Origin of the sequence: Amycolatopsis sp. NPDC024027, assembly GCF_040638975.1 — a bacterium.
GTDB lineage: Bacteria > Actinomycetota > Actinomycetes > Mycobacteriales > Pseudonocardiaceae > Amycolatopsis.
This window is the reverse complement of record NZ_JBEZYY010000006.1, coordinates 392,084-447,307: the sequence shown is the minus strand read 5'-3', so window position 1 is coordinate 447,307 and position 55,224 is coordinate 392,084. Positions and strand designations below refer to the sequence as shown.

At 71.9% G+C, this 55,224-nt stretch carries 54 protein-coding genes and 1 pseudogene (2 of these 55 only partly in view); 17 read left to right on the top strand and 38 right to left on the bottom strand.

Annotated elements, in window-relative coordinates:
• On the bottom strand, nt 1-515 hold the 5' portion of the coding sequence (locus AB0F52_RS18630; RefSeq protein WP_360171974.1) for a DUF3152 domain-containing protein. Its footprint begins 247 nt before the window's first position; the window shows 515 of its 762 coding nt (coding positions 1-515); it begins with the start codon at nt 513-515; its stop codon lies off the left edge, out of view.
• A gap of 901 nt (nt 516-1,416) precedes the next feature.
• Nucleotides 1,417-2,424, bottom strand: coding sequence for a polysaccharide deacetylase family protein (locus AB0F52_RS18625; protein WP_360171971.1), 1,008 nt, complete (start codon nt 2,422-2,424; stop codon nt 1,417-1,419).
• A gap of 162 nt (nt 2,425-2,586) precedes the next feature.
• On the opposite strand from AB0F52_RS18625, the gene AB0F52_RS18620 reads away from it, so the two are divergent.
• Entirely contained in the window at nt 2,587-3,579 is a 993-nt protein-coding gene (locus AB0F52_RS18620; protein WP_360171968.1) for a hypothetical protein, read from the top strand.
• Nucleotides 3,580-3,725: 146 nt separating this feature from the next.
• Here AB0F52_RS18620 and AB0F52_RS18615 read toward each other — a convergent pair whose 3' ends face one another.
• Nucleotides 3,726-4,196 (bottom strand): hypothetical protein, encoded by a 471-nt coding sequence (locus AB0F52_RS18615; protein ID WP_360171965.1) that lies wholly within the window; start codon nt 4,194-4,196, stop codon nt 3,726-3,728.
• Between the two features lie 1,268 nt (nt 4,197-5,464).
• Nucleotides 5,465-5,806, bottom strand: a complete 342-nt coding sequence (locus AB0F52_RS18610; protein ID WP_360171962.1) for a WGxxGxxG family protein — start codon at nt 5,804-5,806, stop codon at nt 5,465-5,467.
• 284 nt (nt 5,807-6,090) lie between these two features.
• On the opposite strand from AB0F52_RS18610, the gene AB0F52_RS18605 reads away from it, so the two are divergent.
• The 3 genes from AB0F52_RS18605 to AB0F52_RS18595 all read left to right on the top strand — a co-directional run bounded on the left by AB0F52_RS18605 (nt 6,091) and on the right by AB0F52_RS18595 (nt 7,787).
• Nucleotides 6,091-6,432: a hypothetical protein gene (locus tag AB0F52_RS18605; protein ID WP_360171959.1), complete on the top strand. Its 342-nt coding sequence runs from the start codon at nt 6,091-6,093 to the stop codon at nt 6,430-6,432.
• Nucleotides 6,433-6,733: 301 nt separating this feature from the next.
• Nucleotides 6,734-7,111, top strand: coding sequence for a hypothetical protein (locus tag AB0F52_RS18600; RefSeq protein WP_360171956.1), 378 nt, complete (start codon nt 6,734-6,736; stop codon nt 7,109-7,111).
• A 322-nt stretch (nt 7,112-7,433) separates the two neighbouring features.
• Complete coding sequence (locus AB0F52_RS18595) at nt 7,434-7,787, top strand: hypothetical protein (protein WP_360171953.1); 354 nt, start codon at nt 7,434-7,436, stop codon at nt 7,785-7,787.
• Nucleotides 7,788-7,837: 50 nt separating this feature from the next.
• On the opposite strand, the gene AB0F52_RS18590 is transcribed toward AB0F52_RS18595, so the two are convergent.
• The gene (locus AB0F52_RS18590) at nt 7,838-8,848 is read right to left on the bottom strand and encodes an AI-2E family transporter (RefSeq protein ID WP_360171950.1); all 1,011 of its coding nucleotides are present in this window, start codon (nt 8,846-8,848) and stop codon (nt 7,838-7,840) included.
• Nucleotides 8,849-9,063: 215 nt separating this feature from the next.
• On the opposite strand from AB0F52_RS18590, the gene AB0F52_RS18585 reads away from it, so the two are divergent.
• Both AB0F52_RS18585 and AB0F52_RS18580 read left to right on the top strand, forming a co-directional pair.
• Nucleotides 9,064-10,005, top strand: a complete 942-nt coding sequence (locus AB0F52_RS18585; protein WP_360171947.1) for a glycoside hydrolase family 43 protein — start codon at nt 9,064-9,066, stop codon at nt 10,003-10,005.
• Between the two features lie 779 nt (nt 10,006-10,784).
• A complete protein-coding gene (locus tag AB0F52_RS18580) occupies nt 10,785-11,012 on the top strand; it encodes a hypothetical protein (protein ID WP_360171944.1) in 228 nt (75 codons plus the stop codon).
• Nucleotides 11,013-11,014: 2 nt separating this feature from the next.
• Here AB0F52_RS18580 and ligD read toward each other — a convergent pair whose 3' ends face one another.
• Nucleotides 11,015-13,027 (bottom strand): DNA ligase D, encoded by a 2,013-nt coding sequence (ligD, locus tag AB0F52_RS18575; protein ID WP_360171941.1) that lies wholly within the window; start codon nt 13,025-13,027, stop codon nt 11,015-11,017.
• A 102-nt stretch (nt 13,028-13,129) separates the two neighbouring features.
• A complete protein-coding gene (locus tag AB0F52_RS18570; RefSeq protein ID WP_360171938.1) occupies nt 13,130-13,687 on the bottom strand; it encodes a helix-turn-helix domain-containing protein in 558 nt (185 codons plus the stop codon).
• Between the two features lie 122 nt (nt 13,688-13,809).
• Between AB0F52_RS18570 and AB0F52_RS18565 the strand changes: the two genes are divergently transcribed.
• Nucleotides 13,810-14,514, top strand: coding sequence for an alpha/beta hydrolase (locus tag AB0F52_RS18565; protein ID WP_360171935.1), 705 nt, complete (start codon nt 13,810-13,812; stop codon nt 14,512-14,514).
• 1 nt (nt 14,515) lies between these two features.
• Here the strand turns inward: AB0F52_RS18565 and AB0F52_RS18560 are convergent, their stop codons facing one another.
• Nucleotides 14,516-15,394 (bottom strand): RNA polymerase sigma-70 factor, encoded by an 879-nt coding sequence (locus AB0F52_RS18560; protein ID WP_360171932.1) that lies wholly within the window; start codon nt 15,392-15,394, stop codon nt 14,516-14,518.
• Nucleotides 15,395-15,554: 160 nt separating this feature from the next.
• Between AB0F52_RS18560 and AB0F52_RS18555 the strand changes: the two genes are divergently transcribed.
• The gene (locus AB0F52_RS18555) at nt 15,555-16,028 is read left to right on the top strand and encodes a carboxymuconolactone decarboxylase family protein (RefSeq protein ID WP_360171929.1); all 474 of its coding nucleotides are present in this window, start codon (nt 15,555-15,557) and stop codon (nt 16,026-16,028) included.
• A gap of 28 nt (nt 16,029-16,056) precedes the next feature.
• A complete protein-coding gene (locus AB0F52_RS18550) occupies nt 16,057-16,674 on the top strand; it encodes a class I SAM-dependent methyltransferase (RefSeq protein WP_360171927.1) in 618 nt (205 codons plus the stop codon).
• Here the strand turns inward: AB0F52_RS18550 and AB0F52_RS18545 are convergent.
• Nucleotides 16,667-17,311 carry an HAD family hydrolase gene (locus tag AB0F52_RS18545; RefSeq protein WP_360172070.1) on the bottom strand — a complete coding sequence of 215 codons (645 nt, stop codon included), beginning with the start codon at nt 17,309-17,311 and terminating at the stop codon, nt 16,667-16,669. The two genes, AB0F52_RS18550 and AB0F52_RS18545, sit on opposite strands and share 8 nt — an antisense overlap.
• A 107-nt stretch (nt 17,312-17,418) precedes the next feature.
• Between AB0F52_RS18545 and AB0F52_RS18540 the strand changes: the two genes are divergently transcribed.
• The gene (locus AB0F52_RS18540) at nt 17,419-18,063 is read left to right on the top strand and encodes a hypothetical protein (protein WP_360171924.1); all 645 of its coding nucleotides are present in this window, start codon (nt 17,419-17,421) and stop codon (nt 18,061-18,063) included.
• 24 nt (nt 18,064-18,087) lie between these two features.
• On the opposite strand, the gene AB0F52_RS18535 is transcribed toward AB0F52_RS18540, so the two are convergent.
• Entirely contained in the window at nt 18,088-18,534 is a 447-nt protein-coding gene (locus AB0F52_RS18535) for a DUF4383 domain-containing protein (RefSeq protein WP_360171921.1), read from the bottom strand.
• Nucleotides 18,535-18,681: 147 nt separating this feature from the next.
• Here AB0F52_RS18535 and AB0F52_RS18530 point away from each other — a divergent pair, with 147 nt between their 5' ends.
• Entirely contained in the window at nt 18,682-18,840 is a 159-nt protein-coding gene (locus AB0F52_RS18530; RefSeq protein ID WP_014466937.1) for a hypothetical protein, read from the top strand.
• 2 nt (nt 18,841-18,842) lie between these two features.
• On the opposite strand, the gene AB0F52_RS18525 is transcribed toward AB0F52_RS18530, so the two are convergent.
• Nucleotides 18,843-19,040, bottom strand: coding sequence for a DUF2188 domain-containing protein (locus AB0F52_RS18525; protein ID WP_360172067.1), 198 nt, complete (start codon nt 19,038-19,040; stop codon nt 18,843-18,845).
• A gap of 42 nt (nt 19,041-19,082) precedes the next feature.
• Nucleotides 19,083-19,880: pseudogene (locus tag AB0F52_RS18520) on the bottom strand (manganese catalase family protein); the annotation flags it as partial.
• A gap of 124 nt (nt 19,881-20,004) precedes the next feature.
• Between AB0F52_RS18520 and AB0F52_RS18515 the strand changes: the two are divergent.
• The gene (locus AB0F52_RS18515; RefSeq protein ID WP_360171918.1) at nt 20,005-20,730 is read left to right on the top strand and encodes an ATP-binding protein; all 726 of its coding nucleotides are present in this window, start codon (nt 20,005-20,007) and stop codon (nt 20,728-20,730) included.
• A 142-nt stretch (nt 20,731-20,872) separates the two neighbouring features.
• Here the strand turns inward: AB0F52_RS18515 and AB0F52_RS18510 are convergent, their stop codons facing one another.
• The 9 genes from AB0F52_RS18510 to AB0F52_RS18470 form a co-directional block, all read right to left on the bottom strand.
• A complete protein-coding gene (locus AB0F52_RS18510; RefSeq protein ID WP_360171915.1) occupies nt 20,873-21,604 on the bottom strand; it encodes a hypothetical protein in 732 nt (243 codons plus the stop codon).
• Between the two features lie 69 nt (nt 21,605-21,673).
• Nucleotides 21,674-21,925, bottom strand: coding sequence for a DUF2188 domain-containing protein (locus AB0F52_RS18505; RefSeq protein WP_360171912.1), 252 nt, complete (start codon nt 21,923-21,925; stop codon nt 21,674-21,676).
• Nucleotides 21,926-21,999: 74 nt separating this feature from the next.
• Complete coding sequence (gene couO / locus AB0F52_RS18500; RefSeq protein WP_360171909.1) at nt 22,000-22,866, bottom strand: 4-hydroxyphenyl-beta-ketoacyl-CoA hydrolase; 867 nt, start codon at nt 22,864-22,866, stop codon at nt 22,000-22,002.
• A gap of 14 nt (nt 22,867-22,880) precedes the next feature.
• Entirely contained in the window at nt 22,881-23,867 is a 987-nt protein-coding gene (locus AB0F52_RS18495) for a 3-hydroxyacyl-CoA dehydrogenase NAD-binding domain-containing protein (RefSeq protein WP_360171906.1), read from the bottom strand.
• Nucleotides 23,864-25,795, bottom strand: a complete 1,932-nt coding sequence (locus tag AB0F52_RS18490) for an acetoacetate--CoA ligase (protein WP_360171903.1) — start codon at nt 25,793-25,795, stop codon at nt 23,864-23,866. The genes AB0F52_RS18495 and AB0F52_RS18490 overlap by 4 nt, the downstream gene beginning before the upstream one ends.
• Nucleotides 25,792-26,568: a crotonase/enoyl-CoA hydratase family protein gene (locus AB0F52_RS18485; protein ID WP_360171901.1), complete on the bottom strand. Its 777-nt coding sequence runs from the start codon at nt 26,566-26,568 to the stop codon at nt 25,792-25,794. The genes AB0F52_RS18490 and AB0F52_RS18485 overlap by 4 nt, the downstream gene beginning before the upstream one ends.
• Nucleotides 26,565-28,103: a long-chain fatty acid--CoA ligase gene (locus AB0F52_RS18480; protein WP_360171898.1), complete on the bottom strand. Its 1,539-nt coding sequence runs from the start codon at nt 28,101-28,103 to the stop codon at nt 26,565-26,567. The genes AB0F52_RS18485 and AB0F52_RS18480 overlap by 4 nt, the downstream gene beginning before the upstream one ends.
• A gap of 11 nt (nt 28,104-28,114) precedes the next feature.
• Nucleotides 28,115-29,218: an NAD(P)-dependent alcohol dehydrogenase gene (locus tag AB0F52_RS18475; protein WP_360171895.1), complete on the bottom strand. Its 1,104-nt coding sequence runs from the start codon at nt 29,216-29,218 to the stop codon at nt 28,115-28,117.
• Between the two features lie 16 nt (nt 29,219-29,234).
• The gene (locus AB0F52_RS18470; protein ID WP_360171892.1) at nt 29,235-30,707 is read right to left on the bottom strand and encodes an aldehyde dehydrogenase family protein; all 1,473 of its coding nucleotides are present in this window, start codon (nt 30,705-30,707) and stop codon (nt 29,235-29,237) included.
• Between the two features lie 310 nt (nt 30,708-31,017).
• Between AB0F52_RS18470 and AB0F52_RS18465 the strand changes: the two genes are divergently transcribed.
• Together AB0F52_RS18465 and AB0F52_RS18460 are read left to right on the top strand one after the other, a co-directional pair.
• The gene (locus AB0F52_RS18465; RefSeq protein WP_360171889.1) at nt 31,018-32,619 is read left to right on the top strand and encodes a sialidase family protein; all 1,602 of its coding nucleotides are present in this window, start codon (nt 31,018-31,020) and stop codon (nt 32,617-32,619) included.
• Nucleotides 32,620-32,879: 260 nt separating this feature from the next.
• Nucleotides 32,880-33,305 carry an STAS domain-containing protein gene (locus tag AB0F52_RS18460; protein ID WP_360171886.1) on the top strand — a complete coding sequence of 142 codons (426 nt, stop codon included), beginning with the start codon at nt 32,880-32,882 and terminating at the stop codon, nt 33,303-33,305.
• Nucleotides 33,306-33,324: 19 nt separating this feature from the next.
• On the opposite strand, the gene AB0F52_RS18455 is transcribed toward AB0F52_RS18460, so the two are convergent.
• On the bottom strand, nt 33,325-34,260 hold the full coding sequence (locus AB0F52_RS18455) for an NAD-dependent epimerase/dehydratase family protein (RefSeq protein ID WP_360171883.1): 936 nt from the start codon (nt 34,258-34,260) through the stop codon (nt 33,325-33,327).
• A gap of 133 nt (nt 34,261-34,393) precedes the next feature.
• On the opposite strand from AB0F52_RS18455, the gene AB0F52_RS18450 reads away from it, so the two are divergent.
• Nucleotides 34,394-35,071, top strand: coding sequence for a TetR/AcrR family transcriptional regulator (locus AB0F52_RS18450; RefSeq protein WP_360171880.1), 678 nt, complete (start codon nt 34,394-34,396; stop codon nt 35,069-35,071).
• 130 nt (nt 35,072-35,201) lie between these two features.
• On the opposite strand, the gene AB0F52_RS18445 is transcribed toward AB0F52_RS18450, so the two are convergent.
• The 4 genes from AB0F52_RS18445 to AB0F52_RS18430 are packed head-to-tail and all read right to left on the bottom strand — an operon-like array spanning nt 35,202 to nt 37,552.
• Entirely contained in the window at nt 35,202-35,528 is a 327-nt protein-coding gene (locus AB0F52_RS18445) for a hypothetical protein (protein WP_360171877.1), read from the bottom strand.
• A complete protein-coding gene (locus AB0F52_RS18440) occupies nt 35,515-35,904 on the bottom strand; it encodes a hypothetical protein (protein WP_360171874.1) in 390 nt (129 codons plus the stop codon). The genes AB0F52_RS18445 and AB0F52_RS18440 overlap by 14 nt, the downstream gene beginning before the upstream one ends.
• Complete coding sequence (locus tag AB0F52_RS18435; protein WP_360171871.1) at nt 35,901-37,133, bottom strand: divalent metal cation transporter; 1,233 nt, start codon at nt 37,131-37,133, stop codon at nt 35,901-35,903. The genes AB0F52_RS18440 and AB0F52_RS18435 overlap by 4 nt, the downstream gene beginning before the upstream one ends.
• Entirely contained in the window at nt 37,130-37,552 is a 423-nt protein-coding gene (locus AB0F52_RS18430; protein ID WP_360171868.1) for a hypothetical protein, read from the bottom strand. Before AB0F52_RS18430 ends, AB0F52_RS18435 begins: the two co-directional genes overlap by 4 nt.
• A 99-nt stretch (nt 37,553-37,651) precedes the next feature.
• On the opposite strand from AB0F52_RS18430, the gene AB0F52_RS18425 reads away from it, so the two are divergent.
• The gene (locus tag AB0F52_RS18425) at nt 37,652-38,188 is read left to right on the top strand and encodes a phosphatase PAP2 family protein (RefSeq protein WP_360171865.1); all 537 of its coding nucleotides are present in this window, start codon (nt 37,652-37,654) and stop codon (nt 38,186-38,188) included.
• On the opposite strand, the gene AB0F52_RS18420 is transcribed toward AB0F52_RS18425, so the two are convergent.
• Nucleotides 38,160-39,092 carry a sensor histidine kinase gene (locus tag AB0F52_RS18420; RefSeq protein ID WP_360171862.1) on the bottom strand — a complete coding sequence of 311 codons (933 nt, stop codon included), beginning with the start codon at nt 39,090-39,092 and terminating at the stop codon, nt 38,160-38,162. The two genes, AB0F52_RS18425 and AB0F52_RS18420, sit on opposite strands and share 29 nt — an antisense overlap.
• Nucleotides 39,093-39,214: 122 nt before the next feature.
• Here AB0F52_RS18420 and AB0F52_RS18415 point away from each other — a divergent pair, with 122 nt between their 5' ends.
• Nucleotides 39,215-39,835, top strand: coding sequence for a hypothetical protein (locus AB0F52_RS18415; RefSeq protein ID WP_360171859.1), 621 nt, complete (start codon nt 39,215-39,217; stop codon nt 39,833-39,835).
• A 6-nt stretch (nt 39,836-39,841) separates the two neighbouring features.
• On the opposite strand, the gene AB0F52_RS18410 is transcribed toward AB0F52_RS18415, so the two are convergent.
• The 11 genes from AB0F52_RS18410 to AB0F52_RS18360 all read right to left on the bottom strand — a co-directional run.
• Nucleotides 39,842-40,288, bottom strand: coding sequence for a hypothetical protein (locus AB0F52_RS18410; protein ID WP_360171856.1), 447 nt, complete (start codon nt 40,286-40,288; stop codon nt 39,842-39,844).
• A 209-nt stretch (nt 40,289-40,497) separates the two neighbouring features.
• Nucleotides 40,498-41,370, bottom strand: a complete 873-nt coding sequence (locus AB0F52_RS18405) for a S1 family peptidase (protein ID WP_360171853.1) — start codon at nt 41,368-41,370, stop codon at nt 40,498-40,500.
• A gap of 312 nt (nt 41,371-41,682) precedes the next feature.
• Nucleotides 41,683-43,701, bottom strand: a complete 2,019-nt coding sequence (locus AB0F52_RS18400; RefSeq protein WP_360171851.1) for a family 43 glycosylhydrolase — start codon at nt 43,699-43,701, stop codon at nt 41,683-41,685.
• 40 nt (nt 43,702-43,741) lie between these two features.
• Nucleotides 43,742-45,073, bottom strand: a complete 1,332-nt coding sequence (locus tag AB0F52_RS18395; RefSeq protein WP_360172064.1) for a glycoside hydrolase family 43 protein — start codon at nt 45,071-45,073, stop codon at nt 43,742-43,744.
• A gap of 59 nt (nt 45,074-45,132) precedes the next feature.
• Nucleotides 45,133-46,521, bottom strand: coding sequence for an endo-1,4-beta-xylanase (locus AB0F52_RS18390; RefSeq protein ID WP_360171849.1), 1,389 nt, complete (start codon nt 46,519-46,521; stop codon nt 45,133-45,135).
• A 34-nt stretch (nt 46,522-46,555) separates the two neighbouring features.
• On the bottom strand, nt 46,556-47,557 hold the full coding sequence (locus AB0F52_RS18385; RefSeq protein ID WP_360171846.1) for a cellulose binding domain-containing protein: 1,002 nt from the start codon (nt 47,555-47,557) through the stop codon (nt 46,556-46,558).
• 166 nt (nt 47,558-47,723) lie between these two features.
• Nucleotides 47,724-48,473: a glycoside hydrolase gene (locus tag AB0F52_RS18380; protein ID WP_360171843.1), complete on the bottom strand. Its 750-nt coding sequence runs from the start codon at nt 48,471-48,473 to the stop codon at nt 47,724-47,726.
• Nucleotides 48,474-48,626: 153 nt separating this feature from the next.
• On the bottom strand, nt 48,627-49,712 hold the full coding sequence (locus AB0F52_RS18375; RefSeq protein WP_360171840.1) for a ricin-type beta-trefoil lectin domain protein: 1,086 nt from the start codon (nt 49,710-49,712) through the stop codon (nt 48,627-48,629).
• Between the two features lie 22 nt (nt 49,713-49,734).
• Nucleotides 49,735-51,708, bottom strand: a complete 1,974-nt coding sequence (locus AB0F52_RS18370; protein WP_360171837.1) for an alpha-L-fucosidase — start codon at nt 51,706-51,708, stop codon at nt 49,735-49,737.
• 26 nt (nt 51,709-51,734) lie between these two features.
• The gene (locus AB0F52_RS18365) at nt 51,735-53,210 is read right to left on the bottom strand and encodes an arabinofuranosidase catalytic domain-containing protein (protein ID WP_360171834.1); all 1,476 of its coding nucleotides are present in this window, start codon (nt 53,208-53,210) and stop codon (nt 51,735-51,737) included.
• Nucleotides 53,211-53,229: 19 nt separating this feature from the next.
• Nucleotides 53,230-55,224, bottom strand: partial view of a ricin-type beta-trefoil lectin domain protein gene (locus AB0F52_RS18360; RefSeq protein ID WP_360171831.1) — the 3' portion only. It continues 369 nt past the right edge of the window; the window shows 1,995 of its 2,364 coding nt (coding positions 370-2,364); the start codon falls outside the window, past its right edge — the gene reads right to left on this strand; it ends in the stop codon at nt 53,230-53,232.

The window sequence follows — 55,224 nt, the reverse complement described above, 5'->3', positions numbered from 1 at the left end:
GAGTGGGCGCCGCGGAGCCACCGGGCGAGGTTGACGACGATCCGGTGGTCCCGCGACAGCCGGCACGAGGAGTCGAAGGGGATGCTGAAGCCGCAGAGGTCCGGGCGCCGGGCGGTGCCGGGAGTGGTCAGGCTGATCCGGACGGCGGGCTCGGCGTCGGTGTCGGCTTTGTCGAGCCGGCGGAAGCTCACGGCCCCGAGCCCGATCCAGCCGCGGGGGTCGGCGAGGATCGCGTCGACGTCGTGGCCGAAGGACGGAAGGTCGACGCCGTCTTCGATCTCGACGGTGTAGGTGAGGAGTTTCTCGCCGCTGCCGAAGGACTGGCCGGTCCCGGGGAGGACGTGCCAGGTCCCGTCACCGGCTTCGGTGACCGCCACCCCATCGGGCAGGGCGGCCGGTTCGGGAGCGGCTTTCGGGGCGGTGGTGGTCGGCAAGGTGGGCAGGGCGGCAGCGACCCCGGAGATCCGCCGGGGCTGAGCGGCTTCCGGGGTGAGCAGAAGGGCAAGGGCGAGCACAACGGCGAACACAAGCACAGCAGGCGGCCACCAAGCGACGGGGGCGGGCTCGAGCGCGGCCGCCGGAGGCGGCGGAGCAGGCGGTTCGGCCGGGGTGGCGGGTGGGCGCGGAACCCGGGGCGCGGGCGGGCCGACCGAGATGGCGGGAGCGACGGAGATGGTGCGGGGTCGCCGTGCCTCGGGTTCGGTCTTGGGCGCGGGTTCTGGTGTGGAGCCGGGTTCCGGTGCGGGTGTGGGCGCCAGTTCGGGTGTGGGTGCCGGTTGGGGTGCGGGTGCCAGCGCGGTTGCGGACGCCGGTTCGAGTGTGGGCGCGGGTTCGGATTCGAGTGTGGGTGCTGGTTGGGGCGCGGGTGCCAGCGCGGATGCGGGCGCCGGTAGGGAGGTGCGCGCGGGTGCAGGCGCCGGTTCGGATGCGGGCGCGGGTTCGGGTGCGGTCGGCGCCGGGGCCATTCGAGCCGCGGCGGTCGGTGCGGCCGAGGTCCCTTCTTCGGCCGAGGTCCGCTGCTCGGGCGGCCACACCGGGGCGCGTGTTGCCGGGGAAGCCAGGCGCGCCTCGGGAATCGGCGTGGCCGAGGGCGTCGGCGCGGGCGCTACCGGGTCGGCCGGAGCCGCCCAAGCTGCCTGAGCCACCGGGCCCGGCGCGGCCGGTGGTGCGGGGTGGCCTGGGGCGGTTTCGGTCGCCGGAACCGGAGCCGGAGCCGGAGCCGGAGGTGCCGGTGCCGGTGCTCCCGGAGTCGGAACCGCCGGTGCCGAAGCTGCCGGAGCCGGTTCCGGAACCTCCGGCACCGGTCGACCCGCCGGCGGCGGGATCCGAGGCGCCCTCGGTGCCTGAACCCCCTGCGGCGGCGCCGGCCGCCGTCGGGGCTGGGGGAGCCAGTCCACGCGGGCCAGGGGGTGTCGTTCAGTAGGCAAGGCCCACGCTCGCACACTCCGGCGCCACCGGGCCCTCGGTTCGCGGGTACGACACCGTCGACGGGTCGCCGTCGGAGGTGTAGCGGTGGCTCGTCGGCGCGGCCAGCTCGTCGAGCCAGTGGGCCGATCCGTACTCCGCCTCCGAACCCGCCGACTGCGACCGGATCCGCGGGATCGCGGCGGGATCGAACTTGGCCGAGCACGGTGACGGCGCCGGTCCGGCCCCCACCAGCAGCGCGCCGCCATACTCATAGCCCGGCCCCTGCAACGCCAGGCCCGTGCGGTGCGGGCGGCTTCCGTACGGCAGGGCCAGCGTCGTCGGCCGGTAGCCCGGGACCGCCTGGCGGATCAGCGCGTCCTCCTCCGCGATGGCCGCCGTCACCGCCGGTTCCGCCGCCGTGCGCAGGTTCGTGTGGTGCCGGGTGTGGTTGCCGATCTCGAAGTGGTGCTCGGCCAGCCAGCGCAGCGCGCGCCCGTCCGCGTCGCCGCCGAACGGGTGCTCGTTGACGTACAGGCTCGCGACCGGGCGGAACCGTGGGTGTGCCGCCGCGACGTCGAGGAGGATGCGGACCGCCGTGCCCGGTTCCGGTTGGCCCTGGGGCGTCAGGCGGAACGTGCTCGGGTCGCCGTCGTCGAACGTCAGGACCACCGGGTGCGCGCCGGCCGGGAGGTCGAGCCGGCGGGAGACCAGTTCCGCCGTCGTGACCGGGACGTAGTCCTCGGCCGCGAGCCGCTGGAGCTCGGCCGCGAAGTCGGCGGGGGTGCGCTCGTAGACCGACTTCGGCTGCGCGACGAGGCGGTGGTACATCAAAACCGGCACCTGGCCGAGCTCGTCGGCGCCCACCTGCCGGGCGGCGGCGGGCGTGATGCGGACCGGCGCGGCGGCGGGCGCCGGGTGCGGCGGTGCGGGCGCCGGGGCGACGGGCGCGGGGCCGCCACAGGCCGCCAGCGCGAGGACGGCGGTGAACCCGGCACCGGACCGGAAAAGGCAACGCATGCCGGGAAGTGTGCGTCCGGCCCGCCGCGGGCGCGGGCCGGGCCACCGGGTCGGGTGATTCCGCAATGGCGTGCCACCGCCCGGAAAACCGGGTTTCCCCAGGCCGGCGCCATGAGCCCGCAAACGGCTTCGGCACGATTCGGTGATCGCCGGAAAACCGGTTTGGCGAAGATCGTCGACGGGTATTTCCCCGCGATGGTCCCGAAAAAGGCGGTCGCCGCCGAACGAACCTTCGATCGACGCCTGGTCCTCACCGCCGCCCTCGCGGGCTTGGCCACGAGTGCGTGTGGTGCGCTGCAACGGGGAAAGGCGCTGGCCGGGCCGGCCCCGGCCGCCGCGGCGACAGCTCCCGCGGCCGTCGCGGCGCCGCCACCGCCACCTCCGAACCCGCTCGAAAAGGGCCTGCTCGTCGGCTTTTGCGGAGCTCCGGGCGCGAAGGCCCTCGGCCGCATGACGGGTGACCTCACGGAAGCGAGCCGGGCGCTCCGCCGCCAGATCGAGGCGTTCCCGCCGGGACGTCCGTTCACCCCGGTCGTCGAGCTGATCGCCACCACCGTGCACCGCTCGCCGGGCGAGGACGGCATGTTCCGCAGCCGCTGCGAGGACGAGACCGTGCGCGACTACCTCGACGCCGCGCGGGCGCTGAACGGTTTGCTGCTGCTGAACATCCAGCCCGGCCGCGCCGATTTCCTGCCCGAGGTCCAGGCCTACGAGCGCTGGTTGACCGAGCCCGATGTCGGCGTCGCGCTCGACCCCGAGTGGGCCGTGGAACCGGGTGTCGTCCCGGGCAAGAAGTTCGGCCGCACGACCGGCGCCGAGCTCGACGGGGTCGCGCAGTACCTCGGGGCCCTGGCCGAGACGCACCGCCTGCCCGCGAAGGTGATGATCTACCACCAGGTCGCCGCGTCCGTCGTGCGTGACGAAGAGCTTCTGAAGCCGCACAAGGGGGTCTCGGTCGTCAAGGTCGTCGACGGCATCGGTTCGGCCGCCGCCAAGAAGGCGACGTGGAAGACGCTGATGACGACCATGCCCGCCCACGTGCGGCCGGGCTTCAAGCTGTTCTTCGATGAGGACACCCGCCGCGGCGCGGGCCTGATGACCCCGGCCGACGTCCTGGCGCTGAGCCCCACCCCCGCCTACGTCGTCTACGAATAGCCGAAAGCGACAGCGAAAGCCCGGTGCGGTCCGCCGCACCGGGCTTTCGCGTGCCGGCATCGGCCCGCGCGGACGACGAAAGCCCGGCGCGGGAGGGGAACCGCGCCGGGCCGTCGCCGGCTTGTCCGTCCGGGGTACCGGCCGGCTTAGCCGACCGGGACGGGCAGCCCGCCGAGAAGGTCGTTCACCAACGCGGAAAGGCTGATCAGCACCCGCTGCAGCAGCGCGTTGAGCAGGGCCGACACCGGCGGCAGCGCCTGGCGCTCCGCCAGCTTGGCGGCGAGCTCGTCGACGCCCTTGCGCGCTTCGGCGTTGTCCTTCTGCGCCGTGGCCGCGCTGTCCTTGGCCGCGGCCTGGATCGTGTACCGCTTGCCCTGGGCCAGATCCGACAGCAACGGGTCGAGGCGGGCGAGGGTGGCCTGCGTGCCGGGCACGTCCCCGTTGTCCGCTCGCGACGCCAGCTGGTCGCGCAGGCCCTGGACCTCCGCCGCGGCGCTGGTGGTGCTCGACGATCCGCTGCCACCGGGCCCGCCCGCCGTCGCCACGCCCACCCCCGCCAAGGTCACCGCGGCGGCGGTGACGAACACCGTGAGCGCTCGGGTCAGTGCACTTTTCATGTCGTACTCCTCCGGATTGTGCGATGCCGACTGCGATCATGGTGAGCGCCGTCCGGCGATAACGCGAGCGGATGTCCGGGTGCCGGCGGAACCGGTTGATTTCACACGGTGTGCGGGTTGGCGAGTTCCTCGGAACAAACATCGACATCGCGTGAAGTGGCTGTTCAGCGGTTTTGCGCTTCTGCTACTGATCGTGACGTCGCCACTCGTCCGTGTCCGTCGATTGCGATGAACGGCTGAATCGGTCGGGTTTTCTTTACCGAAGGTGCGATCGGTGCCAGTTTCGAGTGAGGCGCGACTTTCACCCGATCGTGAGGTTTAATGAAAGAAATGATGGGTAATCATGCGCATTTGGCCGAGGGCAGGAAAGCCACTCTTAAGTAGGGTACGGTGCGAAAACACTTCTTGCGCGGCGAGCGCCTGGCTAATCTGGGTGGCGGTCGCGGGGCCGGTTTTTCCGGCCGTTACTGTGGCCTCCTCGGTGCCGAGACCTGACAACTGGGCGCCATTCGGAGAGAAGGAAACGCAGAACGTCCCGACGCCGACGGCGCCGGGACGTTCTGCGCGAAGAAGAGAGGAATGGCGGTGCGCGGCACCAGGGTCACGCGGGCAGCCGGCGGAAGCCGGATCTGCGGTACCGGTGACACCCGGACGCCGGAGGGCCGGGTACGCGGCATCGGCCGAGGTCAGGCGCCCGGTGGGGATCGGGTGCGCGGCGCCGGAAGTGCCCCGGCGCCCGGTGGGGGCCGGGCGTGCGGTATAGGTATTGCCGAGGCACAGGGCGGGAACCGGGCGCGCGGTATCGGCGGAGTGCGGGTGCTCGGCGGGCTTCGAGGATGCGTGGGCGGTGCTGTGCCGGGCGCGGGCCTGTTGCGCCGCGAGGGTGGTGCTCGAGCTTCGAGTGGGGACCTGGTCTGTGGTATCGGCGACACTCGTGCGCTGGGTGCAGGCCTGCTGTGCCACAACGGCTGCGCTCAAGCTTCGAGTGGGGACCCGGTACGCGTTGTCGGCGGCACTCGCGCGCCGGGTGCGGGCCTGTTGCGCCACAAGGGTGACACTCGAGCTTCGAATGGGGCACCGGTACGCGATGTCAGTGGCACTCAGGAGCCGGGTGTGAGCCTGCTGCGCCACGACAGTGACACTCGAACTCCGAGCGGGGACCTGGTTGGCGTTGTCAGCGGCACTCGCGCGCCGCGCCAAGACCCGCTGCGCCGTACGGGTGGCGCCGAAACGCCCGGTGGGGACCGGTCCTACGACGTGATCAACCCTCAGGCGCCCGGCGGGTTCCGCCGCGGCTCGGCCGGCGGGTACGTGTTCGCCGGCGGCGGGGTGGCCCCCGCGGCCGGGTACCCCGCCATCGCGCCCGGCTTCGGGCCGCGGCGCACCAAGCCCGCCAATCCCAGCAACCCGACCAAGCCGAGCAGGCCCCACAAACCGTTGTCGTCGTTGTCGTCGCGGGTGGTGTCGCGGTTCGTTCCGTCGTCGTCGGTCTGCTGGTGCCACGCCGGTGCGACGATGTCCGGTGCCGCCGATGCCGGCACCGCCCCCGTCAGCGCGAAGGCGCCCGCCGCGATGGCGGCGCAGCAAAGCCTGCCTGCCTTGTGGTTCATCTCGGTTCTTCCTCCCGTTGTGAAGATTGCGGAAATCGGTCTTCCCGGGCGTACCCCCGCCGGCGGCATTCATTCCCGGCGTCACGGGAACGGGCGAAGACTTCGCCGCCGGGCCCCGGTTTCCGGTGCGTTTCCGGCCTTTGTAAGATGGTCGCCGGTTCAAGACGGAGCCGTGCAGGGATGTGCCGCGTGCGCTCGTCCGCCTCCGGCCGTCCCTCCCTTCTCAAGCGCAGCAGCGCATCCGAGCCGGGCAACACCGTCCACTGCCGTGGACCGGGGGAGGAATGAACACTGAACTCGCCGTCGCGCCGCTCGGCGCGACGTACACGCCACGCCTGATCTGCACCACCGGCGATCGCCTGATCCACCCGGCGGACGGCCGCAACGACCTCGCCAGGATCGTCGTGCGCTGGGCCCGCGCCTGGGTTCCCGAAACCTGGCCCGCCCGCCAGTACTTCGCCGCGCTGGGCATCGGTGACGACGAAAACCCTTGCTACCACGACGAAGACGTCATCGGGTGGCACCTTCTGCAGCCTCGGCCGGACTCGCTCGCGTGGCGGGTGCGGTCGGGCGAGATCGACGTGACCACCGCGCTCACGGCCGAAGCCGAGGCCTGGCCCGAATAGGAAACTCCCCGCGAAGAGCTCTGCGTCACCCTGGCGCAGGGCTCTTTCGCGTGCCCGAAACATTCCTTGCCCCGCAAGCGATATCGGAGGAGGAGACCGGTATGGGCTTTGGCAGGCAACCGAACAGGTGAATAACCCGATCGGACCACATGCGGCGCGGTCAGCGGCTCGCGGTACCCACACGATGGTGGCACGAAGTGGAAACCCCGTCCCGGCATCAGTACGTTTCCCTCACACGGGACGGAGAACACACCTTCACTGCCGTTCCGTTCTCCGAATAGCGTTCACCGAGGAGCAATCCATGCTGAAGAAGATCGGGTTCGTCACGGCCACCGCGGCGGCCGGTGCGTTCCTGGCCGGCGGCATCGCCGCGGCCGACACCCCGGACGGTCACCACCACGAGCACCACCACGGTCACCACTACGGCGGCTACGACTACACCGGCCAGGTCGGCTTGGTGAACCTGAACAACACCGACGTGCTCCACAACGTCAACGCCACGCTCGGCCTGTGCGGCAACGACGTCAACGTCCTCGGCGTCCAGGTGCCGATCCACGACTCGCTCAACGGCATCGGCGTGCCGATCCTGTCGCCGGGCAGCCACGAGGCCAGCGGCGAGAACCCGTACAACTGCGCCTCGGGCGGGCTGTCCGACGGCGGCACCAGCCAGGGTCACTGAGTTTTCCGTGCCCGGAGCCGCCCCGGCGTGCGGAAGCCGGCTCCGGGCACGGGAAATCGGCCGCCAGCGCCGACGCCGCACCGCGCGCCCGGAACACGGAGCGAGCTGCACACTCCGGTTCCGCGTTCCGAGCCCTTCGCGACGCCGGACGGCGCCGACCCGGGTGGGACCGGCCGCGACGCTGGAGAAGTGCGCCGGTCCCGCCCGGCCTGACGGCACCATAACGAACTTTCCCGGGTCCGGCGAACCGAAGCCGGGCCCGTTTCTTTCCCCGTTCCCCCGCCGGACCGTCCGGCGGGTACCCAGAAGGAGTATTTTTCCCGTGATCAAGCAGCTCGGCTTCGTCGCCACCGCCCTCGCCGCCGGGATGGCGGTGCTCGGCGGGTCCGCGTCCGCGACCAGTGTCAGCGTTGCGGGCCACCCGGTCGACACCACCGACCAGTTCGGCCTCGTCGGCAACGTGCAGAACCTCGACGTGGTGCACAACCTGAACGTGGTCGGCGGCGTGTGCGACGACGACATCAACGTCCTCGGGGTCCAGGTGCCGATCCACGACACCGCCAACGGCATCGGCGTGCCGGTGCTCTCCCCGGGCGAGCACGAGGCCGAGGGCCAGAACCCGGACAACTGCGCCGCCGGTGAGATCGCCGACGGCGGGACCGCCCAGGGCAACTGACCCCCAGCGGGTCCGGCCGCCGCGCGGGCTTCGTCCCGCGCGGCGGTTCGTCACGTCCGGTCCAGCCGGTGCACCGCCACTTCCCGCACGACGAGCAGCACTGCAGCCGCGACCGGCACCGCGACGAAGGCGCCGACGACGCCGAGCAGTGCGAACCCGAGCAGCACCGCGACGACGGTGACGAGCGCCGGGATCCGGACGGCCCGGCCGACGATCTTCGGAAGCAGCACGTAGTCCTCCACCACCCGGTAGCCGACGAAGAACCCGAGCGTCGCGAGCCCGACCGGCACCGACACCGCGAGCGCGACGAGGGTGGTGCCGGCCCCGGCCGCCACCGAGCCCGCCACCGGCACCAGGTCCAGCACGGCGACGAGCACGGCGAGCACCAGCGGGTAGGGGACGCCGAACGCCGTCAGCCAGGCGAAGGTCGCCGCTCCCGCGATCAACGACACCGCGACGTTGCCGACGAGGTACGCGCCGACCTTCCGGAACACCGCGTCGCCGATCAGGATCACCCGCGGCCGCCGCGACCGCGGGGCCAGCCGGTAGAGCGCGGTGCGGATCCGCGGGAAGTCGGCGACGAAGTAGGTGGCGAGCACCACGACGATCAGGGCGTCGCCGAGCAGCCCGGCGAGCGATTTGGCCACATCGGACAGCTGCACCGACCGGACGGCGGCTTCGAGGCCGAAGGTTTCGTTGGCTCGGCCCAGCAGCGTGCCGTGGTCGCGCAGCAGGGTCAGGTACCGCGGGGCGCCGTTCCGCAGCTGCGTCGCCTGATCGGCCAGGGGCACGGCGGCCGCGGCGATGGTGCCACCGAGGACGGCCAGCCCCGTCACGACGACCACCGCGGCGGCGAGTGCGCGGGGGACCCGGCGCGCGAGCCGGGCGGTCAGTGGCTCGAGCCCCACCGCGAGGAAGAACGCGATGCCGATGAGCAGCAGCACGTCGGAGGCCGTGAGGAGGAGCTCGACGACCGCAACCGTGACGGCCACCCCGGCCGCGGCGAGCATCCCGGTGAAGAACGGCGAGCGGCGGTCGAGCGGTTTTCCCGGACGGCCCAAGGGTCTTCCCTGCCGGGCCGCCGCTCCTTCGGCCTCGCCGACGGGGTGCCCGGCCCGGTACGCCCCACGACCGCTCGTTGCGTGCATGAGTCGGGGACTACCCCGCGTGGCACGGCCGAATCCACCCGATCCGGGTACGCGGGCAAGTCCACGCTTCCCGGTGACGGCCTCCGCCTGCCGTTGCCGGAACCGTTGGGGTGCCAGCAAAATCGCCTATGCGCTTCAAAGGTCTTCTGCTCGTTCCGGTCGTCGTCGTCGCTGCCGCGTTCGCGGTGGCCCCGGAAGCGGCGGCCATCAGCGCGCCGCAGCTGCTGATCAACCAGGATTTCCCCGATCCGGACGTCGTCAAGACGGCTTGGGGCTACTTCGCGTTTTCGACGGGTACGAAGGCAACGCGGATTCCGATGGCCGGCGCCGCCGCGCCGGAAGGGCCGTGGCGCGTCGCCGGGGACGCGCTCGGAGCGGTCCCCGCGTGGGCGAAGCCGGACGGCGGGTTCTGGGCCCCCGACGTCACCCAGCTGGGGGACGGCACGTTCGTGCTGTACTTCGCGGCGGCGCAGACGGCGGGCGGCGAGATGTGCCTCGGCGCGGCGACGGCGAAGAAGGCGGAAGGACCGTACACACCGGCCGGCGACCGCCCGCTGGTGTGCGAGCCCGGCGACCACGGGGACATCGACCCGCAGACGTTCGTCGACGCGGACGGGGCCCGGTACCTGCTCTACAAGAGCGACGGCGCGGCGACCGGGCCGCCGTCGGCGATCTGGGCGCAGAAGCTGCAGGCCGACGGGCGCACCTTGGCCGGTCCGCGCACCGAGCTGCTGCGGTCCGATCTGACGCCGGAGAAGTCGGTCGTCGAGGCGCCTTCGGTGGTGAAGACGGCGTCCCGGTACCTGCTGTTCTACTCCGCGGACACGTTCGAAAGCACGGGCTACCACACGTGTTACGCGTCCGCGCCGACCCTGGGCGGCGCGTTCGTGAAGGCGGACGCCCAGTTCCTGTCGACGGACCTGCTCGGCGGCAAGGTGGACGCCCCGGGCGGCGCCGACGTGGTGGACGGCCACATCTTCTTCCACGGCTGGCTCGGCGGCGGCCGCACGGCGAGGGGCCTGTACGAGCTGCCGATCACCTTCCCGGGTGACGTGCCGCAACTGGGCTGACCGTGTCACCCACCCGGGTAGCGCTCGGTTGGGCCGGCCGGGGCCCGGATATCCGGGGAACGAGGGAATGGAGGAGTGCCATGACGGTGTGGTGGGGATTGGTGGGCCTGCTCGGGCTGCTGGGGTGCTGCGGCCTCCTCCGGAGCCATCGCGCCGACGGAACGGTGGTGGAGGAAGACCCGCTGGCGCGCTACCCGGTGGCCCGCGAACCGGCGACCCCGAACGCCGACGCGGCGCACACACCGCTGATGACGCCGGCGATCACGCCGGAGATGCTCGCGGCGCAGCCGGGACCGGTGGGGCAGGCCGGCGGGGCTGGGGCAGCCGGGTCGGCGGAGTCGGCCGGGTCGGTGGGGCAGGCCGGGTCGGCGGGGTCGGCCGGTCTGCCGGGGGTGGCGGGGCCGGCCGGGGCGGCTGGGCAAGCCGGGCAGGCTGGGCAGGCCGGGTCGTTGGGGCAGGCCGTGTCGGCCGGGTCGCGGCCGGAGGCGATGGTGCCGGATTCGGGGAGTATCGCGGGGGAAATTCCGGCGCCGCGGCCGCAGCCCGGTGGGGCACGGGAGCGGCCGGGTGTGCCGGAGGGCGCGCCGGTTGCGGCTTCGGCGGGGCAGACGAGTGAATCTGTGCCTGTGCCGGGGGCCGGTGGTGCACCGGCTTCGTCGGGTGGGGTCCAGCCGGCGGTCGGATCGGTGCCTGTCCCGGCGGGTGCGGTTTCCGAGGTGCCACCGGAAGCAGCACAACAGGCGGTCGGGTCGGGGCCGGTTTCCGCGGAGTCTCCGGCAATGCCGACCGAGCTGTCGGCTGAGCCGCGAACCTCCGGTGTCCCGCAGCAGCCGAAGCATGCACTTCGGGCCGAGGCGTCCGCGCCGGAAACCGGCGGTGTTCCCCGAACTCGTGAACCGGAAGCCGAGGCGCCGCAACAGCAGCCGCGCCAGTACGTGCAACCGCCGCCGCAGGCGGACTCCGGCGGGCTCGTCGGCAGCGTCAAGCGGCTTCTGCGGCGCGCCTGACCTCACCCCAGCGGCACGCCGTCCCCGGCCAGCCCGGCCAGCAGGTCGCCGTGGTCTTCGATGCGGTCCAGGACGTCGTCCGCCGTGAACGTCAAGTGGTTCACGTGGCGGCAGGCGCGGACCTCGTCCCACGTCACCGGGGTCGACGCCGTCGGGTGGTCGCGGCCGCGCAGGGAATACGGGGCCACCGTGGTCTTCGCCGGGTTGTTCTGGCTCCAGTCGATGAACACCCGGCCCGTGCGCTGGGCCTTCGCCATCACCGCCGTCACCGACTCCGGGGTCTCCTTCGCCAGGCGCTGGGCGAGCCGCTTGGCGTACGCCGACGGGGCCACCGGGTCGTCCGTCCGGATTCCGCAGTAGAGCTGCATCCCTTTGGAGCCCGACGTTTTCGCGTACGGCGTCAGCCCGTCGGCCACCAGGGCGTCGTGGAGGCGCTCCGCCACCCGGCAGCAGTCGACGATCGTCGTGCCCGGGCCCGGGTCCAGGTCGAACACCAGCCGGTCCGGGGGCCGGCGGGTGCCCGAGTCCACCGTCCACTGGGGAACGTGCAGCTCGAGCGCCGCCATGTTCGCCGCCCACACCAGGCCGGGGAGGTCGTCCAGGAGCGGGTAGTCGATCGTGCCACCCGTGCCCGCCAGGCGCACCGTGCGCAGCCAGGCCGGGGCACCCTTCGGGACGTTCTTCTCGAACCACTTCTGGCCGTCGACGCCGTTGGGATACCGGATGAACGTGACCGGCCGGCCGGCCAGGTGCGGCAGCAGCACCGCCGCGACGCGGGAGTAGTAGTTGATCACCTCGCCCTTGGTGAACCCGGCCGCCGGGTACAGCACCTTGTCCAGATTGGACAGGGTGAGCCGCCGGTCGCCGGCCTGCACGGTGATCCGCTGGCCCGCCGGCTCGGGCGAAGGCGACGGCGACGGCGCGGGCGACGAAGGAGAAGGTGACGAAGGCGGAGACGGAGAAGCCGGCTCGTGCGGAACCGCGCGCGGCGCCAGGACCTCGGCCGGATCCTTGTCGTGGCGCAGGCCCCGCCAGGCGGTGTGGCGGACGCGGCCGCCGCGGGTGAACTGGCGGTAGACGATCTCGCCGACCAGCCGCGGCTCCACCCAGCGGGCGCGGACGGTGTCCTCCCGCGGCGGCGTCGTCACGAACGGGTGCGTGCGCCGCTCCATCGCCCGCAGCTGCGCCTGCAGATCGTCCCGGGTGGCCTGGCTGAAGCCGGTGCCGACGTCGCCGATGTAGACCAGGTCGCCGGTGACGGGGTCGTGCGCGCCGAGCAACAGGCCGCCGAGGGTGCCGGTGAAGCTGCGCTGGCCGGGCCGCCAGCCGCAGACGATCACCTCCTGGGTCCGGACCAGCGGGTGCTTGAGCCACGAGTCCGGCCGCTGCCCGGGCAGGTAAGCCGACGAACGCAGTTTCGCGACGACCCCCTCGTACCCGGCGGACGCGGCGTGGGCGAGGAAGTCCGCGGGCGTGCGGCGGTCGGCGGCGAGCTCGTCGAAGGTGACCGCGCGGACCACCGAAACCCGGTACGGATCGGGCATCGGCAGCTCGGCCAGGAGGCGGCGGCGCTCGTCGTACGGCGTGGCCAGCAGACTCCGGTCCCCGAGCCGGAGCAGGTCGAAGGCCAGGAACCGGACCGGGACGTCGGTGAACTCCCGCCCCTTCGGCCCGCTCTGGTGCCGGACGTAGCGGCCGCGGCGCTCCTGCATCCGCTCGAAGTCGATCCGGCCGTCTTCGCCGTAGACGACGACTTCGCCGTCCAGGTAGGCGGCGCGGCCGTCCAGCGCGGGGGTGAGCACGCCCTCGAGGTCGCGGAATTCCGCGGTGAAGTCGATGTTGTTGCGGCTGGTGAGCACGGTCGTGCCGTCCGGGGCGATCCGCATGGCCGCCCGGTAACCGTCCAGTTTGTACTCGTAGGCCCACTCCGGGCCGCTGCGCAGCCGTCCGCCGTCGGCCTTGGCGAGCATCGGCTCCATCCAGGCCGGGACGTGCGACGCGTCGTCTGCCGCCATTTCGGACTCCCGTCACCTTACGTGCCCAAGGTAACCCGTTCGGCCTAGATGTGCCGAGTTTCTGCAGGTGAAAGCGGCTTGAACGCTTGTTCGGCGCGCCGCTCAGGCGGGCAGGAAGTCGTCGACGGCCCGGCGCAAGGTGGCGCGCACCTTGCCGGCGTCGTCGAGTTCGCCGCCGTGCAGGGCGCCGTCGCGCAGCAGGACGAGCACGCGGGCCGCGTGGTCCGGTTCCGGGTGGCCGAGGTCCGCCGCCTGGTCGCGCAGGACGCCGAAGAACCACTCCCGGTGGTCGTCGATGACCCGGCGGACCCGGTTCTCCGGATCGGGGTACTCGGCGGCGGCGTTGAGGAACTGGCAGCCGCGGAAGTCTTCCCCGCACGTCGCGTCGCCGACCACCGCCATGGTCTCGGCCAGCGCCTCGCGCGGCGGTTTGCCCGCCCGCGCCGCGTCGACGGCCGCGCGGATCTGCCGGCTGGTCTCGGCGAGGTAGGCCGCGACCAGGTCGTCCTTCGTGGGGTAGTGGCGGTAGAAGGTCGCCCGGGTCACGGCCGCCTCGGAAACCAGGCGTTCCACCCCGACGGCGTGGATGCCCTCGGCGTAGAAGAGGCGGGCGGCGGTCGCGAGCAGCCGGTCCTTCGGGTGCGGCTCGGCAGTCCTCATCTCCGCAGCATAGAGAAAGACTGGTCGTTCTGCGAGATCGGGTTCGTCACATTGCCACGGCGGCCCGGAAGGTCCAGAGTAGCTAGCAGAAAGACCGATCGTTCTCTCTGAAGGAGCCAGCCATGAGCAAGCCCACCATCGTCCTGGTCCACGGCGCTTTCGCCGACTCGTCCAGCTGGACCGGGGTCGTCGCGAAGCTGCAGGAGCAGGGCTATCCGGTCCGGGCGGTGGCGAACCCGCTGCGGGGTGTCGAGTCCGACGCGGCCTACGTGAAGGACGTCGTCGACAGCGTCGAAGGCCCGGTCGTCCTGGCCGGTCACTCCTACGGCGGCGCCCTGATCACCCGCGCGGCCATCGACGCCCCCAACGTCCGCGCCCTGGTCTACATCGCCGCGTTCCAGCCGGACGCGGGCGAGAGCGTGTTCGAGCTGTCCGGCCGCTACCCGGGCGCCAAGCTCGGCCCGGAGACCACGAACGTCCTCGAGCACGACGGCGAGCCCGAGCTGTCGATCAAGCCGGCGGACTTCGCCGAGGTCTTCGCCGCCGACGTCCCCGCCGCCACCGCGGCCATCATGGCGGTGACCCAGCGGCCGGTCGCGCAGCAGGCGCTCGCCGCGCCGTTCGAGGGCACCCCGGCGTGGACGAAGCTGCCGTCGTGGACGCTGGTCGCGAACCAGGACAACGCGATCCCGGCCCAGGCGCAGGAGTTCATGGCCGAGCGCGCGTCGTCGACGGTCCGCCGGATCGACGCCTCGCACGCGGTCGCGGTGTCCCAGCCGGACGTCGTCGCCGAGGTGATCCTCGCCGCCGCGGCGAACGTCGAGTGAGTCAGCGGCACAGGGCGGTCGCCTCGTCCAGGCGCGACAGCTTCTCCGGGTTGCGCACGGCGTAGAGGCCCGTGACGAGCCCGTCGTCGACGCGGACCGCCACCACGGTGTCGACCTCGCCGCCGCGCCGCAGGATCAGCGCCGGGAAGCCGTTGACCTGGGCCGCTTCCAGGGTGCCGGCGGCGAGGTTGCCCAGGCCGGCGGCGAGCAGGCGGGCCACGTCCTCGGCCCCGGAAACGGGTGAGAGCACCGCCTGCACGACCCCGCCGCCGTCGCCGAGGAACACGACGTCCGGAGCGAGGACGTCGAGCAGCTCCCGCAGGTCGCCCGTTTCGGCGGCGCGCCGGAAGGCTTCGAGGGCGTCCCGGGTGGCCGCCGGCGAGACGGCCCCGCGCGGCCGGCGCGCCGCGACGTGGGAGCGGGCCCGGTGCGCGATCTGGCGCACCGCGGCCGGGTTCTTGCCGACGGCTTCGGCGATCTCGTCGTAGCCCAGGTCGAACACCTCGCGCAGCACGAACACCGCCCGCTCGGCCGGCCCGAGCGTCTCCAGCACCAGCAGCATCGCCATCGAGACGCTGTCGGCCAGCTCGACGTCCTCGGCGACGTCGGGCGTGGTCAGCAGCGGCTCGGGCAGCCACGGCCCGACGTAGGACTCCTTGCGCCTGCCGAGCGCCCGCAGCCGCATCAGCGCCTGCCGGGTGGTGATCCGGACCAGGTACGCGCGCCGGTCCCGCACCGCGGCGAGGTCCACCCCCACCCACCGCAGCCACGTCTCCTGGAGGACGTCTTCGGCGTCGGCGGCCGAGCCGAGCAGCTGGTAGGCGACGGTGAACAGCAGGTTCCGGTGGGCGAGGAAGGCCTCGGTGGCGGGATCGGCCATGGGGTCGCGCCCCTTTCGTTCGCGGGTTTCCCCTCCAGATGCCGGACGCCGCCGCCGTGTGACAGTGATCGTCGTCACCCGGCCAGGGTGTCACGGGGTGCGGGGCCGCCGGCATCTCGTGGTCGTTCGCAGATAGCGCACCACGAGTGAGGACGACGTCATGGAACCCCGTTTCACCTTGACCGACAACGCAATCGGCGCCAAGTTCGCCAAGCGGTTCGGCACCGCGAGCCTGGCCATCGTCCAGTCACCGCTGGACAAGATCACGCAGGAGCTGGTGTCGCTGCGCGTCAGCCAGATCAACGGCTGCGGCTGGTGCGTCGACATCCACACCAAGGAACTGGCGGCCGCCGGAGAGGCGGGCGTGCGGATCAACCTGGTCGCGGCCTGGCGCGAGGCCACGGTCTACACCGAGGCCGAGCAGGCGGCGCTCGCGCTGGCCGAGGAGGGCACCCGGATCGCCGACGCCGCACCCGGCGTCTCCGACGACACCTGGGCCCGGGTGCGCAAGCACTACGACGACGACCGGACCGCCGCGCTGATCGCCTTGATCGCGCAGATGAACTCGGCCAACCGGCTCGCGGTGATCGTCCACCAGAAGGGCGGCGGGTACGAGCCGGGCATGTTCGGCTGAGCCGCCGGTCCGTGCTTCGCTGGGGGACATGACGAAGGCGGAGCGGTGGCGTCGGTACTGGGACCGCAAGTCCACGACCTACGACGCGGAGATGGGCTGCTGGGACCGCCGTCTCTTCGGCGATTCGCGGGCGTGGGCTTGCGGCCAGGCCACGGGCGAGGTCCTCGAGGTCGCGGTCGGGACCGGGCTGAACCTCCCCTGCTACCCCGCGGAGGTGACGCTCACCGGCGTCGACCTCAGTGAAGGGATGCTCGCCATCGCCCGCGACCGCGCCCGCCGGCTCGGCCACCCGGTGACCTTGCGCGAGGGCGACGCCGAGGCACTGCCGTTCGCCGACGCCTCCTTCGACACCGTGCTGTGCACGTTCGGCCTCTGCGCCATCCCCGATCCCGCCGCCGCGGTGGGCGAGATGGTGCGGGTGCTGCGCCCGGGCGGCCGGCTGATCCTGGTCGACCACGTCGCCTCGTCGTCGCGGATCGTGCGGGGCCTGCAGCGGCTGGTCGAGCTGGCGAGCGTCCCGCTGGCCGGCGAGCACTTCCGGCGGCGGCCGCTGGAGCTCGTCGAGGCACTCGGCCTGCCGGTGCAGCGGCGGGAGCGGTTCAAGCTCGGGCTGGTGGAACGGCTGGTGGCCGGCAAGGTCAGCTGATCAGCACGCTCTCGTCCAGCCCGGCCAGGATCGCCGCGGCGTCGTCGTAGACAGCGACGGCACCGGCGTCGGTCAGCTCTCCCGCGCCGACGCCGCCGGAGAGCACCGAAACCGTGCGCACGCCGGCCTTGGTGGCGGCGTGGACGTCCCAGACCGCGTCGCCGACGAAGATCGTCTCCTCCGGCGCGGTCCCGGCCTTGTCGAGCGCGGCGAACACCGGCTCCGGATCGGGTTTCGTCGCTTCGACGTCGTCACCGGAAACGATGCCCGCGACCACGTCGTCGACGTCGAGGACGCGGCGCAGCTCCTTGAGCTCGTCCGGCGCCGCCGACGTCGCCAGCACGACGCGGATCCCGCGGTCCGCCAGGGCGCGGATGAGGTCGGGGGCGCGGTCGAACGGCCGCAGCAGATCGGCCGTCTCCAGGTAGAAGCGGCTGTGCAGCTCCTTCGCCTCGTCGCCGATGCGGCCGGCGTCTTCGTCGCCCAGCAGGGTGCTCAGCAGCTTGCCGGACCCCTTGCCGATCGCGCGGTGCACGCGCCAGGAGTCGACGTCCCGGTCCAGCGCGTGGAACGCCCGGCGCCAGGCGTGGACGTGGAGGTAGTTGGAGTCGACGAGGGTGCCGTCGACGTCGAACAGGACCGCGGTGGCGATGGCTGGCTCCTTGGGGTCGGTGCGGTTTCCCGGTGCTCCGCGCGGGTACCGGGAGGGGTGATCCGAATACCCCGGCCCGGAGGGAAGTACACATGACCGGCCTCGTCTCGGCGGGTTTCCGCGGGCTGGCGGCGCTGCGGCGCGCCCCGGCCTTCCACCCGGTGGGCGTGGTCCGGCACGGCGAACTCCGGCCCGTCGCCGACGACCTGCCGTGGCCGTCCGGGCCGGCGCCCGTCGTCGCCCGGCTGTCCAAGGGCGCCGGCACCCCCGGGCGGCTGCCGGACGCGCTCGGGCTGGCGGTGCGGATTCCCGGCGCCGGCCGCGACGGCGGGCCGTGGGACATCCTGCTGACGACGGCGGGCAGCGGGCACGTCGGGCGGATGGTGCCCCGGCCGGCGGCCGCGTGGACGCGCGGCGCCTACAGCAGCCTCGTGCCGTACCGCCGGGCCGACCGGCTCGTCTGGCTGGGGGCGTGGGCGGAGACGTCGTCGCCGCGGATCGAAGCGTCCCTGGACGCGGCACGGGCGACGGGAACGTGGGAGTTCGTGCTCCGGACCGGCCGTGAGGACGGGCGCTGGTGCGACAGCGCCGTGCTGACGCTGACGGACTCCGGCGGCGAGGCACCGGCGTTCGACCCGATGCTGAACCACCCGGACGGGCTGGAGTTCGCCCCGGACTGGCTGGGGCGGCTGCGGGAGCGGGCTTACGCGGGGAGCCGGGCCGGGCGGCCGTCGTGACCCGGCCGCCCGGCCCGGTGCCGGTCACCGCGAGTCGGCGACGGGGCTGCGCGTGGCGCCCAGCGGGATCAGGCCGAGCGCGATCATCCCGACGCCCAGGCCGAAGTGCAGCCAGTTGTCGGCGGTGTTGACCGGAACGAAGTTGGCCGCGCTGCCCGGGTCGATCACCAGGCCGTAGAGCCACAGGACGAGGTAGATCACCCCGCCGCCGACCAGGAAGGCCCGGGCGCCGCCCGGGGTCCTCGCCAGGGCGAGCCCGGCGACGCCGAACGCGAGGTGCACGATGTTGTGCAGGATCGAAACGGTGAAGATGCCCAGGAGCAGGGCGCCGGAATGGTGGCCGGCCCAGGTGAGCATGTCGTAGTGGGTCGTCACGCCGGGAATGAACCCCAGCACGCCGACCAGCAGGAAAACCACTCCCACGATCGCGGCGAGGAGCTGGCGCGGGGTTCGCCGGACCTCGGTCTCCATCGATGACATGGTCGTTTCCTCCCGATTCGGTGAGCGGGCCCTCGGCCGGGGGCCCGCCGGGCGGCGTGCCCGGATGCGCGGCGGGCAAACGCGTTTCACCCCGCCTGTCGCCGGGTATGCCCGGGTTTCGCCCGATCGGAGGAAGCGATGAGCACTCCCGAAATCGACCCGGTGACCGCCGAGAGCATGGAAGCCGACGCAGACATCGCCGGCGAGCACACCGAGCCGACGTTCCGCGACCAGGAGCCCCGCGCGGGCGACAGCGACGAAGAGGACGCCGACCGCGGGGGCATGCCCTCGGCGTGAGGTCAGGGCCGGGCCCGCGGGTAGGTCCGGCGCTCGCCGATCCGGCCGTCCTTCGTGTGGATGAAGTGGGCCGTGCCGCGCTTGATCGCGAGCTTGCGGCCTTCCGCCACGGCGTCGGACTTCGTCTCGGCGCTGCCGGACGCCCGCGTGTTGCCGACGACCTTGTTCTTCCAGGCCGAGCCGTCGTGGAAGGTTTCGATGTCGCCGTCGGCCGGTTCGAGCGCGGGGCCGCCGTCGGCTTCGTGAGTGCCGAAAAGAGCGGGGTCGGGTTTCGGTGCGGTGCCGGGGCCGCCGAGGGGTTCGGGGTCCATGAGGTATTCGATGCCGGCGTCGGTGGTCCAGCTGGCGCCCTTGGCGCCGTCGGGGCCGTCGGACAGGTGCCAGATCGTGTGGTTGTGGGTTTGGTCTTCTTCGTCGAGGAGGGCGTCGGGGACGATGTCGCCTTCGAGCCCGTCGGCCTTGAGTTCCTCGATGGCGGCGAGCCACTGCTTCTGGTGGACGGTGTCGCGGGCGAGGTTGAACTGGAGCATCGCCTTGACGCCGGGGTCGTCGGTCATGTTGTAGAGCCGCGCGGTTTGCAGCCGGCCCTGGGCTTCGGCGGCGGCGTTGGCGCGGAAGTCGGCGAGCAGGTTGCCGGAGGCGATGATGTACCGGCCGTTCCAGGGGTAGCCGTTGCTGTCGGCGGGCAACGCCCCACCACCGGCGACGATGGCCTGCTGGATGTCCATGCCGCCGATCGTCGCGGCCATCACCGGGTCCTTGACGGCTTCGGCGGTGACGGTGGCGGGAGCGCCTTCGAGCAGTCGTGCGACCATGGTGGCGAGCATTTCGACGTGGCCGATTTCTTCGGTCGCGGTGTCCATGATCAGGTCTTTGTACTTGCCTTCGATGCGGCAGTTCCAGCCCTGGAACAGGTATTGCATGGTGACGCTCATTTCGCCGTAGGCGCCGCCGATGAGCTCCTGGAGTTTGCGGGCGTAGACAGCGTCGGGCTTTTCGGGCTTGGCTTCGAACTGCAGCAGCTTCGTGTGACGGAACACATCGTCTCCCTTCCGAGCCCGCGGAGTTCCCCCGATCGGCCGCGTCAATCGGGGAAACGCCGTGTTTGACGGGTTCGGGAACGGCTATCCGATCGGGTGAACGTCGTGGAGGAGGTGGTCACCGGTGCTCGCCCGGCACAACTCGGTGTGGCTGGTGCCCCGGCACGGCGCACCGGCGAAGGCTTCGGTCGTCGGCGTGCTGGACCGGACGACGTACCCGGAGCTGCGCGACCGGTTGCTCGAGTTCGCGGCCGACTCCGAGGACGGCGTCCTGATCGACGTCGAGCGTCTCGAACTGCGCGATCGCGCGCTGATCCGGGTGTTCGCCCTGGTCGCCCTGCGCGTCGCTGAGTGGCCGGCGATCCCGTTCGCGTTGGTGACGGGCCGCCCGGAACAGCGTGCGGCGCTGGCGGCGAGCGGCGTGCCGGTGTACGCGGACACCGCCACCGCGGAGGCGGCACTGACCCGCCCGGCCCGGCGGAGGGTGGGCCGGCTGCTCGACCGCTCGCCGCGCACGTCGGCGCGTGCCCGCGGGTTCGTCCGCGGGATGTGTGCCGAGTGGATGGTGCCGGACCTGGCCGAGGACGCCGAGCTGATCGCGACCGAGCTGGTCGAGAACACGCTCCGCCACACGGATTCCGCGCCCCGGCTGCGCTTGGAGCTGCGCCGCGGCACGCTGTTCGTGGCGGTCTCCGACGAGAGCCGGCGGCCGGCGGTGCTGCGGGAGGGCCTCGATCCGGTCCGGGCGGGGCTGGGCTTGCGGATGATCACCAAGGTCGCGAAGCGGTGGGGGAGCAGCGGGTCCCGTTCGGGCGGGAAGACGGTGTGGGCCCTGCTGGCCCGCCGGTGAGCCGCTGACGACTCGGGGTGCGCCGCCCGCATCGGCCTTGGCCGCGGAAGGAAACGCGAAGGGTGAGCCGGTTCACCGGGCCGGACGGCCGCCGCCGGGGAGTTCGGTTCCCGGCGGCGGCCTCCTTGCTCGTCCGATGTGGTCAGGAACCCGGGCCGGAGTAGATCTCGGCCGCCGGGGGCTCCGAGACCGTCGTCGGCTTGTTCCAGTCGCTGAACTCGATGGCGCCGTTCTTCGGGTCCGCCATGCGCAGCAGGTAGTGGGGCTCGGTCGCGGCCACCGTGGCCGTGCCGTCCGGGCTCGAGAAGCTCAGCGCCGGTGCGCCCGCGAGCGTCGTCGGCTCGCCCGGCTTGAAGGTCGTCTTCTGCAGCTCGCCCAGCGTGCCCTCGGTGAACGACTTGTAGTCGAGGAACACCTTGAACGCGTCCGCGATGCCCTCGCCGATCTTGGCCTTCGACGACACCCACTTGCCGGTGAGCTGCTTGGCCGCGGCAGCCGGGACGCCGGCCTGCTTCACCAGCGAGTCGCTGAACTTGAAGTAGTACTTCTCGCCGATCCGCAGGACGGGGATCTCGAGGCCGTCCTTCACCACCGTGCCGCTCGCGCCGTCCGGGTTGAGCTGCAGGTCGAGGTTGATCGCGCTGCCCTCCTGGGCCATCGTGCCCTTGACGTGCACCGCCGAAGCCTGCTTGGCGGCGTCGGAGATCGCGGCGCCCACCTTGGCGGCGTCGAGGGCCGGGGCCGCCGGAGCCGTGGACGACGCCGGCGTGGTCGAGCCGGCCGCGGCCGGGGCCGGCGTGCTCGGAGTGCCGGCGCAGCCGGCGAGGGCGAAGGAACCGGCCGTGAGGAGCGCGGCCAGGCGAAGGCGAGGCATGGGTGATCCGTTCATGAAGGCCGGGGCGTCCCCGGACACGAACGGGCTATCGTCCGAACGGGTGTTGTGTTACAGCGACCGTGACGGAGTGCCGTCGCCGCGCTCGGTGCGCCGGGCGGCGGGGCGGAAGTCGCGTTCGGTTTCGACGTCGCCTTCCGGCGTGTGGACGAAGTGCCCGACCCGGCGTTTCCGCGCGATCTGCCGCCCCGCCAAAACGGCATCGACGCGGCGGGGAGAGGTGTTGGACGCCCGGCGGCCGCCTTCGACGCGGTTCTTCCACAGTCCGTCTTCGTAGTAGGTGTGCACGTCACCGTCCGCCACGACGCCGCCTCCCATCGTGAGTGCTGGAAGGCTGCGGATGCCCGGGGACGTAGCGGACAAACGTTGTGCGGTGTTCAAGCCAGCCGGAGTACCTGGATGGCGTTGTCCTTGAGGATCAGCGGCCGCACCTCGTCCTTGATCTCCAGCTCGGCGAAATCGGCGAGCCAGCGGTCCGGGGTGATCACCGGGAAGTCGGACCCGAACAGGACCTTCCGCTTCAGCAGGGTGTTGGCCGCGCGGACCAGCTGCGGCGGGAAGTACTTCGGCGACCAGCCCGACAGGTCGATGTACACGTTCGCCTTGTGCGTCGCGACCGAGATCGCTTCGTCCTGCCACGGCACCGACGGGTGCGCCAGGATCACCGTCAGGTCCGGGAAATCGGCGGCGACGTCGTCGAGCAGCATCGGGTTCGAATAGCGCAGCTTGATGCCGTGCCCGCCCGGCAGCCCGGCGCCGATGCCGGTCTGCCCGGTGTGGAACAGGGCCGGGACGCCCAGCTCGGCGATCGCCTCGTAGAGCGGGTAGTAGCGGACGTCGTCGGGCTCGAACGCCTGCAGGCTCGGGTGGAACTTGAACCCGCGCACCCCGTGCTCGGTGACGAGCCGCCGCGCGCGCAGCACGGCCGCCTTGCCGGCGTGCGGGTCGACCGAGCCGAACGGGATGAGCACGTCGGCGTGCTCGGCGGCGGCGTCGGCGATCTCCTCGCTCGACAGCGCGGGGTGCCCGGTCGCGGCCGGCGCGTCGACCGTGAAGACGACGGCGGCCATCTTCCGGGCCCGGTAGTGCTCGGCGATCGCGGTCACCGTCGGCGTGCGGTCCTGCCCCGCGCGGAAGTACTTCTCGGACGCGTCCAGCAGTTCCTGGTCGAGGGCGAAACAGCCGTGGCCGTCCTGCTCGACGTGGGTGTGGACGTCGATGGCGGTCAGGGAGGAAAGGTCCACGAAGAGCTCCAGGGTCAGGGCAGGTCGGGCTGCGCGGCCTTGGCGGCCAGCAGCTGGTCGAGGACGGCGTCGCGGGCGGCGACGAGCCGGTCGTGGTCGGTGCCGGCCAGTTCGGCGTCGACGCCGGCGACGAGGGACCCGGCGAGTTCCGGCGTCAGGTGGACGCGGCCGAGGTCGCGCCACCACTGTTCGGTGGGCGGCCCGAGGTGGCGCAGGACGTGCGCGAGCCCGCCCGCGCCACCCGAAAGGTGCTGGTTGGCGAACGGGCCGAGCACCGCCCAGCGCAGGCCGGGCCCGTGGGCGATGGCGGCGTCGATGTCGGCGACCGTCGCGACCCCGCGTTCGACGAGGGAGTACGCCTCCTGCCACAGCGCGGCCTGCAGCCGGTTCGCGACGTGGCCGGGCACCTCCCGCGTCAGCCGGATCGGCCGCTTGCCGGCCGCGGTGTAGAACTCGACCGCGCGGTCGACGACCTCGGGCGTGGTCTCGGCGCCCGGGACGACTTCCACGAGCGGGATCACGTGCGGCGGGTTGAACGGGTGCCCGACGACCACGCGCTCGGGATGCCTCGGGCACCCCCGCGCGATGACGCTCGGCAGCAGCCCGGAGGAGCTGCTCGCCAGGATCACGTCCGGCCGCGCGGCCTCGTCGAGCACGGCGAACAGGCGGTGCTTGACGTCTTCGCGTTCGGGCCCGTTCTCCTGCACGAAATCCGCCTCCGCCACCGCGGCGCCGGCGTCGGTGGCGAAGCTCAGCCGATCCCGCGAGGCGTCTTCGGCGAGGCCCAGCCGGATCAAGGTGGGCCAGTGCGCGGCGACGTCGGCGCGCAGGCGGTCTTCGGCGCCGGGCGCCGGATCGGTGGCGACGACGTCGAAGCCGCGGGCGAGGAAGTGCGCGGCCCAGCCGGCCCCGATCACGCCGGTCCCGACGACCGCGATGGTGGCGATCCGGCCGGGCTTCGCCGCGCGGCCGGCGCGGGAGGAGGTGATCCGGACGGTCATGCCGGCCCTCCGGCGAGCGCGACGAACGGGTCCAGCGACGCCGGATCGGCCAGGACGTCACGCGCGGCGACGTCGTCCGGCCGCGCGCCGCGGAGCAGTTTCTTCACCGGCAGCTCCAGTTTCTTCCCGGTGCGGTTGCGGGGGATCGACGGCACGGCGGTGATCGCGTCCGGCACGTGCCGCGGCGAGAGCGCGGTCCGCAACGCCGACGCGATCTTGCCGCGCAAGGCATCGTCGAGTTCGGCACCGGACCGCAGCGCCACGAACAGCCGGAGGTCGCCGTTGCCGCCCGCCGGGTCTTCGAGGTGCACGACGAGGGAGTCCTCGATCTCGGGGAGTTCCTCGACGACGGCGTAGAACTCGGCGGTGCCCAGCCGGACGCCGCCGCGGTTGAGGGTGGCGTCGGAGCGGCCGGCGATGACACAGCTCCCCTCGGGGGTGAACCGGATCCAGTCGCCGTGCCGCCAGATGCCGGGATAGGTCGAGAAGTACGTGTCGCGGTAGCGCGCACCCGAGCCGTCGCCCCAGAACCCCACCGGCATCGACGGCATCGGGGCGGTGATCACCAGCTCGCCCAGCTCCCCGACGACTTCGCCGCCGTGCTCGTCGAACGCCTTCGCGTCGACGCCGAGGCACGGGCCGGAGATCTCGCCCGCCCGGACCGGCTGCAGCGGGCTGCCCTGGACGATGCCGCTGCACACGTCGGTGCCGCCACTGCCGACGTTGAGCAGGACGCCCGGGAACCGCTCGTGCACCCAGTGGAAGCCTTCGGCGGGCAGCGGGCTGCCGGCCGCGCCGAGCTGCCGCAGCGCGGACAGGTCGTGCTCGGCGGCCGGGTCGAGGCCCGCTTTCCGGCACGCCATCAGGAATCCCGGGCTCGCGCCCATCAGCGTCGCCCGCGTCTGTTCGGCCAGGCGCCACTGCCAGGCCAGGTCCGGGTGCAGCGGGTTGCCGTCGACCAGGACGATCGACGCGCCGGTGAGCAGCCCCGAGACCAGCGCGTTCCACATCATCCAGGCCGTGGTGGAGAACCACAGGATCCGGTCGCCGGGGCGCAGGTCCCAGCTGAGGCCGTGGTTCTTCAGGTGCTCCAGGAGGATTCCGCCGTGGCCGTGCACGATCGCCTTCGGCTTGCCCGTGGTGCCGGACGAGAACAGCACGCACAGCGGGTGCGCGAAGCCGACCGGTTCGAACCCGGGCGCACTTTCGGTGAGCAGGTCGGCCCAGGAGAGCGTGCCGGGCAGGTCGTGGCCGCCGTAGGGGACGTGCACGAGGTGTTCGGCGGTGGGCAGGCCCGCGCGGATTTCGGCGACTTCGGCGCGGCGGTCGACGTCCTTGGCGCCGTAGCGGTAGCCGGACACCGTCAGCAGCACCCGCGGCTCGATCTGGCCGAACCGGTCGACCACCGACCGGGCGCCGAACTCGGGGGCGCAGGAGGCCCAGATCGCGCCCAGGCTCGCGACCGCGAGGTAGGCGACGACGGCTTCCGGGATGTTCGGCAGGTACGCCACGACCCGGTCGCCGCGCCCCACCCCGAGCCGGGCCAGCCCCGCGCGGGCGCGCGCGACCTGGTCGCGCAGCTGGTCCCAGGTGAGCTCGGTGCGCTCGCGCGTCTGGGAGTAGGCGATGACCGCGGTGGCGCCGCCGGGCCCGTGGCCGAGGGCGTGCTCGGCGTAGTTGAGGGTCGCTCCGGGGAACCATTCCGTGCCGGGCATGGCCCGGTCGGGCACCACCGCGGTGGCCGGGGTGTGCAGGCGGACGCCGAAGAAGTCCTTGATCGAGGACCAGAAGCCGCCGAGGTCGGTCACCGACCACCGGTGCAGGCCCGCGTAGTCGTCGAAGAAGTGCCCGCGGGCTGCCAGCCACCGCAGGTACCGGCCGATCTCGGTGGTTTCGCGGACGTCGGGGGCGACCGGGCGCAGGATCATCGGCCGACCTTCCCGGCCCGCTTTTCGAGGAACGCCTGCATCCGTTCCTTCGCCTCGGCGCTGCCACTGGCGACGGCGGCCATCAGCGCCTCCATGAGGTACCCCTCGGCCGGGTTGGCCTCGGCGATGCGGGGGAGGGCCTGCAGGACGGCGAAGTTCGTGATCGAGGAGTTCGAGGCGATCTTGCGGGCCAGGCCGAGCGCGTGTTCCAGGCCGTTTTCGACGCGGTAGTGCGACAACCCGGCGGCGTGGCCCTCGTCGGCGTCGAGCACGCGGCCGGTGAGCATCATGTCGGCCATCCGGTGCGCGCCGATCAGCCGCGGCACCCGCACCGACCCGCCGCCGCCGACGAACAGTCCGCGCTGGCCCTCCGGCAGGGCGTAGAACGCCGAGGGTTCGGCGACGCGGATGTGCGCGGCCGCGGCCAGTTCCAGGCCGCCGCCGACGACCGCGCCCTTGAGCACGGCGACCACCGGGACGCGCCCGCGTTCGAGCCGCTCGAAGGCGCGGTGCCACATCATCGAGTGCTCCAGGCCCTCGAACGCGTCGCGCTCGGTGAGCTCGGACAGGTCCAGCCCGGCGGAGAAGTGGTCGCCGACGGCGTCGAGCACGACGGCCTTGATCCCCGGCGGCGGGGCGCCGAAGAACGTTTCGAGGCCGAGCACGGTGGCGTCGTCGAGGGCGTTGCGCTTCTCGGGGCGGGCCAGCCACAGCACGGCGATGTCGTCCCGCAGCTCCAGGCGCAGTGAAGGGGGCAGCAGAGGCGTGGTCATGCGGGTCCGTTCGTGGTGAAGGTTTCGGCGGCGAGGGCGCGCAGTTCGACGCGGCGGATCTTGCCGGTGGCGTTGCGCGGCAAGGCGTCGGTGAACCGCACGTGTCTCGGCACCTTGTAGCGTGCCAGGTGCCGTTCGAGGTGGGCGCGGAACTGCGGTTCGTCCAGCTCGGCACCGGGCCGGACCACGACGAAGGCCGCGCCGGCCTCACCCCAGCGCTCGTCGGGCACGCCGACCACGGCGCAGGCGTCGACCGCGTCGAGCCGGACGGCGACCGCTTCGATCTCGGCCGGGTACACGTTTTCCCCGCCGGAGATGATCATGTCCTTCACCCGGTCGACGACGTGGGCCCAGCCGTCGTCGTCGACGCGGACGACGTCACCGGTGCGGAACCAGTCGTCCTCGACGAAGCTCGCTTGCGATTCTTCGGGCCGGTTCCAGTAGCCGCCGAAGACGTGCGGGCCGCGCACCAGCAGCTCCGCCGGTGTCCCGTTCAAGGCTTGGGGCGTGAGGTCGGGACCGAGGGCCGCGACGTCGGTGAAGAAGTGCGGCACGCCGGCGGCGACCGGGTGGTCGAGCGTGCCCTCGTGGGTGGCCATCGAGACGCCCGGGGCGGCTTCGGTCATGCCGTAGCCCTGCAGGAGCTTCACGCCGCGGTCGAGCCACGCGCGGGCGACGCGCTCGGCCACCGGCGACCCGCCGTAGAGCACGCAGGTCAGCGAGCTCAGGTCGGTGCGGTCCCAGTCCTCGTGGCGGCACATCATCTCCAGCATCGTGGGCACCGCGGAGAAGCTGGTGATCCCGGCCGCGCCGATCCGGGCGAGGATGGCGCCCGGGTCGAACTTGGCCACCGGTTCCACGCTGCCGCCCTTGAACAGCGTCGGCAGCGTGATCTGGCCGAGCCCGACGCAGTGGAACAGCGGCGCGATGCACAGCGCCTTGTCGGTGCCCAGGACGTCGAGGTGGGCCAGCTGGTTGACGGTGTTCCAGGTCAGGTTGCCGTGGGTGAGGACCGCCGCCTTCGGCCGTCCGGTGGTGCCGGAGGTGTAGAGCAGCAGGCACGGATCTTCCAGCCCCACCCGCGTTTCCGGCGGGGGACCGGCCTCGGCGATCGCCGCCTCGAAGTTCCCCTCGGCCGGGTCCGTGGCGATGACGACGCCGCCCGGCAGTCCACCGGCCGCCGCGACGAGGCCGGTGGTGTCCGCGCTGTGCACGAGGGCCGACGCGCCGCTGTCGTCGAGCATGTACCGGATCTCCGTGGGGGCGAGCCGGTAGTTGAGCGGGACGAAGATCGCGCCGCAGCGAGCCGTGGCGAACAGCGTCTCGAACACGGTGATGTCGTTGACGCCGAGGTAGGCCACGCGGTCGCCCGGGCGCACACCGAGCCGGGTCAGCGCGCCGGCGAGGCGGGCGACCCGGTCGGCGAGCCCGGCGTGGGTCAGCGTCCGGTCCGCCTGCACGAGCGCGGTGCGGTCCGGGTTGATCCGCGCCCGGCGGGCGGGCCAGCTGCCGAGGCCGAAGTCGGGGAGGTGCACGGTCTTCTCCTTCACAGGCGGAGCACCGGTTTGATCGTCGTGCCGGCGAGCATGTCGTCCACTGCCTGTTGAATCTGCCCGAACTCGTAGTGCGTGACCAGCTTTTCGACCGGGAAGCGGCCCGCGGCGACCAGCCCGGCCAGGGTCGGCACCAGCGCCTGGGTCTCCGCGTCGCCCATGGTCAGGCCCACGACGTGCCGGCCGGGGAGCAGGAAGTTGACGTCCACGGGCACCTCGGTGCCGAACGCGGGCGCGCCGACGACGACCACGGTGCCGCGCGCGGCCAGCGCGCCGATCGCCGTCCCCAGGACGCCGGCGTTGCCGGTGGTCTCGACGACGCCGTCGACCCCGCGGCCGCCGGTCAGCTTCCCGACCGTCTCGGCGAGGTCCTCGCCGCTGGTGTCGATCGTGTCGGTGGCGCCGAGCTCGCGGGCCAGCGTGAGCCGTGCCGCGACGCGGTCGACGGCGATGATCCGCGTCGCCGGCGTCAGGTGGGCGGCCATCACCGCCGACAGGCCGACCGCGCCGGCGCCGGTGACCAGCAGCGTGGCGCCCGGGCGCGGGGCGAGGACGTTCCACACGGCGCCGGCGCCGGTCATGATGCCGCAGCCGAGCGGGGCCAGCAGGTCCAGCGGCGCGTCGGCGGCGACCTTGACGACGCTGCGTTCGTCGGCGACGGCGTGCCCGGCGAAGCTGGACTGGCCGAAGAAGTGCCCGCCGAGCGGGGTGCCGTTGCGGGAGATCGGGGTCGTGCCGTCCGGGCGCCGGCCGCCGAGCAGGTTGGCGGGCAGCCAGGTTTCGCAGTAGGCGGGGTGGCCGTCGCGGCAGTTCGCGCAGCCGCCGCACGAGGTGTAGCTGAGCAGGACCCGGTCGCCGGCCCGCACGCGCGTGACGGCGGCGCCGACCTCCTCGACGATCCCGGCGCCTTCGTGGCCGAGCACGCCGGGCAGCGGGAAGGGCAGCGCGCCCGCGGCGACGCCGAGGTCGGTGTGGCAGACGCCGGTGGCGACGATCCGGACCCGGACCTCGTCCGGGCGGAGGTCGTCGAGGGCCACTTCGCCGAGGGTGAAGCCGGCGCCGGCGGACTCCACGACGGCCGCGGTGGTGGTGGTCATGCGGGTGCTCCTGGGCTCAGGCGAGGGAGATGACGACGGACTTCGTGCGCGTGTACGCGTCGAGGGATTCGGGGCCGTACTCGCGGCCGTGACCGGAGTCCTTCACGCCGCCGAAGGGGATCGCGGGATCGAGCATCGCCCAGTCGTTGACCCAGACGATGCCGGCCTGCAGCCGTGCGGCGACGCGGTGCGCGCGGGCGAGGTTCGTCGTCTGCAGCCCGGCCGCGAGGCCGTAGGGCGTGCTGTTGGCCAGCGCGACCGCTTCGTCTTCGGAGGTGAAGCGCTGGACGGTCAGCACGGGACCGAAGATCTCCTCCCGGATCACCCGGGAGTCGTCCGGCAGGTCCGCGATCACCGTGGGCTGGAAGAAGAACCCGCCCTCGATGTCCGGCCGGCCGCCGCCGGCGACGATCCGGCCACCGTCGGCGCGGGCCTGCTCGACGTACTGCTCGACCTTCGCCCGGTGGCGCTCGCCCGCCATCGGGCCGACCACCGTCGCGGGGTCGAACGGGTCGCCGACCGGCACGTGCGGTACGGCTTCGGCGAGCGCGCCCAGGATCGTGTCGTACAGCGCGTCGGCGACGAGCAGCCGGGGCCCGCCCATGCAGAACTGGCCGGTGTTGAACACGAACGCCTTGATCGCCGCGCCGACCGCCTGCTCGACGTCGGCGTCCTCGAACACGATGTGCGCCGCGTTGCCGCCGAGCTCCAGCGTGACCGGCTTCAGGTGCTGCCCGGCCAGTGCCGCCGCGTGCCGGCCGACCGCGGTGGAGCCGGTGAACGCGATCTTGTCCACCCCGGGGTGGCTCAGCAGGGTGTCCCCGATCTCCGAGCCGAAGCCGGTGACCACGTTGAGCACGCCGTCGGGCACGCCGGCCTCGGCGAGCAGCCCGGCCATCAGCAGCGCGCTGAGGGAGGTGTCCTCGGCCGGCTTGTGCACCACGGTGTTGCCCGCGGCCAGCGCGGGCGCGATCTTCGAGGCGGACAGGACCAGCGGGAAGTTGAACGGGGTGATCGCGGCGACCACGCCGAGCGGTTCGCGGCGCGTGTAGGCGTGCGCGGGGATCGGGACCTGCCGCGTGGCGCCGTCCAGGCCCTGCGCCAGGGCCGAGTAGTACTCGTACTGCTCGGCGACGGTCTCGACGTCGACGGCCCGGCACAGCGAGATCGGCTTGCCGACGTCGGCGCTCTCCAGGGCGGCGATCTCGTCGGCGCGGGACCGCACCAGGTCCGCGGCCCGGTGCAGCACGCGGGCGCGCTCCCGGGCCGGCGTCGCGGCCCAGCCCGGGGCGGCCTGCCGGGCCGCGGCCACGGCCGCGTCGATGTCGGCGGCCGTCCCGCGGGCGAGGGAGGTGAGGGTCCGGCCGGTGGCCGGGTCCACGGCGTCGAAGCGGGCCTCGGTCTCCGTCCACCGGCCGCCGATGAACAGCCGGCCCGGTTCGACGTCCGGGCGGGGCCGGGTGCCCGGCTTCTCCTCCACTGCGGTCATCGTCCGACTCCTCACTGAGCGACGGGTATATCAGGAACCCTGAGATGCATCAGGATGCGGCGGGGACCCCGCCCGTGTCAAGGGCCGCGCTCCGGGCCGGCCGCGGCGGGATTTCCGGGGCAGATCTTTTGGCCATCCGTTAACCGATTCCCGTGTGGACGGACGACTTTTTCAGCGGGGAACCGGATGTTTCACCCGTGGTGGCCGGGACCCGTAACGACCGTGCGGGGAAAGGCGACTCCAGCGTGCCCGGTGCAGGGCCGTGTCCGTTCCGTCCGGCCCGCGGGGCGTGTCGGAAAAGAGGTCACCCGTGAACCCGAAGAACTCCCGGCGGTTCGCCCGCCGATCCCTGCCGCCCGGCGCCGCGGTGGCCGCCCTGCTGGCCGGCGCCGGTGTCGCCGTCGCCACCACCTTCGCCGCCGGGGTGCCGGTCGCGGTGCCCGACCACCCGCTCGGCGGCGGGGCGGCCTGCGCCGCGCTCGTCGCCCGGCAGCAGGCACGCGGCAGCGTCAACTACCCCGCGTCCGAAGTCGAGCCGTACGTCGCCGCCGACCCGGCCGACCCGCGCCACCTCGTGGGCTCGGCGCAGCAGGACCGCTGGAACGACGGCGGGTCGAACGGCCTGACCAACGTCATGTCCCGTGACGGCGGGGCGACCTGGACGCCGGCCGCCGCGCAGCCGCGGTTCAGCATCTGCGCCGGCGCGCCGGCCGGCTCGCCCGGGTACTTCCAGCGCACCACCGACCCGTGGGTCAGCTTCTCCGCCGACGGCCGGGTCGTGTACTCGATCGCGGACTCCTTCAACGCCGACGGCCCGGCGTTCGGCGGGGCGAGCGCGATCCTGATCAGCCGCTCGCTCGACGGCGGCGACCACTGGGAAACCCCGGTCACCGCGCGCCTGGACACTTCGACGCAGGTGCTCAACGACAAGGAGACGGTGACCGCGGACCCGCTGCTCGCCGACCGCGCCTACGCGGTGTGGGACCAGCTGGTCTCGCCGCAGAGCCACGCCAACCCCAGCGCGTACACGCACGCGTTCACCTACCGCGGCCCGAGCTACTTCTCCCGCACCACCGACCAGGGCCGGACCTGGAGCACCGGCCGGATCGTCTTCGACCCCGGGCAGAACGACCAGACGATCGGCAACCAGATCGTGGTGCCGGTGACCGGCCCGGGGCGGGGCGTGCTGATCGACGGCTTCGACCTGATCACCAACAAGGGCGGCGCCTGCCTGGTCACCCACGGCGGTGCGCACTGCCACGGCTCGTCGACCTCGACCGCGGCGGTCATCCGCTCCACCGACGGCGGGACGACGTGGTCCGGCGCGATCGGCATCGACACCCAGCAGGTGGCTTCGGTGACGATCGCCGGCCACCCGGTCCGCTCCAGCGACGAGCTGCCCGAGTTCGCCGTCAACCCGGTCAACGGCTTCGTGTACGCGGTCTGGCAGGACGCCCGGTTCAGCGCCACCGGCGCGGCCAAGATCGCCTTCGCGCAGTCGGCCGACGGCGGACTGACGTGGGGTGACACGATCCGCGTCGACCAGTCGCCGGGGGACACCCCCGCGTTCGTGCCGCAGGTCAAGGTGACCGCCGACGGCACGATCGGCTTGAGCTACTACGACCTGCAGAACGCGACGCCGGCGCAGCCCGGGCTCACCGACGCCTACCTCGCCCACTGCCACGCCGCCACGAGCGACTGCGGCAACCCGGCGAACTGGACCGTCAACGGGCAGACGAGGCTGACGGCCACGCCGTTCGACTTCACCACCGCCCCGGACGCCGGCGGCTACTTCCTCGGCGACTACTCCGGGCTCGCGGCCACGGGTCCGGCGCTGACCGCGTACTTCGGCGTCGCGCGGCCGGTGGCCGTCAGCGGGGCGTCGGACGTCTTCGCCAACCACGCCGGGTAGGTGAGCCGGGGGTGATCGGGAGGCAGTGACTCGGCACTGCCTCCCGATCATCGTTCACTCGGATGGGTGGTTTGGATGGCGCGCGTGCGGGCCGCGTGCGGGGGTAGGGGGTTCGGCCGTTGGCGGGGTTGCGCCGTTCGGATCAAGGACTACGCTGCAAAGTGCGGTTCAGCAGCATCCGTCCCCCGAACTTGCCAGCGACCGAGCGGGTCGGTCGAGAACGAACCCGCTCGTCACGTCATCTGCGAATGAGGCGTGGAATGTTAGTCGTCCAGCCCCCAGCGACGGCGCTCCCCGTAGCGCCGTCGAAGCGCGAACAGCGCACTGCGTTCGACATCCAGGTCATCCGCCCGTACTTCGGCGCGGTCATGGTCCGCATTCGTGGAGCGCTCGATGCGGACAGCGCACCTCAGGTGCGGTCCGCGTTGAGCACGTGGGCGCACCGCCGGTTCCCGGTCCTGGTGCTCGACCTGTCCGAGGTCGACTTCCTCGACGGAGCGGGCCTCGCGGCCCTCGGCGGCATCCAGGCGCGCGTGGTCCGCGAAAACGCGACCCTGCGCGTCGTCACCGGTGACAACCGGGTGGTGCGCCGGGCGTTGTCGGACAGCGGGCTCGACCACGCGCTGAACGTCAGCCGCCTGCCGTCCGGGTGGGAACGCGCCACGGAGATCCCCAGCCAGGGCTGACGGCCCGCGCCGCGTCCTTTCACCGGGGCGTGGCGGGTTCACGCAGCCCGTCGATCGTCTCCCGCAGTGCTTCGTCGGTCGGGGTCGGCTCGATGCCGAACGCCGCCGTCGCGGCCGACGAGTCGAGGACGAACGGTCGCCGCAGCTGGTAGTCCATCTCCACCATCTCCCGCGCGATCGGGTTGAAGAGCCCGCCGAGGCGCAACACGAGGCCGGGCATCGTGGTGACGCGGGCCGCCGGTGCGCCCGCCAGTTCCGCGGCGCGCTCGGCGAGCCGGCGCACGGACATCGCCGGTGCCGTCGGCACGTGCCACGGCCGGCCCCAGGCCCGCTCGTCGGCCGCGACCGCGACCAGGGTGCGGGCGACGTCGCCGACGTGGGTCCAGCTGTGCGGGGCGTCCAGGTCGGCCGGCGCCGAGGCTCGCTTGCCGGCCAGCACCTTCGGCAGGACCAGGGCGGTGAACGACGAAAGCGCGCCCGCACCGAGGTAGTCGGACCCCCGCACGTCGGCCGTGCGGATGCGGCCGGCTTCGTGCGCGGCCAGCGCGTCGGCCCACAGCTTCGCCCGCACCGCGCCCTTCACCGAGTTGGGCCGCATCGGCTGCTGCTCGGTGATCGGGCCGTCGACGGCGCCGTAGGCGTAGAGGTTGCCGGTCGTGACGAGCGGAACTCCGCTCAGCTCGGCGGCCCGCAGGAGCGCCGCCCCGAGCGGGGGCCAATCGGTGGCCCAGCGGTGGTAGGCGGGTCCGCCGCAGCTGTACAGCGCGACCGCGCCTTCGGCGTGCCGCGCGAGGGTGGCGGCGTCGGTGGCGTCGGCGGCGACCAGCCGGACGCCTTCGATCGCCGGGCCTCCGCCGCCGCGGCTGAGCAGGCGGACCTCTTCGCCGCGGGAGGCGAGCAGACGAGCCGTGGCCGAGCCGACCGGACCGGCTCCGACGATGACGTGCAGGGACATGGGGACCACCTTTTCCGCCCAGGCGAGAACACTGTTCTCGAATAAGAACACCGTACTGGCGCCGGGCGGCCGCCGTCAAGAACACTGTTCTCGCCGAAATCGGGTGTTCTCGGAAGTGTGCGAGACTGGGGTGGTGTCCGCCTCGTCGTTGCGTGCCCGGGTCCGCTCGGAGATGCACCAGGAAATCAAGGAAGCCGCCCGGCGCCGGCTCACCGAGGAGGGGGCGAACCTGTCCCTGCGGGCCGTGGCGCGGGACATGGACATCGTCCCTTCGGCGCTGTACCGGTACTTCCCGAGCCGCGACGCCCTGCTGACCGCGTTGATCATCGACGCGTACGAGGGGCTGGGCGCGGCCGCGGAAGCCGCCGAAGCGGCGGTCCCGCGCGACGACCCGCGCGGCCGGTGGCTGGCCGTGTGCCGCGCGGTGCGGGCCTGGGCGCTCGCGCACCCGGCCGAATACGGCTTGCTCTACGGAACCCCGGTGCCCGGCTACGCCGCCCCGCCGGAAACCGTGGCGCTCGCGTCGAAGGTGATCCTCCTGCTCACCGCCGTCGTCGGCGACGTCCCGGGGGAGCCGGCCGCACCCCGCCCCCTGCCCGGGCCGGTCCGCACCGACCTGCGGCGGCTGATCGACCAGCAGGCCACGGACGTGCCGGAGGAATGCCTGGACCGGGTGCTGCTCGCGTGGACGCACCTGTTCGGCCAGCTCAACTTCGAGGTCTTCCACCGGCTGGACATCATGATCGCGGCGCGCACCGAATACTTCGAGCACCACATGGCGCTGCTGGCCGACCTCGCCGGCCTGCCCTGACTTCTTGCGGGGGTCCGGGTGGTGGAGTCCCTGGCCCGGGGCGTGGCCCCGGATGTCACTGACTCTTGCGGGGGTCCGGGTGGTGGAGTCCCCGGCTCGGGGCGCAGCCCCGGATGTCACTGACCCGCGCTCAGGGCCGGTCGAGCGGGGGCAGCTCATCGAACGGCCGCCGCACGCGCACCTCCGGGCCGGAGAGGTCGACGTCTTCCCAGGCCACGTACCGGGTGTGCCGGTGCAGCCGGCGGATCAACGCCACCAGCGGCTTGGGTCCCCGCTGGTCGTGGCGCTGGTAACCGAACAACCGCACGCGCGTGCGGCCCACGATCACCCCGCGCACCACCAGTTCCGGCAGCCCGTCGGCCCCCGGCGTCGCTTCCGCGCGGATCTCGCGGATCGCGCCGACGTCCCGGCCCGCGGCGTCGCGGACCGGGCGGCCGATCAGGTCACCGGCTCGCACGGCCCGCTCCCGGGATCCGGCCGATGACGCGGCGGCGCAGCCAGTCCTCCGACGGGCTGTCCGTCGCGTGGGCGACGGCCGTCGTCACCACGATCGTCGGCTCGATGCGGCGGATGGCGTTCAGCGGGATGCGTTGCGGCGCTTGGGCGCGGAAGCCACGGCCGAGGTGGTGCAGGAGCTTGCCGATCGGGCCGCCGAGCCGGTCGGCGAGCGCCTCCGGGCCGACCAGCAGCGCGTCGACGACGTACGTCCCGCCCTCGGCGCGCAGCTCGAGGTCGTCGACCTTGCCGACCACCGTGCCGTCTTCGCCGATGATCTGCCGGTCGAGCAGGGTGTCGCCCAGGTCGACGAGGCCGAGGTCGGTCCACGGGTTCATTGGCCAGCTCCGGTGAAGATCATCAGGGGGATGGCCACCAGGGCCGCGACGGCGATGACGACGAGCATGACGCCGCCGACGGTGTTGCTGAAGCGGCCGTTGGCGTGCTTGCCGAGGTACTCGCGGTCGTTGGCGACGATGAGCACCGGCAGGTAGGTCAGCGGCAGCGCCACCGCCGAGAAGATCAGCGAGATCTCGGTCAGGCCGACCGGATCGAGGCCGGTCTGCACCACCAGCACCGCGAGCAGCAGGCCGGCGCCGACGGTCAGGTGGAACCGGGCGGCGTTGCGCGGCGCGCGGCGCTTGCCCCAGTCCCAGCCGAAGTACTGCGCCAGCATGTAGCCCGACGACAGCCCCGTCTCCAGCGCCGCGCCGAAGGTGGCGGCGAAGATGCCGATCAGCACGATCACCAGGCCCGCCGTCCCCAGCGCGAGCGTCACCGGCAGGACGATCTGGCTGACCTGGCCGACGTCGACCCCGGCCGGGAACAGCACGACCGCGGAGCACGCCATCACGGCCAGGGCGAGCAGGCCGCCCAGCGGGAACCCGAGCAGCACGTTGGCGCGCTGGATCGGCAGGTCCTTGACCGTCCAGCCCTCTTCGACGCCGCCGGAGGTGAAGAAGAAGACCTCGTACGGCGTCATCGCGGACGCGAACAGCGCGACCGCGTGGTAGGCGTAGGTCGGCAGCGCCTGGTCGGGCGGCGGGGCGAACCCGGCGATCTGCGACCCCAGCGACGACCAGTCGGGGTGCAGGAAGAAGACGGCGACGGCGAACACCCCGATCGCCAGCCCGGCGAGGCCGAACCCGGTTTCCATCTTCTCGAAGCCGACCCGCCAGACCACCAGCCAGACGAGCACGCCGATCGGCAGCACCCAGACCAGCCGGTCGACCCCGGAAGCCAGCTCGATGACGATCGCGACGCCGCCGATCTCCGCGCACACCGTCAGCAGCGTGATGAGGAACGACCCGGCGAGGTTGAGCAGGGCCATCCGCGGGCCGAGGCGTTCGCGGATCAGGTCGAACACCGGGCGCCCCGACACCGCCACGATCCGCCCGGACATGTCGGCGTAGACGCAGATCCCGAGCACGCCGAGGACGGTCACCCAGACCATCGCCATCCCGTAGCGGGCGCCGACGACGCCGCTTTCGACGAGGTCGCCGATGTCGACGAAGCCGCCGACCGCGGTGAGGATGCCGAGGGTGACGGCGAGCAGCTTCTTGCTCACGAGGTCACGCCCCAGCGGGCGAGTTCGCCGATGAGTCCCTGCAGTTCGGCGTCGATCCGGTCGAGGCCTTCGTCGGTACCGTCGCCGAGGCCGTCGTCGAGCCGGTGGGCCACCGCGACCGCGCGGTCGGTGATCGACGCCAGCGCCGCGCGGGCGCGGTCGTCGGTCAGTTTGCCGACGTCCTGGCCGGCGGCGCCGAGTTCGTCGGCGGCGTCGCGGACGGTGACCGACAGGCTCGGCACCGGCGGGACGCGATCGCGGTCGGCGGTCACCACGAGCCGCAGGAGTTCGAGCTGGCCGCGGATTTCCCGCCCGGCGTGCACGGTCTCGGCCTGGGGATCGGCGCCGCAGGCCGACAGCGCCGCGACCGCGACGACGGCGGCCATCGCGCGGAGCCGGGTTCGCCGCAGCGCAATCACGCGATGGGTGTACCCGGTCGCGCCGCGCACAAACGGCGAGATGCTCCATCGTGGACAGATGGGTGATTGAACCGGCGCCGGTGCGGGAAGTTGGGGGCCATGCCGAGCGAAATGTCCTTTCGGGCCGACGATGGACCGGACGAAAACGACCTTCCGGTCACCCGGCCGGCGTGGCCGGTCACGGCGCTCAGCGCGGCGGCGCAGGGCGGCCTGCTGTGGGTCCTCGTGGCCGGCGTGCTGGCGTGGCGGCCGGGGCCCCGGCGCCGGGCGGCGGGGCGCGGGCTCGTGGCGGGCGCGGCCGGGATGGCGTTCGGGCACGGTGTGAAGGCCGTGGTGCGCCGGCCGCGGCCGGCGGCGCAGAACCTCCCGGCCCACCGCGCGCTGCTCGAACAGCCGAAGTCTTCGGCGTTCCCGTCCACGCACGCGACGACGGCGGCCGCGTTCACGGTCGCCGTCGCGCTCACCGCGCCCGCGACGGGGGCCGCGCTCGCGCCGCTGGCGGCCGCGGTCTGCTACAGCAGGCTCCGGACGCGGGCGCACTGGCCGACCGACGTGTACGGCGGCGTCGCGATCGGCGCCGTCGTGGGTGGCCTGGTGCACCGCCGGTTCAAGCGCGGAAGTACGCCCGGAAGGTAGTGCCGTCGTCGCCGGTGTGCAGGCGGACGAGGTCGGCGAGGTGGTTGACGAGCAGCAGCCCGCGGCCGCGCGGCTGGTACGGGGTCGCGGGGTGGCGCCCGGCGAGGGGATCGGTGAGCCGGCCGAGGTCGTGGACCTCGCAGACGAACTCCCCGTCGCCGCCCCAGAACCGGACGGTGCCCGACCCGCTGCCGTGTTCGATGCTGTTGGACAGCAGTTCGGTGACGACCACCTCGACGTCGGCGACCCGGGCCTCGTCCAGCCCGCAGGCGGCCGCGCGGACGTGGGTCAGCGCGCGGGCCGCCGCGAGGTCGGTGGTGTCCGCCAGTTCGAAGGCCCCTTCCGGCACGGGCAGGGGCTGGTTGTACCGGGCGACCAGGTCGTCCGGGGCGTAGGCGGGGCTGGTGCGCTGCCCGGTGCCGTCGATCAGGACCGGGTGCGTGAGCTCGGCGTCGGCGAGGACGTCCGGGGCGAGCGCGCCGGCGTCGTAGGGACAGAGGATGGTCGCGTCCCGGCCGGTGAAGGCGAGGTTGATGAGGGCTTCGTGCTGGGCGCACGCCGGGTACTCGACGGCCGAGCGGGCCGCCCAGATGGGCTCGCCGATGATCCGCACCGGCCGGCCGGGGTGGCTGTCGGCGAAGGCGCGCAGCACGCCGGGGATGATCCGCCCGGGGTTGCGCCCGGCCTCGGTCATGTCCAGCAGCCGCACCCGCGCGGCGTCGGCACCGAGTTCCCGCCGCAGCAGCTCGAGGTTGTCGCCGGGGACCGCGACCGCCACCGGCTCGCCGGCGGCGAGGGCGCCCAGGACGAACGGCACGGTGCCCGCCAGGTATTCGGCGGCACCCCGGTAGAACAACGCGGGGTGCCCGAACGCGCCGGTGCCCGTCTCCGCGGTTGCGCTCAAGCCGCCTCTCCTTCCGCCGGGGACGTCACCAGTATGCGCGAAGCCACCCCCGGATCGGGCGACCCCTGGTCACTGACCGCTACAGTGCAAAAAGACGGCATCGCTTCGACCTGGGGGTCAGCTTGCTGGAGACGCGCCGCGGCACGGCGTCCGACGGCGCCGCACTGCTGGGCGGCTTGGTGTCCGGGGCCATCGGGGCGTACGCCTACTACAGCCCGGCGCTGCGGCCGCTGGCGCACGCGTTCACGCTGTGGACAGCCCTGCTGGCCGCGGTGGTGCCGGGCGCCCGCGACGGCCGGGCGATCGCCCGCGCGATCGTCGCGCTGGTGGCGGCGGTGGTGGCGTTCTACTACGGCAAGGACGTCATGTACGGCGTCAAGTATCCGGGCATGCCGTACGAGGTGGACCTCGAGCAGCTGGGGTTGTGGTGCGTCCTGGCGGCGGTCGCGGGCGTGGCGGCGGGCCTGGTGTTCGCACCCGTCGGCCGCGAGGACGTCCGCGGCACGGTGAGCACGGCGCTGGCGGCGGGGCTGCTGATCGGCGAGGTGGTCCGGCGGTCCGGCCGGGCCGACGGACTGGGGTTCACGGTGGCGACGCTGCTGGCACTCGCGCTGGTGCTGGGGCGCGGGATCCGCTCACGCAAGCAGGCGGTCCGGGTGGTGGGGTGGACGGTGCCGATGGCGTTGGCCGGGTTCCTGCTGGTGTCGGCGCCGGATGTGCTGGAGCAGATCGTGCTGATCTGAGGCTCGTCAGTCCACCGGGACGTAGGCACCGTCGCCGGCTTGCGCGGTGGCGAGGTCGGCGTGGGTCGACGCCGTCGTCATGAAGCGGCCCTGTGTCACGCGGACGTACGCCCCGTCCAGCGGGAACACCAGCACGAACTTCGCCCCGTCGGTTCCGCGCAGCACCGCGCCCCGGCGCAGGTTGCCGAGGAACTCGATGATGTCCCGTTCGATTTCCTCGGCGAACCAGCGCTGCTCGTCCTGGGAAATGTCGTACAGGTCGGTGTCGATGTCGTACGTGGCGCGCCGGCCCGTCACCGGGTCGTGGGCCGCGAACTCCAGGCCGAGCCAGCGGCCCGGGGCGACGATCACGGTCGCCTGCCAGGTCGATCCGCTCAGCTGCCAGGCGTCCGTCGCGGCCGTGTACGTCGCTCGGAGCGTTCGAAGGACCTCGAGGAGACGGCCGCCCGTCATGGCGCTGCCGCTTCGAAGGCCGCGCCGGGCCCGGCGGACTGCTTCGGGGCGGCCACGGCCGGCCAGGACTCGCGCGGCGGGATCGTCGGCGGCATGGCCCGGAGTATGCCGCACCGTCGGGGGTTCCGTGGTCACCACAGTCTGGCCCGAGGACCAGGCCGCCGGCCGCGCGAGAGGCGCGACCGGCCGCCGTTTCCGGAGCGCCGCGGTCAGCCGCCGATCCGGGCGCCCACCGCCGCCAAGGCCGTGGTCACCGGCTGGAAGAACGTCACGCCGCCGGTGCGGCAGTTGCCGCTGCCTCCCGAGGTGACGCCGATCGCGCTGCCGTCGCTGGTGAACAGCGATCCGCCGCTGTCGCCGGGCTCCGCGCACACCGTCGTCTGGATCAGGCCGGTGACCCGGCCTTCGGGGTAGTTGACCGTCGCGTTCAGGGCCGTGACCCGGCCGCTGTGCAGGCCCGTGGTGCTGCCCATCCGGGACACCTGCCGGCCGACCTGGGCCGCGGCCGCGCGGGTGATGGCCACCGTCCGGCCGCCGCCGGTGTCGACGACGCTGGGTGCGGTGGTCGCGGCGTTGTCGTACGTCAGCAGGGCGAAATCGCCGGTGCCGGGGAACGTCGACTGCTTGAGCGTGGCCACCGGCCGCCCGCCCTGGGTCAGCGACCACTGGCGGCCGGCGGCGGCGCAGTGGCCGGCGGTGAGGATGCCGGGACCGCTGTTCGTCGTCACGTTGAACCCGAGGGAGCACCGGGCCCCGCCGGCGAAGATCGCGTCGCCGCCTTCGGCGAACAAGCTGAGGACGCCGGGCGTCCGTTCGACGCGGACCGCCTTCCCGCGGGTCGCCGCCAGCAGGCTGTCCCACTGGGCGCCCTGCACGGTGCTGTCGGCGGTGACCACCGTTTCGCCGGTCCGCGCGTCGACCGCCCAGGCCGTGCCGGTGATCGCCTGCGCCGCCGCTTCGGTGCCGGCGTTGCCGGCGGCGTTCGCCTGCGGGAGGGCGATGGCCGCGGTGCCGGCCGCCAGGAGGGCGGCGGCCGCGGCCAGGATCTTGCCCCGGCTGATCTTCCTGTGTCGGGAGCGCATGGGCGATGACCTCCGTAGCCGTTGATCCACTTCCTGTAGTGGTGCACGGCTCGCACCCGGCGACCGGTTCAGCCGGATCGGTCGCAGCCGGTCGTTGAGAGGACACCGAGAGCTTCGCGGCGGTGAGGCGCGGTGCGCGGCCGTCGCCCACAGCCAGGGCGAATACCGGCTGGTCACCAACCAGGCCGGACCGGCAGGTGCCCTGCTGTTCACCTCGACGGCGAGTTCACGACCACGCCGACGCGCTACACCGTCCGGCTCGACCGGACCTTCGCCGTGCCCGGCGAGCAGCCGGGCCGGCGAAGTTCCCCGCTACGGCGCCGTCAGGTCGAACCGTTGGAGGGTGACCGAGCCGCCGAGCGCCTGGGTGGCGTGGTTGAAGACGGCGAACCGGTACCCCATGAAGAACTGCCAGGCGTTGTTCAGGGTGAACGGCGAGCCCAGCGGAGTGAAGTTCACCCCGTCGGTGCTGTAGGAGAACCGGGCCTGGCGGCCGGTGCCGGGGCGGATGTCGGCGTTGGCGCGCAACCAGATCCGGCTGCCGGGCAGGTCGGCGCTCGCGACCTCCGTGCCGGTGCCGGTGGTGTTCCAGTTGCCGTCCATGGTGAGGCCGTTGACCATGACCACCCGGTTGCGGCCGCCGTCGCGTTTGACGCCGATGTACGCCGAGGAGTCGCGCAGCATCGCCAGGCCGGTGCGATCGCCGTCGCGCATCGACGTCAGGTCGAGCGTGGCGGTGGCCGTGGAGGACGGCCCCTGGATGCGGTGGGTCACGGTGTTGCGGGCGGAGTACAGGTCGTTGGTGACCGTCGCCGTGGACAGCTTGAGCCCGTTGCCGACCGAGAACTTCGTCGTGTCGGGGTTGTGGTTCCACTCCCACTGCGGACTCAGCGCCGGCCCCGGGAAGGTGTCGGTGCCCGTCATCGGCTCGACCTGGCGGGGTGGTGGTGGCAGGTTCGGCTTCGGGTAGGTCGTGCCCCAGCGGCCGTTGACCGTCTGGAGCTTCGGCCAGCCGTCGGCCGTCCAGGTGACCGGGGCGAGCACCGGGACCCGGCCGCCGGGGTAGGCGTCGACGAAGGCCATGTAGTACCAGTCGCCGTTCTGCGTCTGCACCAGCCCGCCCTGGTGGGGGACGCCGCCGCCGGAGATCGGGCCCGGCAGGTCCAGCAGCACCTGCTGGATGGTGTAGGGCCCGAACGGGCTGCTCGCCTTGAGGATGTACTGGCCGTTGGCCGGCCGGGTCGTGAAGATGTAGTAGTTCCCGCCCCGCTTGTAGAACCGGGAGCCTTCGAGCGTGCCGATGTTCGACGGCGTCTGGAAGACCTGCTGCGAGCGGACTTCGGTCTTCCCGTCCTTGGAGAGCTGGGCGACGCTGAGGGTGGTGTTGCCGTAGGCGACGTACATCGTGTCGTCGTCGTCGACGAGCATGCCCGCGTCGTAGTAGCACTTGTCGATCGTGGTGTGCTTCGACCACTGCCCGTCCACCGCGGTGGCGGTGTAGATGTAGGTCTTGGCGAAGTCGACGCAGCCGCCCCAGTAGAAGGTGTCGTTGCTGGCGCGGTGGTTGAAGAACGACGCCCAGATGCCGCGCACGTACCCGCGGCCGCCGTTGAGGTCGTACTTCGCGCCGAAGTCCAGTTTGGGCACGGAGTGGCCGGCGAACTCCCAGTTCACCAGGTCGTAGGAGCGCAGGATCGGCGCGCCGGGGGAGTAGTGCATGGTCGAGGCGGAGTAGTAGTAGGTGTTGCCGACGCGGATGATGTCGTCGTCGGCGAAGTCCTGCCACAGCACCGGGTTCGTGAACGTCGAGGGCTGGTTCGGGGTGGTCGTGGTGGTCGGGGTCGTCGGCGTGGTGGGGGTCGTCGGAGTGGTCGGTGTGGTCGGTGTGGTGGTGGCCGTGGTCGTGGGGTCCACGCCGCCGGTGCACAGGGTGCCGTTGAGCCGGAACCCGTCCGGGACGGGGTTGGCCGACGTGAACGAGCCGTTGAAGCCGAACTCGGCCTTGCCCCCGGTGGGGATGGCGGCGTTGTAGGTGACGTTCTTCGCGCTCACCTGGGTGCCGGCCTGGGTGATGGTCGCGTTCCAGTGCTGGCCCACCTGCTGGCCGGAGGCGAACGACCACTCGAGCGTCCACCCGTCGATCGCGTCACCGAGGTTGGTGATCGACACGGACGCGCCGAAGCCGCCTTGCCATTCGGACGTCTTCGTGTAGGTGACCGAGCACCCGGCCGCGGCGTGCGCGGCCGGGGTCGCCACCAGGACCGCGCCGGCGAGGCCGGTCGCGGCGAGCAGGGCCGAGGCGGCCGCCCGGGATCGTCGGCGTGACACCACGTATGTCCTTTCCGGTCAGCAGGGGGTCGAAGGGGGAAGGTCAGGCGGAGAACTGCCACCAGTTCACGTTGAACAGGTAGCCACTGCCACCGGTGAACCGCAGGACCAGGTCCTGGGTCCCGGTTGCGCCGCTGACCGGGCAGGACACCGAGGTCCAGGTCTGCCAGCCGCCGGTGCCCGCGACGGTGCAGCGGCCCACCACCGTGCCGGTGGCACTGCCCAGGCGCACCTCGATCGTGCCGCCGGCGTTCGCGGAGGCGACGCGGGCGGTGAACGTCTTCGCGCCCGCGCCGAACGCGACGTTGCGGACCTTGACGGTGTCACCGTTCTCGATCCACCCGATGTTCATGCCGCCTTCGGACGCCGGTTCGGTCTCGATCCCCGTTTCCCAGTTGATCGTCTCGGCTTCCTGCCGGACGAAGGGGTTCAGCGTGTCGGCCGGCGGCGGCCCGCTGTTGGTCATGGTGATGGTGGGGATGCTGCCGTCGGCGTTGTAGGCGAACTTCTCCACCGACACCGAGCGGGTGTAGCCGCCCCCGCCGGGCAGGGCGCCGTTGTGGTAGAAGAAGTACGAGCCGCCCTTGTAGTCCACGATTCCCGGGTGGTTGGTGAAACTGCTGCCCTGCGTGGGCATGACCGTGCCGCGGTAGGTCCACGGGCCGGTCGGGCCGGGCGAGGTGGAGTAGCCGATGAACTCCGAGCAGCACTTCGCCGCGAACACGTTGTAGTACGTGCCGTTGCGCTTGTAGACCCAGGGGCCTTCCTCGTACAGCGTCGGGCGGCTGCCGCCGTTGGGTCGCGTGCCGAACCCGGCCGTGGTGAGCGGGATCTGGTTGATCCCGCCCGAGTACGACGTCATGTCGGTGTTGAGCCGCACGTACGACAGGTTGGGGTTGCCCCAGTACAGGTACGCCTGGCCGTTGTCGTCGATGAAGACCGTGGGATCGATCTCGCCGTTCTCGACGAGCGGGTGGCCGATGGCGTCGCGGAACGGCCCGGTGGGGCTGTCCGCGACGCCGACGCCGATGGCCATCCGGCCGGTCGCCCGGTTGACCACCGGGACGTACCAGTAGAACTTGCCGTTGCGCTCGACGGCCTGCCCGGCCCACGCGTCCTGTTTGGCCCAGCTGAACGTCGCCAGGCTCATCGGCGAGCCGTGGTCGGTCCAGTTGACCATGTCCGCCGACGACCAGACCCGCCAGTCCTTCATGGTGAAGTAGGTCGAGCCGTCCTCGTCGTGCCCGGTGTAGAGGTAGACGCGGCCGTTGTACACCAGCGGTGCCGGGTCGGCGGTGTAGATGTGCTGCACGATCGGGTTGTCGGCGTGCGCGGTGCCGGGCAGGAGTGCCATCGCGCACAGGGCCGCGGTCATCCAGGCGAGTACGCGCTTTCGGTGGTGCACGATGGTTTCTCCTTCGTCGGGGAGCGGGGTCAGCTCGCTGAGCAGGTCGACGTGATGCCCTCGGCGCTGCCGGTGCCCTGGAAGCCGAACTCGGTCGTCTGCCCGGCCGCCACATTGGCGTTGTAGGACACGTTGGACCAGGTGACGCTGCCGGTGGTGCCGCTGTTGCTCGCGCTCCACGAGCTGGTCACGGCCGCGCCGGAGGGCAGGTTCGTCGTCACCCGCCAGCCGTTGAGGGCGGAGCTTCCCGCGGTGACCTTCACGTTGGCCACGAAGCCGCCGTTCCACGAGTTCAACGAGACCGAGGCGCTGCAGCCGCTGGGGTTCGGCGTGGTCGGGGTCGTCGGCGTGGTGGGTGTCGTGGGCGTGGTCGGGGTGGTCGGCGTCGTGGGGGTCGTCGGGTTGGTCGGCGTGGCGGCGTTCAGGGCGTCGAGGACGCTGTTGTACGCGGCCTTCTTGTTCCCGTTGCCGTCGAACAGAAGCGGGTTTTCGCCACCGCGCCAGGAGTCGGTGTCGCGGATGCCCCACGTGGTGATGCCGGCGCAGCGGGCGACGGCCACGCAGGCGCGGGTCACCGCGCCGTAGGCGTTGGCCTGGTTGCTGCCGGAGATGTCGAGCTCGGTGATCTGGACTTCGACGCCGAGGTCGGCGAACCGCTGGAGGTTGGCCTGGTAGTCACCCGGCGGGTTGCCGCTGAGGTGGGACTGGAAGCCGACGCAGTCGATCGGGACGCCGCGGGACTTGAAGTCGCGCACCATGTTGTAGATGCCGGTGCTCTTGGCGTTGACGCCGTCGGTGTTGTAGTCGTTGTAGCAGAGCTTCGCGCCCGGGTCGGCGGCCCGTGCGGCGCGGAAGGCGGCTTCGATCCAGTCGTTGCCGGTGCGCTGCAGGTTGGAATCGCGGCGGCCGCCGCCGCCGCCGTCGGCGAACGCCTCGTTGACGACGTCCCAGGCGTAGATCTTGCCCTTGTAGTGGGTGGCGACCTGGGTGACGTGGTTCATCATGGCCTGGCGCAGGCCGGAGCCTTCCATGCCCTTCGCCCAGCCCGGTTCCTGCTGGTACCACAGCAACGCGTGCCCGCGCACCCGCTTTCCGTTGCTCACCGCGTGGTTCAGGATGCGGTCACCACCGCTGTAGTTGAACTGCCCCTGGTTGGGCTCGGTGGCGTCCCACTTCATCTCGTTCTCGGCGGTGACCATGTTGAACTCCCGGTTCAGGATGCTCACGTAGGTCGAGTCGCCGAGCTTCCCGGCCGCGACGGCGGCGCCGAAGTACCGGCCGGACTGGGCGGCGGCCGCGCCGAGCGTCGAGGCCGCGCCGCCGGCGGACGTGGCGAGCACCAGGGAAACCCCGAGTGACGTCGCCAGGAACGTCGAAGCCAGCGCGGCGCGGGAGAGTGCCCGCGATGTCATCTTCATGTTCACACCTTCATTCGTGGGTACGGGTTCGCGGTCACGGGCTGGTGCACGTGGCCGCGTCGAGGCTCGCCGTGCCGGGGCCGGACACGAGGAAGCCGAAGGTCGTCGAGGCGCCGGCGCCGAGCGCGCCGTTGTAGTTCGCGTTCTTGACGGTCACCACGCTGGTGCCGCTCGCCGTGCCGCCCCAGACCTGGCCGAGGCTCTGGGCGCCGGGCAGGGTGAACTCGACGGTCCAGCCGGTGAGCGCCGCGGCACCGGTGTTCGCGACGGTCACTTCGCCCTGGAAGCCGTTGTTCCAGGTGCCGACGATCCGCGGCGTCGCGGTGCACGGGCCGCCCCCGGTCGGCGGCTGCGGGTCCCCGCCGATGCTGCCCGGCACCGCCTTGAGCGCGTTGTACCAGGTGGTGGCCATCTTGCTGTAGCCGGCCGCGTCGGGGTGGATGCCGTCGGGCAGGTCGGCGATGGCGACCGAGGGGTACATGTCGACCAGGTGCACGCGCTTGCCGGCGGCGGCCTTGGCCCGCATGTCGGGGGCGATCGCCGCGTTGAAGGTGCGGACCGCCGGATCGGCGAACCGGATCGGGATGATCGTGGCGACGAAGAGCTCGGTGCCGGGCGCCAGGTTCGTGATCCGGTCGACCAGGGCCGACAGCCGCCGCGGCGCGCCGGCCGGATCGCTGCCGTACATGTCGTTGGTGCCGATGTGGAGCAGGATCGTGTGCGGGTGGTACGTGTTCAGCCAGCCGGTGACGGATCCGTCGATCTGCGCGATGGTCCAGCCCGGGTGCCCTTCGTGGTTGCGGTCGGGCATGCTCGCGGGTCCGTCGGCCAGCGAGCCGACGAAGTCGATCGAGCGCCCGTCGGCCCGCAGCTTCGCGCCGAGGTCGAGCCGGTAGCCACCGATCGAGCCGCCCTGGGTGATCGAGTCGCCCAGCGGCATGACCGGCACCGCGGCGGCGGCTTCCGCGACCGCCGGCACGACACCGAGCGCGACGCAGGCCGCCAGCACACCGGCGAAGACTTTGGCGAGTTTCATCGGTGAATCCTTCGTGTACCGCGGATCCGGTGTAAATTACATTTCGGCTGGTTTCCGAAACTTTCACCGCCGGCAGTTTCGGAATTGCCCGGTGGAACGTTAGCGCTAACAGTGGCCGGGGACGATGGCCGGGCGCCTTCGTGGCGCCCGGCCGCCGTTTTCCGGCCTAGTTCACGCTCGCGGAGAACGAGTTGACCGCGAGCCCGACGCCGCCGCGCCACGGCTCGAAGCCGGCCTGGATGCTGGTGAGGTACCAGGAGCGGTCGACGCGGGTGCGGTTGTCGACGTCGTTGACGAAGTCCATCACGTTGAACGACCAGCCCGAGATGGTGGACTGGGCCACGTAGGACACCACGTCGTTGCCACCGTTGTTGCCCTGCCACACTTCCCAGCCGCGCCCGCCGATGCTGGTGGTGCCGACCCGGCCGCCGACCGGCTGGACCCCGCCGACGCGGTTGAACCAGATCATCAGCTCCATCTGGTTGACCCCGTTGGTCTTCGCCGTCGGGTCCATCCAGATGTCGTAGGAGGCGTCGAAAACCGAGTTGCCGACGTAGTTGTACGAGATCGACGACGGCGCGCTGCCGATCCGGCTGAGCTGCCGGGGCAGGGGAGAGCCGGGGGAGCAGTTCGAGTAGTGGCAGCCGAGGTAGACGGCCGGGTAGGACAACGGCGCGCCGCCGCTGGTGGACCCCTGCTGGGTCTGGATCCGGAACCCGCTGCCGGTGACGTTGATGCACTGCTGTGCGCTGCTGCCCCAGCGGTTGTTCATCACGACGTACCGGCCGCCGATGGTGGTCGAGCCGTACTGGTCGCAGATCAGGGTGTCCGCGTGCGCGGCCGGGGCGACGGCGACGGGCGCCGCGACGCTGGCCGCGGCGAGCAAAGCCGCGGACAGGGCGTTCCTCAGTTTCATGATCTCCTCCACGTCGTCGTGGCATTTTCTGGGAGCGCTCTCATTCGAATCGCCATTGATGTAACCACAGCGGGCGTCCGGATAAAAGAGGATGGCGGTGATCGATTTTCCGAATGCGTTCCCGGCGTCCCGGACGCAATGGGAACGAGCCGGTCACGAGGCCGCGCGCAGCGCCCACTTCTGGTTCGCCTGCCCGTTGCAGGTCCACAGGATCAGCTGGGTACCGGCGGCGGTGCCCTGCCCGGTCGCGTCGAGGCACCGGCCGGACTGCGCGCCGGTGATCGTCCCGTCGGCGTTGACGGTCCACTGCTGGTTGGCCTGGCCGGAGCAGGTCCAGATGATCACTGGGGTGCCGTCGGCGGTGCCCTGTCCGGACGCGTCGAGGCACTTGGACCCGGCGGTCGTCAGCTGCTTGCCGGTCGCCGTCCACGCCGGTGCGCCGCAGTCCCGCAGTTGCACGGGGGTGCCGTCGGTGGTGGCCGCGACCTCCGCGCACCGGCCCGACTGCGCGCCGAAGAGCTGCCTCGCCGTGGACGGACCGGACGTCCCGATGCTGCCCGGGACCGACTGCAGCGCCGAGTACCACACCGCGGCCATCTTGTCGTAGCCCCCGGCCGTGGGGTGGACGCCGTCGATCAGGTCGGCGGCCGTCAGCGCGGCGTGCATGTCCACCAGGTGCACGTGCTTGCCGGCGTCCTGCTTGCTCTGCACCATGCCGGGGATCGTGGCGTTGAAGGTGCGCCCGGCGGCTTCCTGGCCGCTGTTGGCGATCGGGATGATCGTCGCGACGAAGACCTCCGCGTCCGGCACCGCCCCGGTGATGTGGTCGACCAGCGCGGACAGGCGGGCCGGCGCGCCCGAGACGTTGTAGTTCTGCAGGATGTCGTTGGTGCCGATGTGCAGCAGGACCGTGTGCGGGGTGCTGGTGCGCAGCCAGCCGGCGATGTTCGCGTCGATCTGGTCGATGCGCCACCCCGGGTGTCCCTCGTGGTCGTGGTCGCCGAGCGTGGCCGGGCCGTTGAACTGCGAGCCGACGAAGTCCACCTGATAGCTACCCGTGGTGACCCGCTGCCAGAGCCCGATCCGGTACCCGCCGGGCACCTGGGTCCCCTCGGTGATGGAGTCGCCCAAGGGCATGACCCGGACCCCGCCGTTCGATTCGGCGGCGGCCGGGGTGCCCGGCAGGAGAGCGGCCAAGACCGCCGCGGCCGCGGCGAGCCACCCGAATCGTGTACGCATGCTGTCTCCTCGCCGGCCGCCGTCACACGGCGGTGATGGTCCACTGGTTGTTCGTGCTGCTGTTCGGTGTCCAGAGGCCCACACTCGAGCCGGCGGCGGTGCTGCCCATGCCGTCGAGCGCCGTGCCGGTGGCCCGGTTGACGATCTGGTACCGGCCGTTGCCCAGGCCGGCCAGCCGCCACTGCTGGCTGGTGGCGCCGGTCCACGCCGTCTGCGCGCAGGTGGCGCCGTTGGCGGTGTTGCCCCGGCTGTCGGCGACCAGCCCGTTGGTGCGGTTGACGATCCGGACGTAGCCGCCGCCCGCGTCGGTCGGCTGCCACTGCAGGTTGGTGCTGCCGTCCCAGTTCCACTGCTTGAGCGGGGAGCCGGCCGCGACGCTGCCGCCGCCGTCCAGCACCAGGCCGGTGGCGACGTTCGCGATCCGCGACCAGCCGGTCGGCAGGGGACCGGAGCCGGGGGTGGGAACCTGGCCGGAGAAGGTCAGCTTCACCACGTACGCCGGCGCGTCGAACGGCGGGTTGGCCGAAGGCAGCTGGACGCGCAACGCGGAAGCGTCCTGGACCGGCATGGGCAGGGCGGTGGCCGCGCCGGCGTCCGGGCCGAGCAGCTGGGCCGAGACCAGGTTGCCCAGGTTGACCCGGTTCGAGCCGAGCGTCGTGATCGGGAAGGTGCTCCCGGGCCAGCCCAGCACGGTCGCGTACAGCACGGTGTTGTCCTTGCTGCGGGTGAACCGCACGTCGGTCCGCGTGCCTTCCACCGGGGTGGTGAACGAGCCGCCGCCCATCTTCGTCGGTCCCTCGCCGTACACGGCCCACGCGCGGGTCCCGTAGAAGGACTCGCCGAACCGCTTGAGGTAGTTCCCGATGCCGAGCAGGATCGTGCGCTGCCCGGCCGGGATGGTGCCGTCGGCCATCGGGGCGATGTTCAGCAGCATGGTGCCGTTCTTGCTGACCCGGTCGAGCAGCGAGTGCAGGATGGCCTTCATCGAGTAGTAGCCGATGCCGTTGGTGTAGCACCAGCTGGAGCTCGAGATGCTGTCGTCGGTCATCCAGTAGGGGCTCATCAGGTCGCCCGGCCCGCCGCGTTCGAAGTCGAAGACCTCCCCGCGGTTGTCGAACCCGTCCTTGTAGGTGGCGACGACGTCCTTGTTCCACGCGACGGCCTGGTTGTAGTAGTGCGAAAGGAAGTTCAGCCGCTGCGCCTCGTCGACCTGGGTCAGGTTGAAGTCCTGGTAGACGAGGTCGGGCTGGTAGCCGTCGACGACCTCCCGGAGCTTGTCGTACCAGAGCTGGTTCTCCGCGGGCCGGCCGTTCTGGCCGAACAGCCGCCGCAGCGACTCGGTCGGCTGGTTCGGCACGTGGTCGTAGTACCCGGTGAAGTGGTACGCGTGGTGCAGCGCCGTCAGCAGCTTGAGGCCCTTCCCGCGGATGGCGTCCGCGTGCAGCCGCAGCAGGTCCAGCTTGGGCCCGGTCTTGACCGAGTTCCACTCGTTGGCGGCGCTGTTCCACATCGAGTAGCCGTCGTGGTGCTCGGCGACCGGGCCGGCGAACTTCGCCCCGGCGTCGGCGAAGAGCTGGGCCCACTCGGCGGGGTCGAAGTTCCCGCCCGCGGACTTCAGCTTCGGCGCGAACTGCACCCAGTTCCCCGCCTTGTCCCGGGCGCCGTTGATGAAGTTCTGGTACGGCCAGGCCGACGGATCGCCGAACACCTGCTTGTGGTGGTTGTTCTCGTTGGAGCCGCCGATGTACATGTTCCGCGGGTACCACTCGTTGCCGAACGCCGGGACGCTGAACACGCCCCAGTGGTAGTAGATGCCGAACTTGGCGTCCTGGAACCACTCCGGGGCCGGCGGGTGCTGGTCCACCGAGGACCAGCTCGGCGTGTAGCTGCCGGGGCCTTCGGTGGCCCACGCGGTGCGGACGCGGAACACGCCGGCCGCCGCGGCGGCCCCGGCCACCACGATCAGCTTGCGCCTGGACAGCTCGAACGAAGACATCGCGGGGAACCCTTTCGGAAGTTCGGTCAGCCCAGGGACCACTTCTGGTTGTTCGCGCCGGTGCAGGTGGCCAGCTGGATCGCGGTGCCGTTCGCGGTCCCGGAGCCGGTGACTTCGAGACACAGTCCGGATTGGGCACCGGTCACGGTTCCGTTGGCGTTGAACGTCCACTGCTGGTTGTTCTGCCCGTTGCAGTTCCAGATGATGATCTTGGTGCCGGGCGTGGTACCCCGGGCGTTCGCGTCGAGGCACCGGGTGTTGCCGCCGTCGTAGACCGTGAGCTCACTCGAGCCGCTGCGGGTCCAGGTCTGGTTGGTGCCGCCGTTGCAGTCCCAGATCTGGACCGCGGTGCCGGGCGTGGTGGAGACGCCGTTGACGTCGAGGCACTTGTTCGCGCCCACCGCGTGCACCGCGCCGGTGCTGGTCGGGCCGCCGCCGGTGCTGTAACCGGCCGCAATGACGCTGGCCTGCACCGCGTTCTCGGTGGCGTCGGTCGGGAAGCCGCTGGTCACGGCGCCTTCGAAGAACTCGCCGACGCCGGAGACGCTGTTGTCCCCGCCGGTGCCCAGCAGGATCGACGGCTCCAGCTTCATGGGCGAGTAGCCGCGCGGCAGCCCGCCCGAGTACGGCGTGGTGAGGCCGCCGGTGGTGGCGTCACCGTACTTCAGGGTGAAGTTGCTCGTCCCGTTGTTCTTCAGCCACGCACTGACGAACGGGTGGTGCACCCCCGGGTTGTTCGGGTCCTTGTTGGACCCGGTTCCGGTGTGGTACATGCCGTTCTCGAGGTCGGCCTCGACCCACGGGCCGGTCCCGGTGCAGCCGTTGAACCAGCAGGCGGTGCCCCAGTAGATGGCGTTCATGGTGGCGTTGCCGGTGTCGTTGTGGGAGATCTCGCCGCTGCCGTAGTCGAAGCAGCACCACTGGTTGACGTAGTTCGACGAGGTGATCATGTAGATCCCCTCCGGCTGGGCCCCGACCGGCGCGCCCTTGGCGTTGTCGATCCGGTAGCCGACGCCCTGGGTGACCTTGATCCCGTACACCGGGTGCCCGCCGACGGTCACCGGCAGCGCCATGGCGTCCGCGCCGACGTCCGACCCGTTCGGGCCGGGGCCCTTCCAGAACCCGCCCCACGAGATCGGCAGGTCGTTGTGGTTCGCGGTCTGGTCGTAGATCTTCGTGACCGTGCACCGCGTCCCCGCGCAGAAGGAGACCTGCGGGGCCGAGTCCGCGTAGCCGCCCGCCTCCAGCAGCCCGATGTCGAGGTACTTCTGGTCCGACGCCCGCTGGATCTGGTAGAGCGGGCCGTTGTACGCCCCGAAGAGGGCGCGGGTGGTGCTGTGCGCCGTGACGCACGGGGTGCCGCCGGTGGCGTAGAGATCGCACGCCTGCGGCGTGGCCGCCTGGGCCACCGGCGCCGTGGCGGCCACGGCCCCGGCGGTCAGCAGCAGCGCCGCCGCCGTCGCCTGCAGTGCTCTTCTCAAGGAACGCTTGCGGAAGACCATGGCCGAACTCCTCTGTTCGTCAGCCGAGAGTCCACTTCTGGTTGTTCGCGCCGGTGCAGGTGGCCAGCTGGATCGCGGTGCCGTTCGCGGTCCCGGAGCCGGTGACGTCGAGGCACAGCCCGGACTGGACACCGGTGATGGTGCCGTTCGCGGTGACCTGCCACCGCTGGTTGCCCTGCCCGTTGCAGTTCCAGATCACGACCTTGGTGCCCGGGGTGGTGCCCTGGCCGGTGGCGTCGAGGCACCGGGTGCTGTCGCCGCTGTAGACGGTCAGCTCGCCGGCCGCGGTCCGGGCCCAGGCCTGGTTGGTGCCGCCGTTGCAGTCCCAGATCTGCACCTGCGCGCCGGGCGTGGTGGAGACGCCGCTGACGTCCAGGCACTTGTTCGCGCCCACCGCCCGGACCGGGCCCGCGGCCGGCACGCTCCCGCCGCCGGTTCCCGCGGCCGCGATGACCTGCTGGGCGCCCGAGGGCCAGTTGGTGCCGCTGACCTGGACGTTTCCGCTCAGGACGTTGTTGTGCGGCGAGCCGGTGGCCACCTGGGTCGCGCCGCCGTTGTACCAGTTGCCGCTGAAGGTGTTGTCGTTGGTGTTGTTGGACCCGTTGGCGTTGGTGAAGGCCCAGACCCCGGAATCCTGGATCACGTTGGCCGACAACGTCACGTAGCGGGAACCCTCGTCCAGGTACAGCCCGACCGTGCGGTTGTTGTCGAAGATGTGGTTGTGGTCGAAGGAGCTGCCCGGGTTGGCGGAGAGGTTGTAGATGCTGCCGCCGTCGTGCATCAGCTTCTTCGTGCCGTGCACCCGGTTGTAGCTGATGACGGTGTCCCGCAGCGTGGTCGGCGTCGAGTAGACGGGCTGGTAGTCGTACAGGCCGCGGTTGCGGTAGTCCTGGCTGCCGCCCTGGTCGTTGGCGCCCCAGCCCCAGCCGACGTCGATGCCGTCGTAGGTCAGGTTCGAGACGTCGTTGTGGGTGATGACGGTGTGCGTCGCGTAGGTCGAGAGGATGCCGGCCATCTCCCGGTAGTCGAGGGCGACCCGGCTCACCGTGTTGTACGAGATGGTGACGTCCCGGATCGTCATCGCGGAGTTCGACGGGTGGTGGGCGTCGGCGCGCACCCCGCCGACGATGATGCCGCCGCCGGAGTTCTCGGTGAAGGTGTTGTGGTCCACGGTGATCGACGACGCGCCCAGGCCGACGCCGGAGGCGTGGGCGTTCGCGTCGTTGCCGATGCCCAGGGCCACCTGGCCGAGGTGGGTGAAGGTGTTGCCGCTGAAGGTGATCCCGGTGGCGGCCGAGACCTGGACGGCGGCCGGTGCCTGGGCCCAGGTGCTGCGGGCGCCCTCGAACTGGCGGCAGCCGGACTGGCAGGACGTCAGGAAGTCGCCCGGCATCGGGACCGCGGCCGGGAGGAACGTGCCCGTCTGCTGGTTCGCGTACCCGACCGACGTGCTGGGCGTCAGCCAGGTGGTGTGCTCGAAGTTCAGGCCCTTGAAGGCCAGGCCGCGCACCGGGTTGTCGAGGGTGCCGCCGATCTGCAGCAGCGACTGCAGCCGCGGGAGCTCGACGTCGTGGCTGCCGGGGACCCAGCCGCCGGGCGCCTTGTAGTAGAGCTTCCCGGCCTGCGGGTCGAGGTACCACTGGCCGGTGTTCTTCAGGAACGAGTACGAGTTCTCGAGGAACAGCTGGCCGCCGCCGAACGGCTTGGCGAGGGTGTCGTAGCCCCAGTTGTTGTTGTTCCACGCGGGTTGCTGCATGACGATCGAGGTCCCGCTGATGTGGTCGACGGGGGAGTACCGGTCGGTGAAGGAGTTCTGGCTCTCCACCTCGATCCGGTTCTGCTGCGGCAGCGTGGCCAGGTAGTTCAGCGCGGAGTTGGTGATGGTCATCCCGGACGTCGTGAACTGCACGTCGTTGCGGGAGATCGTGATCCCCGCGCGCGGGGCGAGCGCGCCGTCGACGAACAGCTGCCGGGAGTCGGCACCCTGCGGCACGGACGCCACCCAGATGTTCTG

Excerpts from the sequence above, each read along its gene's own strand:
- AB0F52_RS18375 (WP_360171840.1), bottom strand. The coding sequence starts at position 49,712 with ATGCGTACACGATTCGGGTGGCTCGCCGCGGCCGCGGCGGTCTTGGCC.
- AB0F52_RS18570 (WP_360171938.1), bottom strand. The coding sequence starts at position 13,687 with ATGAGGACTGCCGAGCCGCACCCGAAGGACCGGCTGCTCGCGACCGCC.
- AB0F52_RS18380 (WP_360171843.1), bottom strand. The coding sequence starts at position 48,473 with ATGAAACTGAGGAACGCCCTGTCCGCGGCTTTGCTCGCCGCGGCCAGC.
- AB0F52_RS18470 (WP_360171892.1), bottom strand. The coding sequence starts at position 30,707 with ATGACCGCAGTGGAGGAGAAGCCGGGCACCCGGCCCCGCCCGGACGTC.
- AB0F52_RS18540 (WP_360171924.1), top strand. The coding sequence starts at position 17,419 with ATGACCGGCCTCGTCTCGGCGGGTTTCCGCGGGCTGGCGGCGCTGCGG.
- AB0F52_RS18365 (WP_360171834.1), bottom strand. The coding sequence starts at position 53,210 with ATGGTCTTCCGCAAGCGTTCCTTGAGAAGAGCACTGCAGGCGACGGCG.
- AB0F52_RS18565 (WP_360171935.1), top strand. The coding sequence starts at position 13,810 with ATGAGCAAGCCCACCATCGTCCTGGTCCACGGCGCTTTCGCCGACTCG.
- AB0F52_RS18390 (WP_360171849.1), bottom strand. The coding sequence starts at position 46,521 with ATGAAGATGACATCGCGGGCACTCTCCCGCGCCGCGCTGGCTTCGACG.
- AB0F52_RS18410 (WP_360171856.1), bottom strand. The coding sequence starts at position 40,288 with ATGACGGGCGGCCGTCTCCTCGAGGTCCTTCGAACGCTCCGAGCGACG.
- AB0F52_RS18490 (WP_360171903.1), bottom strand. The coding sequence starts at position 25,795 with ATGATCCTGCGCCCGGTCGCCCCCGACGTCCGCGAAACCACCGAGATC.
- AB0F52_RS18610 (WP_360171962.1), bottom strand. The coding sequence starts at position 5,806 with ATGAACCACAAGGCAGGCAGGCTTTGCTGCGCCGCCATCGCGGCGGGC.
- AB0F52_RS18535 (WP_360171921.1), bottom strand. The coding sequence starts at position 18,534 with ATGGAGACCGAGGTCCGGCGAACCCCGCGCCAGCTCCTCGCCGCGATC.
- AB0F52_RS18605 (WP_360171959.1), top strand. The coding sequence starts at position 6,091 with ATGAACACTGAACTCGCCGTCGCGCCGCTCGGCGCGACGTACACGCCA.
- AB0F52_RS18585 (WP_360171947.1), top strand. The coding sequence starts at position 9,064 with ATGCGCTTCAAAGGTCTTCTGCTCGTTCCGGTCGTCGTCGTCGCTGCC.
- AB0F52_RS18395 (WP_360172064.1), bottom strand. The coding sequence starts at position 45,073 with ATGACCGCGGCCCTGTGCGCGATGGCACTCCTGCCCGGCACCGCGCAC.
- AB0F52_RS18550 (WP_360171927.1), top strand. The coding sequence starts at position 16,057 with ATGACGAAGGCGGAGCGGTGGCGTCGGTACTGGGACCGCAAGTCCACG.
- AB0F52_RS18600 (WP_360171956.1), top strand. The coding sequence starts at position 6,734 with ATGCTGAAGAAGATCGGGTTCGTCACGGCCACCGCGGCGGCCGGTGCG.
- AB0F52_RS18370 (WP_360171837.1), bottom strand. The coding sequence starts at position 51,708 with ATGTCTTCGTTCGAGCTGTCCAGGCGCAAGCTGATCGTGGTGGCCGGG.
- AB0F52_RS18455 (WP_360171883.1), bottom strand. The coding sequence starts at position 34,260 with ATGTCCCTGCACGTCATCGTCGGAGCCGGTCCGGTCGGCTCGGCCACG.
- AB0F52_RS18615 (WP_360171965.1), bottom strand. The coding sequence starts at position 4,196 with ATGAAAAGTGCACTGACCCGAGCGCTCACGGTGTTCGTCACCGCCGCC.
- AB0F52_RS18485 (WP_360171901.1), bottom strand. The coding sequence starts at position 26,568 with ATGACCACGCCTCTGCTGCCCCCTTCACTGCGCCTGGAGCTGCGGGAC.
- AB0F52_RS18440 (WP_360171874.1), bottom strand. The coding sequence starts at position 35,904 with ATGAACCCGTGGACCGACCTCGGCCTCGTCGACCTGGGCGACACCCTG.
- AB0F52_RS18425 (WP_360171865.1), top strand. The coding sequence starts at position 37,652 with ATGCCGAGCGAAATGTCCTTTCGGGCCGACGATGGACCGGACGAAAAC.
- AB0F52_RS18580 (WP_360171944.1), top strand. The coding sequence starts at position 10,785 with ATGCCGACCGAGCTGTCGGCTGAGCCGCGAACCTCCGGTGTCCCGCAG.
- AB0F52_RS18530 (WP_014466937.1), top strand. The coding sequence starts at position 18,682 with ATGAGCACTCCCGAAATCGACCCGGTGACCGCCGAGAGCATGGAAGCC.
- AB0F52_RS18510 (WP_360171915.1), bottom strand. The coding sequence starts at position 21,604 with ATGCCTCGCCTTCGCCTGGCCGCGCTCCTCACGGCCGGTTCCTTCGCC.
- AB0F52_RS18385 (WP_360171846.1), bottom strand. The coding sequence starts at position 47,557 with ATGAAACTCGCCAAAGTCTTCGCCGGTGTGCTGGCGGCCTGCGTCGCG.
- AB0F52_RS18555 (WP_360171929.1), top strand. The coding sequence starts at position 15,555 with ATGGAACCCCGTTTCACCTTGACCGACAACGCAATCGGCGCCAAGTTC.
- AB0F52_RS18560 (WP_360171932.1), bottom strand. The coding sequence starts at position 15,394 with ATGGCCGATCCCGCCACCGAGGCCTTCCTCGCCCACCGGAACCTGCTG.
- AB0F52_RS18460 (WP_360171886.1), top strand. The coding sequence starts at position 32,880 with ATGTTAGTCGTCCAGCCCCCAGCGACGGCGCTCCCCGTAGCGCCGTCG.
- AB0F52_RS18405 (WP_360171853.1), bottom strand. The coding sequence starts at position 41,370 with ATGCGCTCCCGACACAGGAAGATCAGCCGGGGCAAGATCCTGGCCGCG.
- AB0F52_RS18625 (WP_360171971.1), bottom strand. The coding sequence starts at position 2,424 with ATGCGTTGCCTTTTCCGGTCCGGTGCCGGGTTCACCGCCGTCCTCGCG.
- AB0F52_RS18475 (WP_360171895.1), bottom strand. The coding sequence starts at position 29,218 with ATGACCACCACCACCGCGGCCGTCGTGGAGTCCGCCGGCGCCGGCTTC.
- AB0F52_RS18495 (WP_360171906.1), bottom strand. The coding sequence starts at position 23,867 with ATGACCGTCCGGATCACCTCCTCCCGCGCCGGCCGCGCGGCGAAGCCC.
- ligD (WP_360171941.1), bottom strand. The coding sequence starts at position 13,027 with ATGGCGGCAGACGACGCGTCGCACGTCCCGGCCTGGATGGAGCCGATG.